Consider the following 57,671-nt stretch of genomic DNA (forward strand, 5'->3'; position numbering starts at 1 on the left):
ATTAAATATTCATTTGATAATTTCTTATTTAAAATTCAAAAAATAACAATCAATTCTTGGGAGAGATTCTTCTATAGGCCTTATCCTCAATAATAGTTTCATAGTGAGGGCTATCTTTTAGGAAGGCATCGATTATCATTTGCACCCCCTTCTCTTTTATTTGCTCATAATTGTATAGTTTTTTTACCATAGGGAAAACTTTAGGGTTCATTGATGGAGAGGTCGCCATTGACCAATCATTATCATCAAAATCAATAATGCTTCCAACTTTCAAACATTTTTCTATTAAGAAAAAGGTCAAACAGTCAATTGGAAATGTATGGGCGCCATCAAGAAAAACATAATCATATTGGGGAGGATTTTTGCTCACTATATTTTTAAATAATGTAGTGTTGTAACTATCCAGGTATTTATAAGTATTCCCAAAAAAAGTTATCCTCTTCAAATCATCCTGAGATATTTTAGTTTTTAGAGGCTCAAATTTGTCTTTAAAATCATATAAATCAATTTTTGAATTTTCTGGAAGAATTTTTAAGACTTCAATTAGAGTGTGTCCTTTGTAGAATCCGATCTCACAATAATTTTTTGGTTGAAACTCCTTTACCAACTCTACTGTTTCAACATTGGGTGCTCCAACTGCCAATGACCTTGGGAAAGATCTTCCAAGATTTAATAAACTTTTAACTTTTTCTTTGATATTCATGAATTATTGATTTTTGGTTAAATATCTCTTTATATATAAATAACAAAAAAAGATTTCAAATTAAATTTTGGCAATGAATCTTTGGAATACAGATACAAATTGTTTAATTAATACGGTCAAAAAAAAATAGGAGCTTGGAATACTAACTTTAAAAAAAATTGACAAATTATGGGCAAACATCGCTTTATTTAAACAAATAAATTACGCAACACCACGTAAGAATTAAGTTATAGCTATAAAGACTAATGCTTGCAATGTGGTTGGATGTGCTTTGGGAGCACTAGGTCGCAGGTTTGAATCTCTCGCCCGTTCAGTTATAGCAGTAAGTCTCAGCTAATACCTGATTCACGCAAAACTCACGCAAAAATTAATTTAACAATCCACAGATGGGATATTTCTACCTAACCTTTGACTTTGTTCACTAATTTTTAAAACTCCTGTTTGGGAATTAAAGCAGGCTGAAGTCCCATAACCTAAAAGCTCATAAACCGGAACTGGTAAGGCTCTGAAGGTAATTTTATTAGCACTTGTTTCCATATATATATCAAAATAACCACTCGGGGTTGTCCAACTAACTGATTCCAAATTTGTATAGTCAATAGGAGATTCAGATTGACAATAAGAAGGATAATTTTTAGTGCATGCAGTTACGCTCATGTACTCGCCTAAATCCATTGTATTTTTAGGTAAATCTCCATATTCAGTGAAATAAGCTTGAGCAGCTCTTAAATAACTAGCAATGAGATTTGTAGGTTCTTTTTGCCTAGCTTTATCACTAGCATTTTGAAAAGTTGGGACCGCTATCGCTGACAATATTCCAATAACCATAACTACGACGACTAATTCGACAAGTGTAAAAGCATTAGATATTATTTTTTTTTCTTTTTAGTTATTTGAAAATTCATTTTATAAATTTTCAACAAGATCTTATTTATATTATTCAACTTATAAATTTATTTCTAACTTATCCACAATCTCGACTTCTGAAGCCTCACGTAAATTTAATTAATTTAGCCAAATTTACTTCTTACTTTATTCACTAAAGTCCCTATAGAAACTTAAGTCTCAGTTATAGCCTTGTTTCTGCGGGTTCTTTGGGAGTATTAGGTCGGGAGTTCGAATCTCCCCGCCCCGACTGGCTTTTCAGCGAAGGTCAAAACCCACCTTGGGAAAAAATTGGGAAAAATTCTAATTAAATAAAATAATTATGGAATTAAATTGAATAACTTCACTCATATCCAAATTCTTTAAGAACAGGGTAATTTATTTTATTAAATAAGTTTAATTCTTCACTTGAAATTTTTTCCTTCCAATCTGTTTTAGACCTTACCCACCTCCCATCAAAAGTAGCGACAGTATCTCTAGAGGGTAATTTTTTACTCAATACTTTTATTTCTAAAAAAGTTTCAATCGAATTTAAAACATATTCAAAATTACATAATATATCTTCATATTTTATTAGAAGAGTATTAGGCCTTTTTAATGGATTCCATGAAATTAAATGATCCTTCCATGTACCAAAACGATGATTCCCAAGAATAATATCTTTGATTGGAATTTTTTTACCATAGAAATTCCATAAACTCACACTTGCTGCTCTTCCATCTCTAATTATGTATATTGTTCTATTATCGTCTTGGTTTAATTTATGGGTTTTAATTATTGGGATAGAGCCTTTTTGAAATGTAATAGTTTTATTTTGATTATGTTCTATATGACCTACAAAATTTTCTAAAATTTTATTTCCTCCTAGATCTTTAGGATAAATACTGGCAGTCTTAATCCCAAAACAATTGAACAAAATTGTTCTTAAGTAAGTATTGCCACTTCTTGGGTATGATGCCAACCAAGTAATTTTCATACATTTCTTAAGAAATTTGAATTTAGTTTATTCCTATCAAAGCAAAATTTGTTGTTTGTGGCATCTTTTAACCTCTTAAGTAGCACTAGGTCAACTCTAGGGAAAAACTTGAAAAAAAGCCTACAAGCATAAGAAAGTCTCATAACAGATTAGAAGATTTTTGTAGCGATAACCGCAGTTATAGCTTAAAAACGAAGTTATAGGGTCTTCTGACATAGTGATTTGGGAGCACTAGGTCGTAGGTTCGAATCCTATCTCCCCGACTGACTTCTCACGATTTTTAAAAACCTTTTGGGCGATCCCTGGGTGATCGATCATCTTCTATACCCTGCTAAACTTTGCGTTTTGGCTCACCCTTACTGGAGATTGAATATGCACAGCTAATCATTAGTAAGTGGCCATTAGCTCTATTTTCCTGAAAAAACACCTCTGCTTATTTGAATTTAAATAGTTTTTTTGATAAATGGATCAGTTGATTTGATTTAGAAACTTTCTACTCCTTTCATGACTAGCATTTGAAAAGAAAACTTCTGGAGAAGAGATTTCTAAAATCTTTCCTGAATCTATAAATAAAACCTGATCACTTACTTCTTTGGCAAATTTAATTTCATGCGTTACCACAATCATAGTCATTCCTTGATGAGCAAGCCTTCTCATTGCATCAAGCACTTCATTAATACGCTCTGGATCCAATGCACTAGTGGGTTCATCAAATAATAATAATTCAGGTTTTAAGGCTAAAGATCGTGCAATAGCAACTCGTTGTTGTTCTCCACCACTAAGTTGACCAGGGTACTTTTTTGCATGAGATTCTATTCCCATTTGACAAAGTAAATACATCCCATACTCTTCTGCTTCTTTTTTATTACGTTTTTGAACCTGGATTGGAGCAAGTGTTATATTTTCTAAAATTGATAAATGGGGAAACAAATTAAATTGCTGGAAAACCATCCCAACTCTACGTCTAATTTTTTGAATTTTTCTTTCGTCTGAATCTGCCCTAATTTTTATACCTAAAACATTTAATTCACCTTTATCAAAAGTCTCAAGACCATTAATGGTCCTAATAAGTGTACTCTTTCCTGATCCAGATGGACCCATAACCACCAGAACTTTGCCTTGATCTAAGGTAAATGAAACTTTATTAAGAGCAAGAATACCTTTAGCATATGATTTGGTGAGATTTTTAGCGGTAAGTATTGGCTTCATAGATGTAAGATTAATATCCTTTATTAATTGTCATTTTTTGCTCAAGTTTTTTTGAAACAAATGCCATAATTGTGCAAAAAAGCCAATAGACGGAAGCCAACCAAATATATACTTCAATATATTGTCCTATGAATTCTGGATTAGCAAGAATACTCCTGCTTACACCAAGTAATTCCATCAAACCTAAGATAGCCATTAAAGATGTATTTTGAAAAAGCCCAATTAACTGGTTTGTAATAGCCGGCAATGCAACTCTTAAGGCTTGTGGAATAAGAATGTATATATTGATTTGATATTTGTTTAAGCCAAGACTTTTAGCAGCTTCTATTTGATTTTTAGGTATCGACTGTAATCCTCCTTTAATATCTTCAGCTATATATGCTGAGACAAAAAAAGTAAAAGCTATTACAGCCCTCCAGACACGATCTATTTCTAAACCTACAGGTAGAAATAAAGGTATTAACAATTGTCCAAAAAAAAGTACAGAAATAAGAGGAACAGCTCTCATTACATCAATATAAAGAGAACTTGATTTCTGAATTAAAAATATTGAACTTCTTCTGCAAAGAGCTAATAAAATACCAATTGGTAAAGAAAAAAGAATACTACAAGAAGTTATAAGAATTGTTAGGGTTAATCCACCCCAATGACGTGTCATTACTGGATTTAAACCCAAACCACCACTTAGCAAATAAATTCCTAATGGTACTGTTCCAATCCATCCAAAAATTAAATTTTTACGAAGCCATTTCCATTTAGGCCCATAAACTGTAATAAATGTAATAGATAAAAGACTGAAGAACCAAAGAGTAGGTCTCCATTGCTGATCGATTGGAAAGCTCCCAAATGCATATAAATTAAGATTTGATGTTACGACTTCCCAATTTGAATTTATAAAAATCGAAGTTAAAATTTTTAAAATTAATGAAATTGAAATCAGAAAAAATATAAAATTGCAGAAATTATATTTTGATTTTGCTAATAAAGAATTTTTAATTTTTTTAAATAAATTTGTATTTAAATTTGGATTTATATTATTCATTAATAAGTTATATCCTTGTTTTCATTATTGATTTATCAATGATCCCCATTACTTTTGTTATTACTAAATTAAGGATTAAAAAACTGCAAAGCAAAATCATAAAGCACTCTACAGCTCTTCCTGTTTGGTTGATGATCGTGTCATTTATTGCATATATATCTGCGTAGCCTATAGCTATTGCAAGTGTGCTATTTTTTGCAAGATTTAGATATTGACTCGTAAGTCCTGGAATAAAAGCTGGTAATGCTTGAGGTATTATTATTTTAATAAATCCTTGTTTTTCGGAAATACCTAAACTTCGAAAAGCTTCCCATTGACCTACAGGAACAGACTGAATTCCACCTCGAATTACTTCTGCAATAAATGCGCTTGAAAATATGCTTAAACCAAATAATAATGCTGAAAACTCTGAAGATAAATTAAGTCCAAATAACTCTATCCCTTTATTGGAAATATTAACTACATTACTTAAATTCAAAAAAGAATTATTTCTTATACTTAGAAATCCAACAAAATACCAACACATAAGTTGAATTAAAAGTGGAGTCTGTCTAATAACTGTGATATATCCAGCAGTAATAATTCTAAAAAATGAATTTTTACCTACTCTCAAAAAACCTATTAACGTTCCAATAAAAGATGCTAAAACAAGAGATGAAATAATAACTTTCAAGCTATTCATCCATCCCATAAAAAGGGCCCAAGCATAACTGTCCGAAGGACTATAGGGCAAGGGATGTTCTGCCAAAGAAAAGCTTGCCGGCTTTGTTAACCAATTAAAATTGAATCCTATGCCAGTTCTTGTAAGATTAATGATTAAGTTATTAGTTAATATCCCTAAAAAACCAAGAACTCCAAACACCAAAAGAATCTGAAAAAATATTTTTTTATTTTTACTCATTCCTCAATATATTTTGCAATCAATTAAATGGTGGAGAGATATGTAAACCACCTTTACTGTAAATTTCATTCAATCCTCTTGGAATAGGTACATCGCTATCTATCCCAAGATTTCTATCATAAATTTCACCATAATTTCCAGTAGCTTTTATAACATTAACTACGAAGTCATTTCTTAATCCGATTTTTTCTCCTAAGCCTCCATCAACCCCAAGAAATCTTCTTAATGATTTTAATTGTGGATTATTTTTTGCGAGCTGGAGCCTATCAGCAATATTTGATTGGGTTATACCTTGCTCTTCAGCAGCAATCAAAGCAAAAACTGTCCATCTCATAGCATCGGCAAGTTTCTGTTCAGACCCATCTGATGCAGGTGCTAAAGGCTCCTTACTTAAAACATCATCAAGGATAATATGATCTTTTGCATTCTTAAAACCTGATCTAGCTGCTGCTAATTGAGATCGATCAGAGGTCATCGCTTGACATCTACCTTGTAGATATCCTGCTACTACCTGATTAAGATCTTGATATTTAATTGGGACATAAGGGAGCGAGAGACTTTCAAAAGTGTCATTAATATTTTGCTCAGTAGTTGTTCCTGAACCTACACATATAGACTTATTAGCGAGTTCTTGAATACTTTCAATACCACTATTTTTTTTAACCATTAACCCTTGCCCATCATGAAAAACTACAGGAGCGAAAGTTAACCCATTACCTCCAAAAGAATCTCTACTAAGAGTTAAAGTAGTGTTCCTTGATAACAAATCAATATCTCCTGTTTTAATAGCTAAAAATCTTTCAGCAGCAGTTAGAGGTCTAAACTGAATTTTTTCTGAATCTCCTATTATTGCTGCAGCAAAGGCTTTACATATATCTACGTCTAATCCTTTATAACTTCCGTCTCTTTCAATAAAGCTAAAACCTGGAATTTTTCCACTTACCCCGCAAATTAATTCATCTCTTTCTTGTATTAGGGATAGCCTAGAAATATTATCGTTTTGATTACTAGCACAACCAGTTAAAAGCAGACCAAAAGCGGCAATTCCAAAGAATAATCTATTCATCATATTTTTTAAAAACTTAATCAGTAATTTCCTTAATTTTAATGCGCAAATCAATTAATAAACAAAATTTAAATATTCTCCCCCGTTTGTCATAGAAACAATAAAACAGTAGCCAATCAGCTTCCCTTTTTGTCTTGAGCGGGTGATCCTCATGCGATCATTCACATTACTTTGCCATATCATGCTTTATTTGAGAGGAATTTTGAGACTTATTTCTATAAGTCTGTCCTAAGAAAGAAGTTTTACCAGCACTTATTTATTTGATCTACTGTCGCAATTTGCTGATTGTGTGCTTTGGGAGCACTAGGTCACAGGTTCGAATCCTGTCGACCCGATCAGTTATACCAATGGATTATAAATATTTGAGTTAGTCTTATATTGAGAAAGGTTATCTCTAGGGGTAGCTAGAGTTATGTACTTTGTATATACTTGTGCCTAGTTTTCTCCTTATATATAATGTTTTTTGAAACGTCCTAAGTAAGAAAAATGCTCTTTGCAAAAACTGGACAAGGTGTTGATATTTTTTCTCCAATAGGGATTTTGATTCTTCTTATTGGGGTTGTTTTGACTGTTGGGTTCCCTGTCGCAATGATTAAGTTCGGCAGAAAGAGCTAGTAAGCATTTAATTCCGTAAATGCTTCTTCTTTATCAAACAATTAATAATCAATTTTTTTAGTAATTAATTAATTTTCTATTTCCATCTCTAGTTTCTACTTTATTTATTCTTAACCCAATGAAAAGCACCCATATAAGTGCAAAGACTACTGGTAAGAAAACGATAGCAAGTTTCATCATTTTTTTAAAAGTGTAATTTGCTCAATATAATACCGTTGAAATAGGTATTTTATTTAAAATTTCACGTTTATTTACTATGCAATGCACAATTAGGGAGGCCACAAAAGCTCTCGGATTTAAAAGTAGAAATTCTCTTTATCTATTACGGAATATATTATCTCTAAATTTAATATTCATTTTATATAAATAAACTAGTGATTCAAATAATAAAGAATTAATAGAATTTCACACAAAAAAAAAGACTCTAATGAGTCTTTTAATTCAAATCTATAAAAAAATTTATTGATCAGTGTCAAGTTTACTAAAGTTTGGTCCAAGAATAATCCATATAAGGCCAAAAAGACCCATAAAAGCACCTCCTACGGCAGCTGCAGAAGGATTGAAACCACCTATAGTGATTGTAGTTAATAAATCCATTGATTAAAAAAACAAATTTCTTGCAATCATACAGAACTTTAGAGGAAATATACCTAATATATATAGAAAAGAAATAATCTAAATATATCTTCATTGATCGATCTACGTGGCACTAGATCGCTCAGGAGGTAGCTAGGGGGGTAGCTAAAGTTATATACAAACTAAATACGACTATATAGTTACTGCAATATTGAGACTCAAACTTATTCCACCTACTTATAAAAACTCTAGTCATAGTAATGAAATATTGATTAATCTCAATAAAATTACGGAGTGCTTTGAGAGCACTAGGTCGCAGGTTCGAATCCTGTCGCCCCTACCAGTTAAAAGCCAAGTCATACTAGCGAGTCTCCCAGCGCGCTTTTTTATTTCTCATTTGTCTTAAAATCTCTACGGGCGAGGGTTTGTATACTTTGGATAGCTTTGGATTTAGCTCGCCCATTATTATTGATATTTATTGAGTAATCGATTATAAATTACCAACAATACTATTACTCCTCCTATACCAAGAGCTGCATGGTATGGGTCATGATGATTATGCCAAAGCTCCTTTAAAAATTCCACAAAATATTAGTCCTTATATATAGAGAGTAATTGCTATCTAATTAAATATATAGAGTAATTATTCTCTAATTAAGTATCTTCTTTGTAAATCAATGTTAGGCAATCTTTTTTTTGTATTGATTGATGCCTTTCCCTTAAGCCAGCAAGATAGAGTGGTCATAGTTATGTTTAGCTCATTCGCTAGGACTTTTAGTGCTTTCAAGTCTGCTCCATAACCTGCTCTTTCTATCCAACTAGCCATTAGCGCAATATCGTGCTCAATGACATTCATAAGTTTGCGTGGGACCATTGAATAGCGGACTGAAGGAGATTCCTTAAGGTTTATTTTTTGCCATAGAGCTGCCATTTCCTGCCCTGTCATCTCTTCTCCAGCAATATTCATTGATTCTCCCAAAAACCTTTTGGGGTGTTCAAAAACAGCCCTTGTCCATAGTCCAACATCATCAACTGCGATGGTTTGCCAAACTTTGTCTTTATGAACAATTCCCGGAAAAATTGATTCGGAAATCTTCACACCAGGAAGATCACTATCGAAATTCTCAAAGTAGCTAACAGGTCGAAGAATTGTTGAAAGTTTTTTCAACCCATTAATCAGAATGTATTCCTCAATATTCCACTTGCTTGTGAAATGTCCTGGTGCTGGCTCATTCCTTAGAGGGTCCTTGGGTTTGCAAACCGAACTAAAAACAAAGTGCTTTAATGTACCTAAGTCAGCAAGTTGCTTTACAACATCTACTAAGTTTCTCCCTTGCTCTATTTCATATTGACGAACCATGCTTCCACGGCCCAATACCCACCCTTTTGTGGGCGTCGTATTGCCAAAAATTCCGTAAGCCCCTGAAAAAACTCTTTTTAAGCTTTCTGGTTCAAGGAGATCTCCTTGAACAATTTCAACATTTGGCAAGTTGGCCAAAACCTTAGCCCGCTTACTATAGGGAGAACGAGTAATTGCTCGAATCTGAAAAACACCACTTTGGGACAAATGCCTTACGACTGAAGACCCCTGTCGACCGGAGGCCATTGTCACTGCAATTACTGGCCTAGAGTTTTTTTTGATTAAGTTCCTCATAACTAGATAAATCGCCGAGAGAAGGACCAACCTGAAGCGATAAGTCCAAATGTTAAGAAAAATTACGTTTCTGTTAAGAAATGTAAAGTATTTTCTCCTCAATCGTGGCTATGTTATGGGAGAACTAGGTCGCAAGCGGGCGAGGATTTGTACATCTAAGGCTAATTGCGTATATCTTTGACCTATTTCTGAGACTAAGAATTTCTCTGAAATTGCGACTAACTTGCCCAGCCTGAATAGTTTATTTAACCTGCCGTCTAAAATTGGAGGGCGGGTGTTTAGGAAGCACTAGGTCGCAGGTTCGAATCCTGTCGCCCCGATCGTTTATAGCAGTAAGTCTCAGCTAATAAAATATTTACCTCAAAAATTCTTTCCCTCAAATAGTTATTATTAGGCTTGTTTTAATAATTAAATTAAAATATTTATTAAATTTTAGTATTCTTCAAAGCTAAACTTTTGCCCTCCTATGCTTGCTTCATACATAAGGCCTCCTTTTGAGTACGTAAGAACTGCAACTCCATCACTGTAATCAGCAGATGCATTAGCTCCCTCTGAAATTAATGCTGCACTAGCTGATGCCCCAAATTCAAAATTACCTTCAGTAAATCTCTCAAGAGATTTCTTATCTTTGAAAAAGATAATTTGGCTAAATGCTTGTCCACCTAATTGAAAGCCGATTGATACTTGAGTTAAGGTGGTTTTTCCAATAACATTTCCTTTTTCAAATACCTCACCACTACCTCTAGCTCCTCCGATTCCAATTCCTCCTTTTCCTACATTTGGGAAAACAGCGTAACCTCTAGCTTTTTTAAAGTAGGGTTTCAAAGAGGATATGTTTTTAAACTTATTTAATGCCTTTATTGTCTTATCACTAGCTTTTTTATCTTTAATATTTTTATCTAATAATGGTTTCCAACCAGAAATTAATAATTCATCTGAAATTTTATTTAATTGAGATTCATTAAAAGCAGATGATTGAACTGAAGTTAAATATTGCGGAAAAATTAATAGTGCAACAAAAAAAAACTTTCTAGTCATTTTCAAATAATTAATTACTAAATAAGAAATAATATACCCTAATCAAGAAATTTCACATCTCATGGTGCTTTGGGAGCAGTAGGTCGCAGGTTCGAATCCTGTCGCCCCTACTCTTAAAGACCAATTCATACTAGGGATTTACCCAGACTCGCTTTTTTATTGGAAAATCTGACGGCAGCAAGAGCCGTCAAATTGCCGTCAAAACGTTATTAATTTTTAGTATGAACAAGCATTCCAAGGATTTGATTGCATATGCCAGCCTGGCCCTTGGTAATATTCGTTTTTACCCCATTTATAAATTGATCGTGAGCCATTCTTAGAAACACAACCAAAGACACTCATATTTCTTGAAGTTGAACCTTCATTGCTAAATCTCCATGCACTAACTCTTAATTCAGAATCATTGGAGTACATTCCAATTAGATAATTACCCTTTTGAATCACTTTAATTTCTCCACTACAATCAGAATTATATTTTTCACAACTTTCCAGAGGGCCCGATGGAATATCTCCTATTTCTTCCCATCCTTCTGGGAGATAATCATTTTGAATAATAGATGCATGAGCTGTTGTTAGCACCTGATCAACATAAGTTGCGGCCACAGCTTGTCTAGCTTTACGAACTATATCCTGATAAACAAATTGTCCTAAAAAAATTAAGCCTCCAAATATAGCCAAAACAACTGATAATTCAGAAATACTATATCCATTCTTTTTTTCAAATATTTTATTTAAACTCATATTAAAAATGAAATCATTAATAAGTAGCTGTCCCTCCACTCTTCCTAAACATTTGAAAAGTTCAAGATTGTAAATAACTAATTTTCTATACCGCCCGCTACTTTTTGTTCCTCTAGTCGTTTTTTTAGTATTGCATAAGCTTCTATAGCCCATTCTCTAGATAATCGTAATTCATCAAAATAAGCTTCTAACTTCTCTCTAATTAATTTGCCAATTTTAAATACTTCTACGAAGCCTAGATAAATTATTACCGCCAACTTACTTATGGTTACTGCAAAAGCTGCTGTCTTTTCAACTGTTTTTTCTGGCATTTGAACTTATCTAATTTAATTAAAATTAACAGACGTAAAAAATATATCTAGCCCAATATTTTGGGGATCATATTATTTGTAATTTATAGAGAAGAATATGTTCATAGCAATACATTGAGTAGAATTAATAGTGAATAAGTGTATATTAGCTATACAGAATCCGTTCCAAAATTCTGTAGGTTTAAGGTCTGCCTATCTTTCAACTGCTAATAATTATTAGTTGAAAATAAAAAACCTATTTAATTTTCAAGAAATAAATATTGTTAATTGCCACTTTTTGTAGATCTACTTTTCAAAAAAACTATCAAATCAACGACCTAGTTAACATAAGACACTATGTCGTAGAGGGGGCTCTAAGTTCTATAAACATCTTGTATGATCTTCGAAGATTTAGCAATAAGTTGCCTCAAACTCGTTCCAGCATCTATAGTTAGTCTAGGCTATAACTAAAGTCTCAAGGTTTTCTTAAAAATAACGCCCAGTGCTTTGGGAGCACTAGGTCGCAGGTTCAAATCCTGTCGCCCCGAATCTTAAAAACCAATTCATACTATCGAGTCTAGCAACTCGCTCTTTTATTATCTATTAGTCTCACAACCCAAAGGGTATCTGTAGGGGGGCCTACAATCTTCGAAGATCCCCATAGGTGCTTACCATTTAGGTTCAGTTACTTGCCATCCTAAAGTAATTAATTGTTGGTACTCTTTGCGAGCATCATCTATTTTTATCTCTTTTCTTGTCTTCATAAGCGGTGGATTTTCACCTAACGCTCCAACAACTATTCCACTATCAATAAACATATACTCAAAAAACTTATCCTTATTATTCTTATTCTTCGTAAATCTTCTTACCTCAATCCAGTTAGGACATATTAACCATGCTTCCTCTGTTATCTTTCTTGCTTCACTATCCATAATTAAATAAGCAATAATCAAACAATTTCTCAAATACTAAAAATTAAGCTTCACCCCAGCGAATTAATTTTCAGTGAAAATACTACTTATATATATATTAATCTGTTATAAATTATCAACAATATTAGTCCTATTGCGCCTGCACCAAGAAGTGTATTTGGTTGATTATGCCAAAGCTCTTTAAAAAATTCTACATTCATTTAAAGGATTGGATATGCTATCCAACCAAATAAGGTGTAATTAATAATGACAGCCATAAAGCCTATCATTGCAAGCCTTCCATTTGTTCTTTCCGCAATATACCAATAGCTATTTGGCCATTCAAAAATTCCTCCCGTATTAAATATTTGGTCTTCTGAAACAAGAGTCTCTTTAGGAGTATTGTCCTGATCAAGATAATAATTACTATCTGGGTAAAAGCTTTCGCTTGAAAAATTATCTTTAAAGTCAACCATTTTATTAGAAATTTGATTTCAATTATCTTAAAAAGTTTTTTTTAATTATGTTGTTTTTAGTTCCTAAAACCTCACTATTAATTTAATAACAATATGAGGACAATATATTATGTGGAGACAGGAGGTCATATAAAACTCATTACTCCTCTCACTATCCTCATTAAAAACTTCCACGAAATGGATTTTATTAGAGAAGCAATGAAAAACAGAAAGTTAGCGACTGAAAAATTGCATAAATATTATAGAAAAATATACAAAAATCACCAATTTGCTTAATTAACTTGGAGGTTTGTTTTTAGGTCGGTTATAGACTTTATTATTTTTCTTTCTTTTTGATTTCTTATAAACCGCAAAAAATCCTAAAAACACTAAAGGAATTAATAAACCCTCTAGAAATAAAGGAAAATTAATCATAGACCTGAACTAATGGTAACGCTTTTCTCTTTTCAGCCTCCTTATAAAGAAAATAGAAAAAATAACTTCTAGTAACGGTAATACAAGCGGTTAGAAATGCTACTGCGACACATATAGGGCAATGAGGAAATCCCATATTTAAAGTTTATTTTTGATTATATTGTCGAGAATCTAGGGATACAATAAGCAGAAATACTAAATAGCTTGATATAACTAGCATCTATTCACAAATATATACATTAAATAGTGAAAAGTAAATGTTAAAAAGCATACTTAAGCTAATTTATTCGAAAAATTTTTAGATCGACTGTCAATCATTCCGCTCCTATATTTTCTTAAGTCTTTCGTATTAAACGTGTAGAAAAGCTAAACGCCAAGCATCTTTCAATCCTTTTACACCTCCCATTAAAAGTTTTGCATCTGAAGGAGAATATGACTTCATGCTTAAGGAATCTTTTTGCCAAGATTTTTCATTCCATTTAGTCATGAAAAAGATGGGTCTTATCCCCTCAAGTTTAGATCGAGTTTTTTGGGAGCAATAGGTCGCAGGTTCGAATCCTGTCGTCCCGATCATTTATACCAATGAATTAGAAATATACAGTAATTACATCCTCAAATTTTGCGGACAAAAGATGTTTAATTGAAAGGTAAGGTATTCTTAGTAGGAGATATGAAAAGTAATTCAAAAACAATTCCCGTCAAAGCAATAGGCAATACCCAAATAGCAATAAATCTATGATCAAAAAATCTTAAATGTTCTTCTCCTTTAAAAACACCTTTTAAAGAAGTGTATAAAGTTTCTGGTTTCTTATAGGATGGGCCATTTTTAATTGGAGAATATGGTTTTATAAATGCAGAGGAAGCTGCGAATGTTGCGAGTTTCCTAATTAAATAAATAGGCAATACCCAAGTAGCTACAAATCTTCCTCCTAGCCATTGACGCGCATTTGGGAGAGCATACTCTTTAATAGATTTATTCTCTGGCATTCCAGATTCCAAATTCTTATAAATATTTTCTAATGTGGATTCATTTTTTGATTTATTGATCATGTGATAAAAAAAATAACCTTAAAATTAATATCGAATAAAAATATTCCTAACTACTAAAATAACTAAAAAGCAGTTAAGAATATTTTCCTTGGCTAGGTTCATAAAGACGGAATGTTATACCGTTGCAGATTCGCCAAATATCTACATATTATTTATATATAAGAAACTCTTTTTTTAAAAGTAAATAATATACATAATCATGAATAATTTTTTAATAATTAAAGTTATTTAAAAAGGGAATTTAATTTATTATTTGAGCTTCTTTAAAAATTATTTAAACCTCATTTTCTAAGATTGCGAAAAAGAAAATGAGGTCAAAGGGAGGTTCTCATTACAAACCGCATTTCTCAAAGCTAGCGGTTAGTAGATTGCCCTAATATCTACTAATAAATTTATATAATGAGATATCAAATAAAGGAAGACTAATTTTATACAAATAAGTGTTTAATATTTTATTAAATAATTACTTAGTATTAGGAAATTAATGCGCTTACTAAATTGATTGAAAGATGAAAAAAAGAATAAAGAGAAACTGCAAAAAATAAATACTGTTCTATTGGAATCATGACAAGGTACTAACTAAGAGTTAAAAGAAATTAGATTAATTTTTTGTTAAAAAAATATATTCTAAAATATAAATTTGTTCTAATGATTCATTTTTAAGAATCATTTTTTTTTGCAAATTATCATCTGGAGAATTAAAAGCACCCCATCTTTTTAGCCAAAATAAGGTATAAAAAAATGCCATTATAAAAGGAGTTCCAACAATTAAAAATCTTATATCCATTTTAATTTCCTAATTAATAAGATTTAAACTGCATCGCCAAAATTGCTCCCAAGAAGAAAACCGTTGGAATCCCCAGGGCATTAACAGCAGCCGTTCTGACTGTAAAAACTGGATATCCTTCTGATGGTCTTCCTGTATTAGGAACAACAGCTGAATCTCCCCAAACTTGATAGTTTTCAAAAGGGGCTACTCCTCTTTTTGGCAACCCAAATGGAGTCAATCTAAATACATCCCATTTACCTAACCAAAACACTGTAAATATCCATGCAAATATTATTGGTGAAATAACGAGTAAAACTCTAAAGTCCATTTGTATAGTAATAATAAATTTGATTATTATTTTGTCTCTTTTACTTAAAAAAATAATTGAATCATTAACTTATATTTAAACAAAAACTCTTAATAACATTGGTTCTTATCATTATTAACATCAGGAAATGATTAATTGATTAAAGTAAAGTATATTTTTTAAATTGCGATATTTGGCTATTTTTTTTGATGTAGATTTTAGATAATTATAAAAACTAATATGGAGACCTTTAGATTCTTACTTTTTGGTTTTGCAGGAGTTAGTGTATTTTTTTGGGTAGCCGTTATAGCTTTATGGCATGCATACATGTTTCCAAGATTCTTCAAAGAAGATAAAGGTTTAAATTCAGTAATTAATGAAGAAATTAGTTTTTCAAAAACTCCTATCTTAGGTAATCTAGTTAAGAGCAATAATTTCAGAAATAGAGAAAAGTATTCAATGAAAAGTTTTGTCATAGCAGACTTTTCATCTGAAAATAATAATTTCAAACTTAATAAACTTTATACAATAGTAATGATTGGAGTTACTTTTGCTAGTTTTATTTTTCTCACTTATGGATTAAGCAGTTCAATAACAACAGTAAGTTAAATGGATCTATATATTTAATTGTTTTTATTACTTGCTTTGTTTATTTAATTTTTGACTCATTCAAAAATATAAATATTAAATAGATTACTAATGTTTTTTACCCGCTAATAAAAATTTCCTTCTTATGTAAAAAAAAACTAATGTAGTTATTATCATTACAGGCGGATGAATTGATATTGAATTTAGATATTCGTAGAAATCAAAGGGGGCCAAATTTTTTGCTCATAATTTCTTAAAACTATATAACAGCTTTCAAATTTTGATTGATTTAAATAGATCAATATCGCGTATAAAATGCTAGTTAAGTTTTATCTTGACGAATATTTTGAGGCCAAATTGCAAACAAATATTGCTTAATTTGTCCTGACAAACTTCGCAGTACTAAGCAAAAAAATAGATATGCCTTGAAAACCTATTACTTCACTAGGGTCGTTAAGTACTTTGGGATCACTAGGTCCCAGGTTGGAATCATATAGACCCGACTCTAACAATCCAAGTAATAGAAAGTATTATCAACCTGTCTTGTTTTTGTTTACTATCTCAAATTGAGAAGGGTGATCTCAGAGGATGCACTTTGATGTATTTAGTGTCTAGGAATTGCTACTAGAAAAATTGTTTGTTTCCACCCCTGATAACGTAATCCAGTTAATCTCTTTTCATATCTTTCTTTTTCTTCTTCTTTTTATCTTTCTTTTTCTTTTTTACCTTTTCATAAACCTCATCAGCCTTTTGTTCAATATTATCCAGCTTATTTGAAAGTACTTTTATAGCTTCAGCTTTTTCTTCTTTAACTACAGTATCTTTTACCTCAATAAATTTAACTGTGTCTTCTTTAACCACATGATCTTTTACCTCTTGTGTTTCAACTCCAAACATACCTTTAATAAAATTGGCTATAAAAATAAGAACAGGAATATGGGCTAAACCACCAAATACTATTTTTGTTTCTGAATAAGCCATTTATGAGTTAAAAGAACTGAGATATTTAAGCATAAATTTAATTTTTATAATACTTTTATTAAGCCATTAACTAGAGAGTTGATATAAAGGTTCTGCATGGAATTTTCGTTTTTTTCTTTATTAATCTCTTATAAAAAATAACCTTGAGTAACAGTTTTACAAGCGGTTAGAAATGCTAGGAAGACACATACATATAGGGAATGTGGAGATCTTATATTTAATTAGTCTATGCCTTAACAAAATTCTCAGGATTTTCTTCAAAATAATGTCCAGTGATTTGAGAGTCCTTTGTCGCTGGTTAAATAGTATCGTTTCGATCAGTTTTAGCAGTAAATCTCATCTAATAAATTACAGATAAAAAAGCTTGCTCCCAAAATGTACAAAAAAATCTCTTTGGTGCTGGTTTGTTTATAAAGATCCAGCTAATTAAATAAACAAATGATATAATTTCGTAAAAAAAACCAAGTGAAAATATCTCAAGCTCTAACTTCAATAACTTTAGTTTTTGGATCAATTTTGTCTGTTTCTGCTAACGAATACAAATTTGAAGAAATCAAATTTAATCAAATTCCTAATGAACAAAATAATTATGAGCCTAAAGACAAATTAGATGAATACATAATCAAAGGGGCAAATTATTCAACCAAATTTGTTCCATTAATGAATAACGGGGCAAAGGGTGATGAATATACTGGCATAATGGCAGATGATCTTAATAGATTATTAGTTGACGCTGGATTTGATTTTGCAAATGCAAAGGCAAATGGTGAGATACAAAAAATCCCATTTTTTGCTCAGACATCTGTAAATATTTCTGGTGGGACAGAATCAGATACCAGCTTCTCAATAAATAGTTTGATGAAGCTAGGCGAGCTTGCAAAAGATGATCAGGGTGATTTAAAAACTCTTGCTTTCTCTCAAGCAAGATTTGCCACTGCTACAAATGCAGAAGGTTCCACTATTAATATTGGTTTAGGAATTAGAAATCGTCCCGATGATATTTCTATGGTTGGAGCTAATGCATTCTGGGATTACAGAATGACAGATTACAGTGATGCACATAGCAGACTTGGATTAGGTGGAGAATATTTCTGGAAGGATTTTGAATTTAGAAATAACTGGTATATGGCAATTACTAATGAAAAGGACGTAATTATAAAAGGTGTTGATTACCAAGAGAGGGTAGTACCAGGATGGGATTTAGAAGTAGGTTACAGACTTCCAAATAATCCAGAACTTGCTTTTTATATTAGAGGATTTAACTGGGATTACAAATATACTCAAGACAATTCTGGATTAGAAGGAGCGGTTAGTTGGCAAGCTACTCCGCACGTTGGTTTAGAAGCTTATGTTTCTAATGAAATATCCGCAGCATCAACAACAGCTAATACTGACCTACCGGGTACGGACGAAAACTTTTTTGGTTTAAGAATGAACATAACAGGCAATCCAGTCAAATTTGAGAAATCAAATTACAAGAAAAACATGGTTACTCAAATGACTCAACCAGTAAAACGTAAGTATGATGTTCTGCTAGAAAGATCAGCAGGTGGGGTTTTCCAGAATAGGGCTAAAGGAGTTTAAACATTGAAAACTAAATTTAACAACTCAACAAAAACTATTCCATTGAAATTAAAACAAAATCTTTTAAAAAACATTAACTCAATTGCAGTTGGATTTGGGTTAATTGGATTTACAGCTTTTACAGATGTTGCCAAGGCTGAAGCGCCTCTAAAATGCATGACTAGGGATGGTGTAGCAGGAGGGATCGGTGAAAAAGTGGATGGCAAATATTCGAAAACACCTGCACAAATTGGAGATGCCATGACATTTTGCACAGATACTCCAGACAGGTTTGTAATAACAATTCATGAATTAGGGTTGTGCACTGATCCACCTATCCAGGAAGGTTCTCCAAGAACATTTAGTCGTAATGACTGTGTAGTAACTATGACCAGCGATGGGGTTACTGCAGATTTGGCAAATAGTACAGTTAATCTTCCTCAAATGGATGGGAGACCTCCTTCAAATACTTACACACACGCATATATAATTCTCACAAATACTTTTGGTTTAAGAGGAAGTGTCACTCTCAAAAATAATTTAGGTGCAGATGTAAGATACTGCTCCCAAAATACAGAAGATGCAAATAGTACTCCTGGCACAACAGAAGGTAATTTCTGCACTCCAGAAAATCACACAGAAGTTCTTAACAATTTTGCGGATGGGGATGATTATAGTCCATTCTTCCCTGCTGAGACAATGGATGGAGGAGGGAAAGTATCTGCACTTCTTACAGGAGATGATACAAATTTAACAACTGCTACAAATGAAAGTGAAGCAAAAAGACTTATAGGTGTTTTTGAGACAAATGCTGGAACTCCAGTAGTTATTAATAATGGAACTAATGGATTAGAAATGCAACTTACAGTAACCGATATAGGATACGGTATAGAATTCCGAGGTGGAGAACCCCTAGATTTTGGATCAATGCCTTTCAAGCCAGTTTTTGCGACCTTCTAATATTTCCAACCTCAAATAAAAAGATGATATCCCCTAATTTTTGATCGACTATCAATCAAAAATTTTATGACACATAACACGTAGTTTCTCTCAATAAATTTCTTAACTCTAAAAACTAATTATCTATTAAATTAAATATTTATAAGTATGAATCAAAGCAATTTTTCTGAGTTTGAGGATTTTTTATATCCTCACATGATTCATGTGAATCATAAGAATCACTTCTATCAGAAAATACCTTCTCTTCATTCGATAGATCTTCTTTAGGTTGTTTTTTAATATTTTTGTCATCCGAATCTTTTGATTTAAAATTAGAATTTTTATCATTCATAATTTTATTTATGTTATTTTTATACAATTTAAATTCTTTAGTTTTATAAGAAAATTGACCTTCTTTATTGAAAGGTATTTGACATGCAATGCTTAAATCAATCTCTTTTTCAAATGTGTAAGATTTGGCAACTAATTCTTCATTAATGACACATTTTTTTAAGGAGCCTAAGTTAGTAATATTTTTGAGATCTATTAAATTCTTATTATAGTTAGCGATAGAATTAGCATAAACAATCCGTGATTGAGTCAGATCTCTTTGATTATTTATAATTTCTCTTTGTGAAGCAACTCCTGCATTAAATCTTAATCGCGAAATTTTTAAAATATTTTTATTATTATTTACTTGGCTACTTGTATTTAAGATATTTTTGAGAGAGGTTTTTAAAGTTTTGTAGCTTTCTGAAACTTTAAATTTTATTTTATTTTCTTCATCTTTTATTCTCAGATTAAATTCATCATATTTACTTTTCTTGAATTCTCTTATGTATCTATTTTTTCCCCCGTTGAATATATCCCATTTTGCTGTAATTGCAATAGTATTTTCATATTCACTTCCAGTTTCATCAAAATCAACAGGAGGGACAACATTAGACTGCCCCTGATTAAGATTTGAAGATAGCCTATTAACCAAACTAAATTTTGGCTTACTTTTACCAAGTTCTTTGTTACTTTTATTATGGCTAATCTTGAGATCTAAATTTAATTTTTCTAAGCTTTTATTTTTTGTTTTAGCAAAATCTATAGTTTCATCTAAATCCATTTCCCAAAATCCTATAATCGAATTTGCATATCTAAATTTTCTGATATCTTTTTTATTAACTCCAATAATTTCACTTAGGGAATTAATTATTAATTCAAGTTCATTTTTTTTATCATTTAGAAATTTCATATCTCTAGACAATTGACTTTCAGCCTCTAAAACTTCAATATCTGAAACTAATAATGCTTTATTTAATATTTTTGCATCATCGAGACTAGATCCTGACAACAAAAAAGCTTTTTGGGCAATTTCAACCTTTTCATATGCTAATTGCAATTCTACAAAAAACTTTTGAGCTCTAGAAATTAATGCATCCCTAAAAATATTGAATTCTAATTTAGCTTTTGATAGTTGATTTTCTGAGAGAATTACATTTTGAGATTTTTCCGGATCATATAATTTATAACTTACAGTAGCTGATAAAGAACCTTTTAATTCACTCGTTTCTTTTTTAGGATTATCACCTTTTCCTATCGAATATTTTGGGATCCCATCAGTAGATATCTGTATAGAAGGTTTTAATTCAGATTTCACAATTGATAAATTATTTTGAGCTTGTTCCAATTTTATTTTTTCCGCCTTAAGCTCTAAGTTGTTTTCATCAATCAAATTTATTAAATCATCAAATTCTAAAGATTTGATTGAAATCTCATCCATTTGTGATTTTTCACTTACTTTAGTCACATTATTATTTTTGGAAATTCTTTTAAATTGATATGATTTAATATCTTTCTTATCAAAGGAATTACTTAAAAACTCTGGATTAGTGGACGAATAAGATTGAGATCCTAAGAAGGTGCTTAATAAAAAGATTTTTAAATATATTTTTAAATATATTTTTAAACTTTTTTTCAAAAACCCTTCCATATATACATCAATTTTAGTTGCTACTTTCTCAATGGCAATAGATATTTCATTTGTTATCTTACAAATCTTTTAATAAAATTATTTATTAAAGAAATTAGTAATGACATGCAAACAAGCTTTCAATTTACTCCAATATTTTAAAAAACTGTTGGAGATGTATTTCTTTTTTTTTAATTTATAATTATTATGTAAGTATTTTTGGAATTCTTGTGAATAAGCCAAAAGAGATAAAAACCCTATCCCAAGAAAAAAATAAATATAATTTATTTAATGAAATAGTAAAAAAAGAAAAAAATAAACTGAAATTTATTTCATTAGAAATAGGCAGTTCATTTTTAAAAAAAGAAGAACTACCAAAAGGAATATTAATTATAAAAAAAGGGATATTGAGCATAAAACTCACTGACCAAAATGATAATAAGAAATTCACTATTCAAAACTTAAAAAAAGGAGATTTGGCTGGTGTTGATCAAATAATAGGACAAAGTAATTACTCTGATATAGTTGCCTCTACTAAAGTTGAAGGTTACTTTCTAGAAAAAAAAATTTTTTTAGAACTAATTAATAAAAACTTCCAAATAATAAACTCTTATATTAAATCTAGTAAGTATGAATTATATTGCACAATTTCATTTTTTTTATTTGGAAAAATACAAAAATCACATGATATTTTTAATTTTTTAAATTCTTCATCATTTGATTTAAAAACAGTAATACTTACTCCCGGTATTAATAATTTAAACAGCAATTTTGGTGCCTATATTTCGAGTAGCTCCAATATTGAAGGTTTAAATATTGGATCTACTATTGAAGGGCCTAAATCTTTAAATGTATTAGGTGATTTGCCTGCAAGATTAATTAAAAGTGAAGAATTATCTAATTTAAAAAATATTGATGAATCAAATATATCAATTATTAATAATAAAAATTCTACTGGAAGCATTATAGAAAAATTTGATCTACAAAAAGAAGGTTTAGAAGATTACTATGGTCCAAAAAACAACGATTTATCTTTCCCTCATTTTAAGGGTGATGGAATTATAGAAGAGTCATTGGCATGTCTAAGAATGATAGTTAGATTCTTCGATATGCCATTTAAAAAAGATTTAATAGTTACCATTTTGAAAGATCAGATTATACGTTCAAAAAACAAAAGAATTTCACTCCCTCAATTCGCTGCAATTTTTGAATTATTAGGCTTCAAGGTAACGCCTTTAACTATCAGAAATTATAGGCTTATAAACAGAATAAATTTACCAGCATTTGTAGTTTGTGATGGAGCGCCGCATATTATCTGGTCTAAAAAAAGAAATAAATTTCTAAAAAGTGATCCTAAATCCGATCAACAATGGTTTACTTCTGAAGAAATATTTGAGACTGGAAAACATCAATTAGATTTTCTACTGATTGAAAAGGCTTTACAAAATAAAAACTCTAAATTTGACTTAAGTTGGTTTTTGCCTGCGCTAAGAAAAAATAAGGGTATTCTATTTCAAGTTGTTCTAGCAAGTTTTTTTGTTCAGCTTCTTGCTCTTTTTAATCCATTACTAATACAACAAATATTTGATGCCGTAATTAGTCAAGGAAATTTATCTAGCCTTAATGTACTTGGAACTATTTTAATTTCAATGTCTTTAGCTCAGGCATTATTAGGTGCATTGAGAACGTTCTTATTTGCAGATATGACTAATCATATTGATACAAATTTAGGTTCTTCAATTATTCATCATTTGTTAAGACTTCCAATTGTTTATTTTTCTAAACGTTCAGTTGGAGAATTAAATGGAAGGATAAATGAACTTGAAAAAATAAGGAGGTTCTTGACTAGTACTGCCATCACAGTTTTTCTAGATGCAATTTTCTCTCTCATCTATATAGGTGTGATGATGCTTTATTCAGTCAAACTAACTTTTATGGCATTAACAATTCTGCCTCTTTTTATTATCCTCACATTTATTATTGCTCCAATAAATAAAAAACAGCTAAGGAAACAAGCAGAATCAAAAGCAAAAGTACAGGGTCATCTTGTTGAAGCTCTAAATGGAATAGAAACAATCAAAGGACAAGGAATGGAAATATATAGTCATTGGAGATGGGAACAACTATACAGTCGACAAATTAAAAATGGTTTTAGAAATATTATTACCAATACTGCAGCTAGTTCTGTAAGTCAATTCCTTTCTCAATTATCGGGATTGATAGTAATTTGGGGAGGAGCAGTTCTTGTTCTTAATGGGGAAATGACTTTAGGACAACTTATTGCCTTTAGGATATTGTCGGGATACGTAACAAGTCCTATATTAAGATTGACTAGTACTTGGCAAAACTTTCAAGATATTTCTTTATCAGTAGAAAGATTAGGCGATGTTATTGATAGTAAAAAAGAGAGTGAATTAAATGGAGATAATTTACCTCCTTTAGAAAATATTGAAGGTGATATCTCTTTCGAGAATGTTAGTTTAAAATTCGAAAATTCTCATGATTACCAGCTTAAAGACATCAACTTTAAAGTAAAAAAGGGAGAATTTGTAGCTGTCATTGGAAGTAGTGGATCAGGTAAAAGTACTTTAATGAAAGTTCTAATGAGGCTATATACTCCAAGTAAAGGTTTAGTAAAAATTGACAGCAATGATATAAATAAATTTGACCTTTACTCCTTAAGGAATCAAATTGGTTTTGTTCCTCAAGAAACCCTTTTGTTTAGCGGAACTATTCAATCAAATATATCCTTACCGAAACCTGAGGCTAGTTTCGAGGAGATCAGAGAGGCAGCCAGAGTAGCAAATGCTCATGATTTTATCCAAGAATTATCCAAAGGATATAGTAATGATATTGGAGAAAAGGGTATAAAGATATCTGGAGGTCAAAGACAACGATTGTCAATAGCAAGAATGATCATTAAAGAACCAAAAATTGTGATATTAGATGAAGCAACGAGCTCATTAGATGGAGAAAACGAGAGAAAAGTATTACTTAACATTATGAAGAAGTTTGAAAACCAAACAGTTTTTTTTGTCACTCATAAATTAGATAATATGGAAATGTTTACAAAAATACTTTTAATGGATGAAGGAAAACTTATTGAGATTGGTAATCATGAAAATTTAATGAAGGAGAATGGGAAATATGCTGCATTAATTAAAAAAAAATATACATAAAAAGAGATAAATTCAACGATTAAATTTGGAAATGGACTTTGACAACGAAGCAATACTTTATAAGCCAGCCTCACTTTGGATAAGAGGATTAATTTGGGCAATTGTTGGTAGTTTTAGTTTTGGATTTATATATGCTTGCTTTGCAAGAATGGATGAGGTCGTAATAGCAAAAGGCGAATTACAAGCTTTAGGAGCTGAAAGGCCAATAAGAGCACCAATATCAGGAATAGTAAGCGAAATTTTTATAAAAGAAGGTGATTCAGTTGAAAAGGATTCTAAGCTTTTAAGATTTGATAGTAATGTTCTACATGCAAAAAAAGAGGGTCTTGAAGCAAAGTTAGGGGAATTAGAGTCTAGTATTCAATCAGAAAAGGAGATTCTAAAAGAGATATCAATTCTTGCTGATGCTGGGGGGATTCAAAAACTTCAATACTTACAACAAAAAAATAAAGTAAGCGAACTAGGTTATGAAAAAAAACAAGTAGAAGCCGAAATTAAGGAGCTAAATTTTGATAAATCAAAAACACTTTTAGTTTCACCAGTAAAAGGAAAAGTTTTTAATCTGATTTCAGTAAGTAAAGGATTTGCAGCTAATCAAGGCGAAACACTTTTAAAAATAGTTCCAAGTGGGGACACCGAAGCAAAAATATTTCTCAAAAACTCAGATATTGGTTTCGTTAAAAGTAATATGAAAGCAAAAATAAGAGTAGATGCATTTCCCTTTACCCAATTTGGTTCAATTGAGGGTATTCTTAAATCTATTGGTGATGAAGTCATTCGTTCAAATCAACAGAATCAAAGTTCTCTTTTCCCCGCCTATGTAAGTTTAGAAAAACAGTATCTTGAAAAAAATGGTGAGAAATTTTTTGTTAGATCTGGTCAAAGTGTTTCTGTTAATTTAATTGTTAGAGATAAAAGAATAATAAGTCTTTTAACTGATGCTATAGATAAAGCTATTGATTCGCTGAGGGGCATTAAAAGTTAAATTTCTAATTTAGAAATAAGCATTTTGATAATCTCTAATAATAAAGTTGTTAATATTATCTTTAACTTCTATATGACTATAGTTACCTACTCCATCAAAATTATTTAAATACGCTTTATCATTTTTCAAAATAAAAAAAGTATATATGCCTGGCTTTAAATCAATCTGGAATTCGCCATTCTTTTTTGTATTAATTATTTCATAATTAGAATCTAAATAACTTAAATCAAGCTCTGGTTTACCATCATGAGCATGAATCCCCTCAACTGCTAAAACTTTATAAGACTTTTTAAATATAGGCTTTACTTCATTAATATCCATTTGATTACCTGAATACATCTTTACAAAACCTTTAACAATAAAATTCTGATAATCCATAGAAATAAATACAGGCTGTTTGGCATTTAAAAAACATGACAGGAGAAAGCTTTCTATCAATTAACTTGTTAAACAGAATAATTATTATTTTGATTTTCTAAATAATTTTGGAAACCATTATTACTCAAAATTAAATTATCTTCAAAAAGATTATTTTCATTTTCTAAATTAGAGTTAAAACCCAAAATAGTTCCATTTTTACTTTGGTTTTCATAAAATCCATCTGTTCCGCCCGCATATGCTATCTCTTCTTCTTTATCTTCTACTCCTTGATTAATTTCATCAATAAAAGAATTTAATTCTTCAATTTTATTTTTACTTTGGTTTTCATAAAATCCATCTGTTCCGCCCGCATATGCTATCTCTTCTTCTTTATCTTCTACTCCTTGATTAATTTCATCAATAAAAGAATTTAATTCTTCAATTTTATTTTTACTTTGGTTTTCATAAAATCCATCTGTTCCGCCCGCATATGCTATCTCTTCTTCTTTATCTTCTACTCCTTGATTAATTTCATCAATAAAAGAATTTAATTCTTCAATTTTATTTTTACTTTGGTTTTCATAAAATCCATCTGTTCCGCCCGCATATGCTATCTCTTCTTCTTTATCTTCTACTCCTTGATTAATTTCATCAATAAAAGAATTTAATTCTTCAATTTTATTTTTACTTTGGTTTTCATAAAATCCATCTGTTCCGCCCGCATATGCTATCTCTTCTTCTTTATCTTCTACTCCTTGATTAATTTCATCAATAAAAGAATTTAATTCTTCAATTTTATTTTTACTTTGGTTTTCATAAAATCCATCTGTTCCGCCCGCATATGCTATCTCTTCTTCTTTATCTTCTACTCCTTGATTAATTTCATCAATAAAAGAATTTAATTCTTCAATTTTATTTTTACTTTGGTTTTCATAAAATCCATCTGTTCCGCCCGCATATGCTATCTCTTCTTCTTTATCTTCTACTCCTTGATTAATTTCATCAATAAAAGAATTTAATTCTTCAATTTTATTTTTACTTTGGTTTTCATAAAATCCATCTGTTCCGCCCGCATATGCTATCTCTTCTTCTTTATCTTCTACTCCTTGATTAATTTCATCAATAAAAGAATTTAATTCTTCAATTTTATTTTTACTTTGGTTTTCATAAAATCCATCTGTTCCTGCTATGTACATTTTTTCATTATTCTCACCAATTAAATCTAGGGCCCAATCCAAATAATCTGAACCAGATGAGTTTGAATCAAAACTATATTCATAACCTGAGATTAATTCGTTAGATTCAAAGAACAAATCATCAAAGTCTTTGGAATAGAACATATTAAATTCTGAATTGGATTCAAAATAATTATTTGAATTATTAGATGAGTTTGAATCCGAATTAGACGCTGATGCAGAAATTAAAGTTTCTATTTGTAATGGAGTTAAAGTTTTATCATAACTTTTCAATAATGCAGCCATTCCAGCAACATGCGGAGCAGCCATTGAAGTTCCATTCCAACTTTCATATCCTCCTCCAGGAAGAGAAGAATAAACATTTACACCAGGTGCAGATACATAATCCATCGTGGTGTTGCCAGCGCGATTAGAAAAATAAGCATCATTTTTGTTTATATCAACAGCACCAACTGCTATTCCATAATCCGTAGCATATCTAGCAGGCCATAAAGGAGCACTAGAGGAAGAATTTCCTGAAGCCATCGCAACCACAACCCCATTATCTGCAGCATATTTTAAAGCATCCAAATAATCGCTATTAGGCGCGCCACCCCCTAAAGAAAGATTAAGTACATCAGCTCCATTATCTACCGCCCATCTCATACCAGCAACTATTCCTGCTATCGATCCACGGCCACTATCATTTAAAACTTTAATTGGCATAATTTTTGCATCATAAGCAACTCCTGTAATTCCCACTCCATCATTAGCTCCTAATATAGTTCCTGAACAATGAGTACCATGTCCATGCACATCTTGTGCAATATTATCATTATCAATAAAATCATATCCATCTACAATTCTCCCAGAAAATTCAGAATGACTATAATCAAGACCAGTATCTAATACAGCTACAACAACATCTTTTCCCGTACTGCCACTAAAACATCCTGTACTTGTCCAAACCTCAGGGGCTCCAATATTATCTAAACCCCATAAATTACCTCCCAAATCATCCTTTGAAGAGATATCAATCCCTTTAAGAATCTCAAATGCCCTTTCAATATTTGCATGTCCATAGCCATCTGTACTTGAAAAATTTATAGGAGTAGGAATTTCCTGATTACCACATCCTGAACCTGAAGATGATTTTGTTCGTTCAAGTATATTTTCTGAATTTTTAAAATCTATAATTGTATTTTGATTAAATTGAATTAAAGAAATTTCTTGATTTTCATAACTATCTATTGAATACGAATTAAAATAATCTTCGTAGTATTTATTTTTATATTCCAAATCAAATGTTTGCAATTTTCGAATTCTTTCTAGATTAAATTGTTTTAAATCTGAACTTTTATCTATAGGATTCTGTATTTGATCAATTGAATATTCAATCTCATATGATTCTCCTTCAGTTGATATTTGTTTAATTAAATTTATTTCTGTATTACTTTTATTATTTTCTAGCTTATTTAATCCATTTTCAACTTCACTATTTTGTTTCGAAAGATTTTTTTTATTGTTATTGTTATCAGTGTTTAATTTATCAAAACTACCTGATGAGCCTTCTTTTTTATTGCTCATAAACTACTCATTTATTCATTAAATATATTAGTTTTTTATAGAATTGGCAATTTTATTTTTAAAATTATAATTTAAAAGAAAAATCTTTTATCCCAAAAATCTATATGATTTTTATAAATGATTAATATTAAATTAAATAATAATTTAGTAATGCTTTATTCCAAAATATTATTTAGTTGCACTTCAATATTTTTTGGACTTATATTTGGGAGTTTTCTAAATGTAGTAATTTATAGGCTTCCAAATAATCAGTCAATCCTTACACCTAGAAGTTTTTGTCCTAAATGCAATAAAAAATTAAGCTGGCATGAAAATATACCAATCTATAGTTGGATAAAACTCAAAGGAAAATGTTCTAATTGTGATAAAGCAATTTCTACTAAATATCCATTGACAGAATTAGCAACTGGCATGTTATTTCTTTTTAGTTTTAACGCTATCCCTAAAGATATATATTTTGAAAATTTTGCTTTTAATCTTTTTTTTAGTTGGGCACTTATTTTAATCTTATTATCAATTTCAATTATTGATTATGAATTTCTTTGGATTCCTAATTCAATAATAATGATTGGATTTTTATTTGGGTTGGCATCATCAATATTTTCTGCAATAGTAAATGATCAAAATATAGTAATTCAATTATTTGTAAATTTAATTTCGGGCATTTTAGGTTTTTTAATAATAATTTTGATAATGAAATCCGGTGAACTAGTTTTCAAAAAACCATCAATGGGTTTAGGAGATGCTAAGTTAGCTGGAATGATAGGTTTTTGGATTGGTTTACCTGGAGTAATTATTTCAATCTGGTTATCTTTCATAATCTCTGGGCTATTTGTTATTTTGGGATTAGCAACAAAAAAAATTAAGAAAGGACAATTAATACCTTTTGGTCCATTTTTATCTATTAGTGGATTTTTAATTTGGTTATTTGGTGAGGATATTTTTCTTAAAATTATTTTTCAATAAAAAATATTTAATACTATTTTTTTCGATTTTAGCCAACTGTATCCATCATACTAAACATAGGTAGATACATAGCTATTAATATAACCGCTACAATAACTGCTACAAAAACGATTAATAGAGGTTCCATAATTGAAGTCAAAGTCTTAACACTTGCCGTAACCTCTTCCTCGTAAAAATCAGCTAATTTATTGATCATTTGGCTTAATTCCCCAGTTTCTTCTCCAATACGAAACATTGATGTAAACATTACTGGAATTACCATCTCTTTTTCCAAAACCTTATAAATTGGATTGCCAGATTGAATATCTTTATACATGTTATCTATGATTTTTTTAAAAATTCTATTTGATATTGTCTTCCTAGAAATAGAAAGAGCTTCTAAAATTGGAACTCCTGCTGAATTCAATGCAGAAAGAGTTCTTGAAAAATTTGCTAAGCATGACTTAGTTACAAGATCTTTAACAACAGGAAGGTATAACATAGATCTATCAAACCACCACAAAACTGAAGGTCTTCTCGAAATATATTTATATGCTTGGAACAAAATAAAAACTGTTGGAATAGCTTTTATATAAAAATCTAAACTAATTAATTGATTCGATGCATCTACTAATAATTGAGTTATGGTCGGCAATTTGGCATTAGATTGTTCATAGATATCAACAAATATTGGTATAACAAAAATCAACATTGCTATAACAACAACAATAGTCAATGTAAATATAGCGATTGGATAGGCCATTGCACTTTTAATTTGACCCTTAATTTTTGCTAAACTCTCAAGCAATTTGGCCTCTCTGTCTAGAGTATCTGGCAATAATCCTGCCGTTTCTCCAGCAGATACAAGAGCAAGATACATTTCATTAAAAACCTCTGGATATTTCTCTAAATTCTCAGACATAGATAATCCTTTACTTATTCCCAAGGATGTCTCTTTAAATACATATTTGATAGTTACATTCTCAGATGTTTCAGAAATTATATTTAATGAATCTAATAGAGGTAAACCAGTCTTGATCATTGATGATAATTGTTTAGTTGTAACGGCAAGATCTTTTGTTGGAGGGGATTTTAGTTTTTTACTGTTCATTTTTTTTGGTTTTTTTATTTTTTGGCCATCTCCTCTTAATGCACCCATCTTACCCTCAGCTCTTATTTTTGATCTTTGCTTGCTTTCCTCCATATATGTCTGAAGTGCATAAACTTTACTTTGATATTTTTTTCTTTTTTCTGGAGAAATTTGTGGAATTTTTTTAATCTTATTTTTGCTTTTAGATATTTTTATCGAATTTCCAGAAAATTTCCTCTTTTTATTAGCTAAAAGCATTACATTTCTTAATTTTAAGTCAGTTATGTAATAGTATTTCATCTAATTTATTCTTCTTTAGACGTAGGGTTTAATTCCTCTAAAAGTCCTTTTAAAACTGTTGGTCTATTGCACTTATAAATTGCCTCTTCATTTGTGATTACTCCCCTCTTTACTAAGTTAGATAAATGTTGCTCTAAGGTTTGCATCCCAAATTTTGTTCCAATTTGAAGTTGAGAATATACTTGAGACGACTTTGCTTCCCTGATTAAATTAGCAATTGCATTATTATTCACAAGAATTTCAGCCGCTAAAGATCTTTTATTGTCAATAGTTTTACATAGTGTTTGAGAAATTACTCCTATCAAAGAAGAAGAAAGTTGAACTCTAACTTGTGTTTGTTGAGAGGTGGGGAAAACATCAATAATCCTATCAATGGTCTGCGATGCTGAGGCAGTATGAAGGGTTCCCATTACTAAATGTCCAGTTTCAGCTGCTGTTATAGCAAGACTTATTGTTTCCAAATCTCTCATCTCGCCAACGAGAATAATATCCGGATCTTCTCGAAGAGCGGATCTCAAAGCTTTTGAAAAAGAGTATGTGTCTTCACCTACTTCTCTTTGCCTAATAAGACAATTTTTGTTTTCATAAATAAACTCTATGGGATCTTCAATGGTAAGAATATGATGGGCTTTATTACTATTTATCCAATCAATTGAACTTGCTAATGTAGTAGTCTTACCAGAACCGGTGGGTCCGGTTACCAGCATTAGGCCTCTTGGTCTATTTAATAGTTGCTGAACACTATCAGGCAATCCAATTTTAGAAAAACTTGGAATGGAAGTACTTAAAGCCCTCATCACACATGAAATATTACCCCTATCAAAAAAGATATTTATTCTGAATCGCGCAATTCCTTTAAGACCATAACTACAATCCAATTCTTTTTCTTTCTCAAAGTTAACCATTTTCTCACCTCCGAGAATTTTAGTTAATTGATCCTTTAATTCTTCAGAAGAGAAAATTTCTGAATCAGCAGGCACTATTTGACCTTGCACCCTAAAAAAGGGAACAGAATTGCCAGTCAGATGTAAATCTGACCCATTTCTTTTAACTAAATCAGACATTAATTGTGTTAATTTCATGATTCCTCAGGTAATGGCTCCTCAAGCAGGCATACTCTTTCTACTTCTTCAATAGTAGTTAATTCTTTTTTTACAAGTTCCATTCCATAATCTAATAAACTCCTTCCTTCTACTAAAAAAGCTTTTGACCTTATTACATCTGCGGTACTTTCTTTCATAATTAATTCTCGCAAATTTTCATTTATTTTCATAACTTCATAAATCCCAACTCTACCTTTATATCCGCTCCCACCACAAACTGGACATGATCTACTCTTTGAGTCATTGCTAGTTTCATTTATTATTCTTGCTTTATTTAATCCATATTTTATAGCTCTGTCATCTTTCCCTTTACTTAAAGATTTAACAGAACTACATGACAAACAAACTTTTCTAACTAATCTTTGAGCAACAACTCCTATGATTGATGCTCCAATCAAATATGGAGGAATATTCATTTCAGAGAGACGGGTAATTGCGGTCGCAGTATCATTTGCATGAAGAGTAGTAAAAACCATATGTCCAGTTAATGCTGCTTCCATGGCGGCTTGGGCAGTTTCTTTATCTCTAGTCTCACCTACTAAAATTATATCTGGATCTTGCCTCATCAACGATCTCAAAGCTCTTGAGAAATCAAGACCTTTCTCTCTAATTACTTGCACTTGATGAATACCATCCAAAGTGTATTCAACTGGATCCTCAACAGTACTAATATTGACTCCAGGAGAGTTTAATTCACTCAACATAGAGTATAAAGTAGTGGATTTTCCACTTCCAGTTGGACCTACTACAACGACAATTCCATAGGGAGTTTTAGACATTATTCTTATTAAATCTAATTCACTTTTTTCAGTTATTAACTTTGAAAGATTAAGTACTGAACTATCGCTTTCTAAAACTCTGAGAACAACTTTTTCACCCCATTTACCTGGTAGTGTGCTAACTCTAAAATCAGACTTTCTTCCTCTTAGCAAACATCTTATTCTTCCATCTTGCGGTATTCTTTTTTCAGCTATGTCTAAATTACTCATTATCTTAAGTCTGCTTACAATTGGACTGATATGAGATCTTGGGAAAGCGAATACCTCTTCGAGCATTCCATCAATTCTATAGCGTATTCTTAATCTGTCTTCAAGGGGTTCTATGTGTACATCTGAAGCATTAAGAGAGAAACACTTACTTAACAATGATGCAACACCAGATATCACTGGATCCTTAGATTTTGTAATTTCATCTCCAAAAAAACTATCTACATCATTTTCAAAATCTTCACCTAAATTAGTTTGTGCGAGTTTAATTAAAGCATTATCGTTTTCAACATCTTCTTCAAATGGCTTTTCTTTAATTTCTTTGGATTCATAATGAAAGTTATTAGTTTCATTTGAATAATTAATATCTATTGAATTATTGTTTTCCTCATTTTCTACAATATCAAAATTATCTATTTCATCATTTAGATTATCACTCTTAAGATCTTCAGTTGATTTTGATTGGATATTTATTTCATCACTAGTATCTTCTATTCCATTTTTTAATTGATTTTCATCAGTCAATGATATTGATGAATTATTTTCAAACCATTCTTCCCATTCAGATGCAGTTATTTGTTTTAATACAACTTCAACATTAAAACGTCTCTTAATATCAGTTATTACTTCTTTAACTCTAATAAAATCTGGATTCATTGCTCCTATTTCAATTACCCCAAACTCAATACTCACAGGAATTATTCCAGCATCTTCACAAACTCTATTATTCAAACTCTTTTGAATATCACTGACTATAATTTCTTTATTAACCATAATTAGTGAAAAGTATCATTAAAAATTTTCAAGCCATACTATAAATTATATTAAAAAAATATTTTCTGGCTTATAGAATTTATACAGCTATAATAATCATATTATTTCTAATTAAAATTGCATAAAAACAAGTATCAATATAAAAGATTTAACTTAAAGTTAAAATGAAAAAATTTATTAAATTTTTATTTTTTGTTTTTATATGTGGACTTGTTAGTAATTCACATCTAGTACTTACAAAAGATGATAATAGATCAAAAAAAGAAATAAAATTGCATGAATTACCAATAAAAATTAAAAATTCAAAAAACAATCAAATACAACTTAAAACTCTACCTTTACCTCTTATAGAAGTCGCAGCAAATTCAGTTAATAGCGAGAGGAATCCATTCTTAGAATTAAATAAAAGTATTGAAGAAATTGGTATTAATCCAAAAAAATTTTTTACTTTAACTGGAATAATTCAAACAGGCGAACAACTTAGTGCAATGCTTAAATCTTCTGATGGTGTAAATTTATTCAAAGAGGGTGAAAATATTAATAAAAATCTAAAAATCAAAAAAATATCGCTAGAAAATGAAACTGTTATTTTTACAGATGGCGAGAATGAATTTAAATTGGAATTTTCAGAAAAATGATAGATAAAAAGAAAAAGAAAAAGAAAAATATTAAATTTCTTAATTTCTTAAAGGATCTAAGTTATAAATATAAAAAGGAGATAAATAATATACTTGATATTACAATTGTTGAGGATGATCAATTAAAGCTTTTAAAAGTTAAATTACACAAGGGACATAAAAACTTAAAATGTTTTCTCAACAAAACGGTTATTAGCTCTAGTCAGTTTAAAGAATTATATAGATATTTATCCTTTGCCGATAAAGAAAAAATTACTTCAAAATTTAATTCATATTTCTCCAAAAACAAAGAAAAATATATTAATTTAAAAAAATCAAACTTTAGTAAATTGAAATTCAACAATTTTAATTTAAAAAGATTAACACCTCCAACTAATTTTAGGAGTATTCAAAGTTTAAAAAAAATTAATCAATTAATAACTTTTTCAAAATTTAAATCATTCTTAGATGAAAAAGCTCACAAATCTTATTTAGGAAAGTTATTTACAAATTTTGAAATAGTAAAAATAATAGAGAAAATAAAATACAAAAAATATTTTAGTGGGAGTTTAAATAAAAAATTCACAGTTATTGGTGACTATAAAAAGATTCAATTCGGTAATAAAAAATTTCTAGAGACCTTTCAAGAAAAAATTAGCAATTATAAATTTTTTTCAAATTTATTTGATAGTCAATCGACAATATCAATTAATAAACCTGAATACATAGCTGCATTATATTATAGCGATCATTTTTTATTTATCACCAAGTTATGGAAGTCCTCAGAAAATATATTAAATGTTGAAAAAGTAATAGAATTGCCTGTTCCTGCAAGTGTAATTGGAGATGATGTAGTAAATAACGTAGATGAATTGATTGAACTTTCTCTAGATTCTTTTGAAGTATTAGATCTTAAAAATCCGCCAATATTAATTGTGCTTTCTTCATCTTTTTTTACTATTAAATCTTTTAAGAGTGATAAATCAAATGAAGTTAGCGAAAATGATGAAATTATTCAGAGCAAGAGTCCATATTTACCTCAAGACACATTAATAGATATACAAAAAATTAATGATTCTATTTATAATGCTATTTTTACTCGTAAATCATTAATTAATGGTTGGATCAAAGCTCTAAGGAAAATCAATTATCCTGTTGTAGGGATTACGACCCCAGGTCCTCATCAGATAGATTTTCTAAGAGAAAACAAAAAAATAATAAATGAACTAGAAATAATTATAGATATTGAATTTAATTCAACTACAATATTTATCAGTAATAGAGATTATGAATTAAGTTCACAGAAAATTCCATATGGTTCAACACTTTATAGAAAAAAAGAATTAGTTGAGAGCTACTTTTCTAGGTTGATAAAATCTATAAAATTATTAACTGATGATATTAAAATGGATTTCCCAGAAACAATTTATGTTAGTGGTTTTGGATTAGATGACTTTGATTATAAATCACAAAAATTACCTTATCCATTTGTAAGATTTTCAGAATTAAATAAAACTAATTTCAAATTTAATAAAAAAGATTCAGAAGATTTAGTTACTACAGAGATTAATTCAAAATTAAATACTATTCTAGGAATTACAAGTAAATGCCTCTAAAGTATAATTTTGCCCTTAAGAATAACGAGCTTCAAAGGTGGGAGCCCAGAGGGAATATAGAGCGCAAAAAAACAACTTCATTTAAAGAAAAAATTGAACTTCTAAAAAAATACATTAAAAATAATCCTTTATTATTTTATCCCCAATTTGCCACTATTTTTTTAGTAATATTAATCCAAATACTTAATTTATATCCTTCTTTTATTGTAAGAAGATTAAAACCAAAGCATGAAGAATATATTTTTGTTGTACAAAGAATCAAAAGAATTAAAACTGATATTAAAAAATTTAAAAAAGAATTAAATGATCTAAAACCAAATTTCACATTAATTACTCCAACATATCTATTTACTTTTTATATTCAAAACTCAATGCCAATAAATATTAAATTAAAAAAATATAAGCTAAATAAAAATTTCTTTTTTCTAGAAGCAGAATCTTATACATTAAAAGCCATTAATGAAATGATTACATTATTAATCGAATCTCCAATTATTGACGAGAAATCAGTTTCAATTAAGAGAATAAAAAGAAAAGCCGACAAAGATAGTACTTTTTCTCTTGAAATTGCAGGGAAAATTCTTAAAACTAATATTGATTCAAAAGAATATCTTTATAATGAATCCTCAGCATTTGGATTATTAGAGAAACTTTTGAGATTTAAAAAAACTAACATGCTTTTAAAATGATGAATAACTTTAAATCTTATAAAGAAAAATTAATAAAAACTTATCAGGATCTAAATAATATTGATCTTAATTTAATTGCAGAAAAACTAAAAAATACTAATCTATCTGACATTAAAAATCTTAATTCTAAGGATATAATTTCCTATTTAAAATCATCAAAGTATTCGAAACCAATTATAGGTTTCTTAATTTTTTCATCATTCATTTATTTTTTGCTTATCCCAAACATAAAGTTATTTAATTCAAAATATAAATTATCAAGACAATATATAAAAGAAAGTCGAATTTTACCAACTTTAAATAATGATCTGATGATTATTAAAAATAAATATAAAAAAATAAATTCTTCAATGGCAGAAATTAAATCTTCAATAATTGAAAAGGAGAAATTAATTTATCTTACAAATTTATTTGATGATCTATCCAAATCCACATCTGTAAGGATAGATCTTTTTGCTCCAATCAATAAGATTAAAGAAAAATCTATTTGTAAAATATCTGAAGTTAATCAAATTTCTAAAAATGATCTAGCTAAGAGAAATAAGTCTAAATCAAATAAAAAAGAGATTAATGAAGCAATATACGAATTAAAGCTTTTCGGCAATTATCTAAATATAATTTCATTTCTAAATTCTATCCAAAACTATGATCTCATGATAATACCCAGTTGTATCCAAGTTAATGAAGAAAACAATCAGAACCTTGTAAATGGAGGATATGTCAAGGCAAATCTAATTCTGAAATTACCCATTAGGTAAAATTTTTAAGTTTGAATGATTTCTAAAAATTTATTCTTTTTGATAAACAAATAGCTAATTATTAAGACTTAGCTAAAATAATAAATAAACCCAAGTATGGTTATAAGAAAATTAGCAATTTATTCTTTTGCAGGAATAATATTAAGCCTAAATTTAGCCATTAATGCAAATACATCAAATAAAAACTTTTCTGTTAATAGGAATGTTCTCACAAAAAACAAAAATTTAAATGAAAAAAAAATTAAGCCTCAAGTAATATTTCTAGCCGAAAATCAATATCAATCTAATAAGATTGATATTGATGACTCCAAACCTATTGCAAATCCAAATTTAATAAATATAAAAGGTCCTAAGATATCAATAATATTAAACAAAACACCTGCTAAAAAGGCGTTCGAGTACCTAGCTAAATTGGGGAATTATGGTTTCGTGTGGATTAAAAATGATCCAACTAATAAAGATGAGAAAGGATCCGGAAAAGCTGATGATCAAAGACTAATTACTTTGAATATGAAAAATGTTAATTTTAGACGTGCATTTAACGCCATTATTATTGCTAGTGGATTACAAGCAAAAATCTATAACAACGTAATTTATGTAGGACCAAATGTAAGGAATACAGTTTTCACTTATAGAGAAACAGCAATAATCCAATTAAATCAAATTACAGCTAGTTCTGCCGCAGATTATCTAGCCAATTTAGGAGCAAGAGTTACTAAAACTTTTACAGTAAGTACTTCGGTTACTGAAGGTGCCTCTCAGTCACAAAGTATTCAAGGTGGAGCTTCTTCATCAACTACTACATCACAATCAGACACAAAAGTAAAAACTTACGGAGCGGATATTGGTCCTCTCGTTGGGTTAATAGCTACTACAGATGAAAGACTTCAAACCATAACTCTTGTTGGAGAAAAAAATATACTTAGATTAGCTAAATCTTATCTTAAAAATTTAGATAAAAGACAAAAACAAGTTGCTTTAAATGTAAAAGTTTTAGATGTAAACCTTTCGGACAAAGATTCATTTTCTCAATCTTGGTTCCTTCCATTTGGCTCTGGATCACCATACATAATTACTCAATCTCCAAATTTAAAAGCAGGCATTGGGCCAGATCGTTTAGGTAAATTTGTAAGTAGTGAGCTAACAGCAAGTATTCAAAAAGGTACTACAAAAGTTCTTGCTAGTCCTACACTAATATTAAATGAATCAGGAGGTTCTGCTGGTGATGGCTCTTCAATAGGACGAAGACTAGCAAATGAAGGTTTTGTTGAAGTAGGAGATCAAGTACCTGTTAATGCAACTTTTGTAGAAGGTTCTGGTTGTAATTTTACATATGATTTAGTAGGAATAAAACTTGGAGCGAAAGTTCTGGGAATAGATAGAAATAGATTTGTTACATTTGCAATGACTCCAATAGTTACCGGAATTTCTGGAACTCAGACAATTACAAATTGCGGAGAAGTTAACCTTTTAAACACCCGAAGATTAGATACTGGTGCCGTGAGAATAAAAAATGGTGAAACCTTAGTACTCACAGGAGTAATTCAAGATTCAGATATAGAAACATTAGTAAAATTTCCGATATTAGGAGATCTTCCTATTATGGGCCCGCTTTTCCGTTCCACTTCAAAAGAAGTTGGCAAAAGAGAATTAATAGTTTTAGTAACCCCAAGAATTATTGACGATAAAGGGGATAATCTCAAAAACTATGATTTTAAGCTTAACAATAAAGAATCTATTGATTTAATTAATTCCCTTAAAGATTAAAATTTTTTTTTCAATAATATATCTATTTAATATAAGTACATTGCGATTCATCTCCCATTGAAATTCTTCCCATCCAGTTATCATTCAGATAATTTTTATTGGAATCGCAAAAATTATGAAAATAGGAAACTGTATCTATTATCAAGGAACCTTGATTATTTAAGCTTCTGCTATCACGGTTATATTCCTCGATAATTTCAGCATAATCGTTTGAAGAAGATGCTGATCTTCCTGCGCAAGTTCCTTCTGAATTTGAGGGCACACTACTAGATACTAAAATAACTTGTTCTGTAGATTCATTTACTAATGCAGAACACAAACCATCCCAAGGTTTGGAAAAGCCCTCGGTTGTTAAATTATCAAGGAATTCGAATGCAGCCAATCTTGTTGAATTTGATAATTTTATTGGCGAAGAATCAGGGTATTTCTGAGTTGTATTATTAAATGCAATTATTTGAAAATAAACCTGGTCACTCTCAGATGTCGGAAGCCTATTTAGATGATCTTTAAGTGAAGAAATAGCATAAGTTATTAAACCTTTTCCATTAATTCTAGGCCTAAGAAATTCAGGACTTGATTGAGTCCATCTTCCTTTAATAATTTCGCCATTTCTATGTTCAAAATTATCATCCATATTTTCTGAGATGTCCAGCATGAAAGTAATTTTTCTTGACTTCAAACAAACTCCTAGCCAACAGCATTCACCTCCAATACAATTTGGCGCATTTCCACTACTTAAGGATGGAGGTGGAATCAAACTAATTTGAGATGAGTCCTGAACTCTGCTAAATCCACCTGAAGAAAGTAATGAAGTATTAGGGTTATTTGCAATTTTATTTTTATTATCCTCTACTTTGATTTGAATTTCTATTGCCTTATTAAAATTATCGATACAGTAAGAAAGACCACGCATAGTTTTGAGGGACTTCCAAGAATTATTGCACTTAATTTTCTGATAATTTTCTTTTGAAGATATATTTTCAAGAATAGTAGAATTCTGAAAATCATTAAATGAAGGTGATAAATAAAAACCTTTTTCATTAAATTGAGGCCCATATCTAATTAATTCATATGGGCCGTTTTCTTGGTTTGTACTTTGTTTTAAAGAATATACTATTGGACAATCAATTTGACTTAAGTTGAACTGATCTCCTCCTTTTATATAATCACTTTTTGCTAAAGCTTGGTTCGGTAACTTTATTCCAAAGATAAATTCACTATCTGAAGGAAATGAACAATTATTATTTAAAGACCTTATATCTGATTCCTTATCAATTATTCTTTCACCACTCTCTACTTCATCAATAATAAAATCTAAAGCATCATTTACTTGGGAATTTAATCCAAACTGAATTTCATCTATTTTATTTCCTTCAATGATATTTCTAAGAACAAAATACCCCATCATAATTGTCGATAGTGAAATTGAAGAAGCTAGAATTAGTTCAACTAATGTGAATCCATTTTCTTTCCTAAAGTAATTCTTGAATTTCATTAGAATTCGCATCTTTCGGGAGTAAGAATCCCGTTACTCGATAATTGGCTTACAGGCATATTATCCAATAACCAAGAATTTGTATTGAATTTCCCTTTTTTTATTTGACCTGTAGGGATATTTATCGTAATGCAATTTAAAATTTTTGGTCTTGTTTTGTGGTACTTAGAACCTATAACTACAACTATTGGTTTTGAGGCTGATATCCTTCCATTTGGAGTAACTTGAAAATTATTATTTACAACTTGAAAAAAAGAATTGTTTAATGCTGGAACCAATTCTTGAATCCTTCCTACATTCATTTTTGAACTATCGTAAGGCGTTGAAGTATATTTACAATTCACTACAAAACCCATATATTTTTTATCATCACGAATAGATTCATAATCAAAACTATTTGTATAAATAAAGCAGCTAGATCCCCATCTCCTTGCCTCTAATCTAATTAATCTAAAGAATTCAGAAAGTTCTCTTGTATAAGCATTTACCTTTTCCGTTCTAAGCCAAGTTAAAGAATAAGGGATAACAAATGAGGAGGTTATTGAAATGATACTTATAGCAACTATCAATTCTAAAAGACTAAAACCTTTGCAGTTTATTATTTTATTTTTTGGCAACCTCATTAGAAACACCAACTGTGAGCCTCAGCTCCCAAATCAATACTAATCCAATGCAAATTATTATCATTCCATTTGACCCTATAATTAATATTTGAGATATTTTGGTCTAAATTATTATTTTTATTGAATGATTTAACAACAAGTTCTCTAACTATAAGAACTGCTCTGCCTTTAAAAATTTTTCCCTTTTCTTGATCAGGCCACCAATATTGAATTCTCTCGTCATCACCAGAAGGGGGCGCAGGAGAATTCAACCCAGGTCTAGTTGAATTAATATCCCAATTTGGTAACCCTAAAATTTTTCCAGATATGTCAATACAAGAGTTCTGTTCAATAAGGTACTTTTTTTTAGTGGTATCAAGACCCATAGCCCACATATCAGATCTCAACGAATCAATATCTCTCTTAATTTCCTTATTAATAGACCTATTTATATTAGAGCTAAATAATAAATCCATTCTCTTGGTTACAAAATAAATCGAGTAGCTTAAAACTATACCCAATAATGAAATACTTACAATTGAGTCAACCAATCCAAAGCCTGAGGAGTAATTTTTTTTTAAATAAAAATACTCACTTTTTTGCATATTAACTTTCAAAATCTTTTAGTGTATCCCAAAGAATAATAGATCTGCCTCTATAAAACTTAACTCCATAGTTAAAGTCATTTCCATATCTAGATTTAATGCCATCAATAAATTGATTATCAAATTCCCAGGTTTGGCTTGAATTTTTATCAAAACATAAATTTTTCACCCACGCAGCGCCTGAAAACCTTTTAGTTCTGTTATCACTCCTAGGCTCTAACTTAATATTATATTGATCAAGCAAATTCTTAGATTCACCTTGATTTAAGTTCGCAGCACTATCTAAAAGAATCAATTCATCTTCCATTACAGCTGCTGCCCATGGGAAAAATCCTAAGCTACTTCTCTTATTACTAGGGTTTAAATTATCTGTAATTCTAAAACTTCTGAGGTAATAATTATTATTATCTACGTTATAAATTAAAAATTTACCTGTCTTAGGTTCTGATGAACGGGAATAATTTTGATATTCTTCATCATACCCAATCCCAATAATTTCTAGGGAATTCCCACCTTCAGTAAAATTCAAATAAGGAATTAAATAGCCATCTTTAGTAAGAATAAGATTTGTCATTTTGTCATGCCAGCGATTATCTCTCCCTCCAGACGAATCTAAAATCCAACCGTATGTTCCTCTATGCGAGACTATCATTGGTGCTCTTTCATTTTCATTACTAAGATTTGATTCTGTATATTGAACCCACGGGCTCTTTGCCCATGTAGAAATGAAAGTTGTTTTAGGTCCCAATAAAAAAGCTCCAAACCTTTCAGAAGATGACCAACCTGTGTTATCTATAAAAATACTGCTTCCAGGTAAATTGTCATTATCAAAACTAGACTTTGATAAGTCAATAACCTTATTTACTCCTAGTCGTACACCCCCTTTAGTATTATCATTGCTGCAAAAAATTTTATTACCAGACAACTTTGTCTCTTGTTTAAATAAGATAGTTAGATTTTTTGGATTACCTGAACCACAAACATTACTACCCTCTTCAAAGTGACAAAATATTCCATTATTACTTACATCTATATCACCCAAAATTTCAAGAGTTATTGGTTTTGAATCTGAAGTTGTTACCTCAAACCTTGAGTTGGCAGTTGATGCATATATTGAAGTAATTCTGTAGTTAGAAGCCCCACTAGAGTTGGGCAATTGACAATTTGTAGGAAGCTTCTGCAAATTTAAAGGGGTACACAAAAGAACTCCTTGTACATCATGAATGTTTTTTAATCTTGGTTGTTTAGGCAACCCAAGTGGTTGAACCCATAAACCTCCATTTCCTGAGCTGGGAAGAGAAGCACTACTAGCATTAGCTTGTTCTATGATTTTTGCGCAATCATCCTCATTTATGATATTTCTTCTCCAGATAATTGCCCCCTCTGGATCACCTTCGCTGGAGATAATATTTAAATTTCCAAGGAATAAAGAATTATCCCCATCTAATTCATTTTCTCCTGCAGATAAAAACCCAAACCCTCTCAATGGAGTATCGTTATTTACTTGTATATTTGCTCTTAATTTATTGAAACCTGTTTTTTGTCCATTTTTTTTATTTTTCACAATCCCTTCTACTACTATCGAGCTAAGGCCATATTTTTCCGTCCCTGTATATTCAGTTGATTTAACATCAAAATATTGTAAAAATTCTCTTTTTGCATTCACCAAATCATCACCTACTTTATCCTCGTTACTATCAATTAATTGATTAAAGATAGATTTATGAGTAGTCCAATCAATAGGACTTGGGTCCAAAGAAGATGAACCACTTGCACACATAGGAGCTTTTTGTCTGCCATTACAGTTACTTGCTCCATTACACCAGATCTCATCTGACCAGTATTCTAGAGGTGGATTAGGAATCGTAACATTACCAACGTTAATTCCTGAAGGACAAGAAGTCGCTGATGCTGAACAGCTATCACTTAACCAAAAATAATGATAAAAGCTATCACCACTATCGTTAAGTAAGTTTCTTATATTTGTTATGCCAGATTCAGAAGATGATTTAGACATTAATTCCTGTCTATTAAATCTGCTCCCGGCTAAATTTAATATCGTGGTATAAAGTATTCCCGTTAATGCAACGCTTATTCCAATCCCAAGTAAAAGAACCTGGGGAATTGCAAATCCATTTTTTAATAATTGCTTCTTATGATTTTTTTTCAAAAACCTAAACTATGAAAGAATAAATCCTTAATTAAGTTTATATGTCTTTATCAACTAAAAAAAAGAAATTAGCCTTACGCTCCATCAGAACCTGTACCGCATTGAATCGCGGGCCAATCTGGTACATTACCAACTCCTTTACCAGTTGATTTAGAAGTCATTTCTTTAACTTGAGAAACCCCCTGAGCAGGATTATAACAACCTGTTACACCACTGCCATTTTGGGCATAAGCTCCTCCATTAGGTAATGCGCGAACTTTAAAAACAGAATTACCATTTGTTCTCCTAAGATTTATATTGTAGTGACCAGAAGTTGAAAAGAATTGAGTAACATTTTCTGGAACTTTTTTAGGCGTGCTTCCTTTACATACTGATCCACCTTCGGATGCCACATCATTATGATCACATCTTTGAAACATTGCATATTCGCTTAATTCACCCATATCTCTTGGGAGAGCCCCATATTCTGTATTATATGCCGTGGCCGACTTTACTAATGATGCAACAATAGCTGATGCCTCTTTTTGCTTTGCCTTGTCAGCAGCAGACATGAATTGAGGAATAGCTATAGATGAAAGAATTCCAATCATCATAACTACAACAATTAGTTCTACTAAAGTGAATCCTTCATCATTTAAGGACTTTTTAATAACATTTTTTAAAACCTTCTCTTTTCTAATAACTGGACTAAAGAAGGAAATGGTTTTAGAAATTTTGTTTTCTTTTAATAAGTTTTTCATTCTAAATAATAAAGCTTCTTAAGGCTAAGAAATTATGTATTTTCTATTCTATATAAAATTCATTATTTTGACTATATTATTGAAGAAGCATATATACAGTAGCTTTAAATAAACTATAAAAAGAATAAATAGATATAGGAAGATAAATAATTAGAGGTAAAAATAAAAAATAGAAAAATCTTATTTGATTTCTTTGTTTATTGAAAAAAGCATTTAAAGTAAGTATTTGATAAGAAACAAAAACAGCCGAATAAAGTATTGAAACTATAATTTTATAATTTAAACCACAAGTAAAACATTCTAAATATTCATATCTTGAGCTGATTAATGCGAAAAACATAAATACATAAGCAAATAAAATAGATTCATATGAATTAAGTAATTTTCTTTTTTTTAGTAATTTCATTTTAAAGTGATTACATAGGTAAAGTTTAATCTTTAAATATTTAATTTATCTAAGAATAATTTACGGGTGAACCCAATCATCATTGTTCTCTCCACATCCTGGTGGATGTGTAATCTTTTCTAAATTATTATTATTTTCAATAATTTTTTTAATTCCATATTTCCCACTAAAGCATGCAGCAACTCCATAACCTTGGAAGCCCATTTCGTGTTCTGGATAAGCTATGAAATAAATTAACTCTTCCGCCTGAGGATGCATAGCAATAGTATATAGGCCGTTATCAGTTCTCCAACTTACTAATTCTCTATCATTAAAGTTCATTGGTGAATTTGATTTGCAATATTTTGGATTATGGTCCCAACTACAAACTGAACAACAACCTGTGATCTTCAAAAAATGTCCAAGTTCAGAGGTATTTTGAACTATCGAACCAAATTCAACATAATATGCTTCAGCAGATCTCAAATATGAAGACAATAATGTAGTTGCTTCTTTTTGCCTAGTTTTATAGACGGTGTTTCGAAAACTTGGTATTGCTATTGCAGATAATATTCCAATAATGCCAACGACAACTACTAACTCTACTAAAGTGAATGCTTTTTTATCTTTAACAAATAAATTTGAAAACATAATCTAGAATTTAAGAATAATCATTCAACAGTCAATTACTACCCAAATATGGATAGCAATTTCAAAGTTAATAATAATGGTTCAGTGAAAAGGGAACTTAGAACTAATTATTTATTTTGATTATTTGTTTAAAAAAGAATATGATTACTGAAACCAATTTATCCTTTATTTCATAAATACCACATTAAAAAAAATTAATTATGGAATCTAATAAGAATAATATTGATAAAAGTAAAAATAAACTATTTAAAGATAATGAATTTATATCACAAACAAAAAGAGCGATTCATTTCGCTAGATTGGGCAATTTTCATGCATCAGAAAAGATTTTTAAAGAATTAATTTCTAAATCTAAATATGATTACTTAACTTTACATAGATTAGCTGGAATATCATTAAGACTTGGGAAGGAGAATCAGTATCTCTATTACTTAAAAGAAACTATTAAATGTAAAAAAGACTATGGAGAAGCATATGCGGAATTAGGGAATTATTTCACAAAAGTTGGTCAAATTAATAATGCATTAAATTATTTCCATATGGCAGTTAATTTCACTCCGGATTTATATGGGGTTTATATAAATATTGGAAATATTTTTTCAGATTTAGGAAGAAATGAAGAAGCATTAAAAAATTATGAAAAAGCATTGAGCATCAAAAATGACTTTCCATCAACTTTATACAATATCGGTAATATTCTTTTTAACAAGAAAGATTTCAATGGTGCAGAGAAATATTTTCTTAAAGCACTTTCCTTTGAAAAAAATCATGTTAAATCAAAAATAGGATTAATAAGTATTTATTCAGAGACTTTCAATATAAAATCTCTAAGAAATTTTAAAAGTTTTATTAAAAATGTTGGAATAAAAAATGGTGATGAGATATGTAGGTTAATGACTTTTTTTTACTTAGATAGTTCTCCACAAAAACAATATTTAAGAGCACAAAATTTTTCCAAGAAAGTTTTTGGTGATATTCAAAAGATTAACAAAATGCCAATAAAAATAAACAAGAAAAAAATTAGAGTTGGTTATATATCATCAAATTTTAATGATCATCCAGTTTTAAAAGTAATGGATTCTATTTTTAAAGGTCATGATAAAACTAGCTTTGAAATATATGCTTATTACCTTTTTAAAAATGATGATGACAATACTAAAAAAGTAAAGAAATACTTTGATTCCTTTAAAAATATTGCATCATTATCCAATAAAGAAATGATAAAAATCATAAGATCTGATGAATTAGATATAGCAGTTGATCTTATGGGTTATACAAATAGAAATAAGGCGAACATTTTTAATTCAAGGATAGCTCCTATACAAATAAATTATTTGGGATTTGCAGGCACTACATGCATACCAAATATGGATTTTTTGATAGCTGATAAATTTGTAATTCCGAAAAAAAATATGAAATTTTATTCTGAAAAAATTATTTATATGCCCAACTGTTTTATTAACTCAATTAAATATCAATATTCAAATTCAAAAGAATCAATAAAATTGAATTTGCCACCAAAATCAATTGTACTTGCAGCATTTCACATGGCATTTAAATTATCCGAAGAAGTTGTTAACAGTTGGATAAAAGTTCTTAATCAAACAGAAAATACTTATTTATGGTTAAAAATTTCAAATAAACTTGCTAAAAAAAATTTAATTTCTCACTTTCAATCTAAAAATGTTGATTTAAAAAGAATTTTATTTGCTGAAAAGGTTGATCTTTATACTGAGCATATTTCAAGATATTCAAAAGCAGATCTCTTTTTAGACACTTTTAACTTTAATGGTCATTCAACACTTGTAGAGTGTATATGGTCCGAACTTCCTTTTATTACACTTGCTGGAGAAAGCTTTGCTTCAAGAGTTGGAGCAAGCATATTGCATTCTTTAGGGTTGTCAGAACTTATCGCCAAATCTACAGATGAATATATTGAAAAGGTCATTTTTTATACTAAGAATTCTCATAAGCTCGCATTAATTAAGAATCAAATCAGAAAACAAAAAAAAGAAGGGGATTTTTTTAATCAAAAACTATTTGTTAATCAACTGGAAGAAAAATACAAAAGTTGCATTAAAAGTTTTAAGTCAACTTAAAAAGTATCTATAAATTTAAAACCAATTTCTAAAACAAAGTATATAAATTAATTAATTAAAAATTATTACTTTTTTTGAAGAATATAAGCAACCTGACCGATAAAGAAAGGAAACAATCTTGAAAAAAGAAAGTAAATTGAACTCATATTTTTAGATAAGAATCTTCCTATGGGAGGAATCAACATTCCTTTTTCTATTGAAATTAATTTTGTTGACTTATCGACTTTGAACAATTCCTTAATCCTTCTTTTGTTACAAGCTAAAAAGTTGGCATTATTAAATTTCCCATAACGCCAATCAAACAAAATTAAGTACCCACCTTTTTTTGTTATCCGAATCATTTCATTTGCTATCTTTTGAGAAATATCATTATTTGTTATTTGAACAAACATAGTCGATTCATAAGTTAAATCAAAATAATTATTTTTAAAATCAAGATTAGTTGCATCTTGCAAAGACAAATTAAGTAGAGGATAATTTTTTTTTGCAAAATTAATATCAACTTTATTTATATCAATCCCGAATAAATTATCTTGATTAAAACCTAACGACACTAATTTAATCAATTGACTAGATGAACCACAACCAATATCAATAATTTTGGATTCTTTTTTATTAAGGCTAATTTTATTTAGAGAATTCACAAAGCATTTATTTAGTGCCAAAAATTGATACAAAGTTTCTGGATTTAAAAGATCATCTCTAAATTTATTTTTTTTTTCATAATGTGCTTTGTAGTATTTTGTATACCAGTTTGGAATATCTAAAGTTTTCTTTTTAATCATTAAATATATTTTTGGAAAGATACTTTAAGGGACATTTTAAGAGCCCCTTCTTGGTTAATAATATTTAATAACATCCGATAAATAATTGCAATACTCTTTTTCAAATCTTTTAAAATAGCTATGTTATTTCAAAGCTATAACTTAATTTTAAAGATTATTAGAAAAGTAGTCACTAGTAATTTAGTAACACTAGGTTGGAGGTTAAAATACTTTCGCCCCGACTTTATTCAATCCATTCATAGAAAACTTTCCCAAGGCAGTTTTTTTTAATGGGTTAATATTTTTCTCCACATTATGTGGGGAAATAGTGAGTAAATTTAACTTATCAAATCAAAAGAGGAAGGTTTTCGATTATTCAAATATTTTTGAAGAGTTTTTCAGTAATGCATTTAAATCTGAGATTTCTTCTTTGGTAAATTCGCGATATTTTCCTATTGGTAAATCTAGCTTAATATTCATAATCCTTACACGCTTTAATGATTGTACTCTGTAGCCTAAGGACTCACACATTCTCCTAATCTGACGGTTAAGTCCTTGAGTGAGTATGATTTTAAATTTTTTTGGCCCTAATTTTTTTACAAAACAATTCTTAGTTTTGGTTTCTAGTATTTCAACTCCATTACTCATGGTTTGAATAAATTCTCTATTAATTGGACGATTAACGCTTACGATGTATTCTTTTTCATGATTATTTCTTGCTCTGAGTATTTTATTTACAATATCTCCATCGTTGGTTAAAAAAATCAACCCCTCACTAGACTTATCTAATCTTCCAATAGGGAAGATCCTTTTCGGATATTTAATGAAATCTATGATATTGTCTGGTTCTACGCCCCTATCAGTTGTGCAAACGACTCCAATAGGTTTATTAAAGGCTAAATATATGTTTTTTTGTTTCGTAGATTTTTTTATTCTTTGACCTTCAACTTCTACTTGATCACCATCCTCCACCTTGGCACCTATTTCAGGAATCTTACCATTAATAGTTACTTTTCCTTCTTCAATCAGTCTATCTGCTTTTCTTCTAGAGCAATAACCTACTTCACTTAAATATTTATTTATTCTAGTAGCCATTTTTCAATTTACATTTTATTTATTTTAAATATGAGGACAAATTGCGAAAAGAAAATGGACAATTTCGTCAACAATTTAAACTTCATTTTCAATAATTTCATGATTCACAAAATAATTTATTTCGTTAACATCCTCAATTTTTCTTGATGACACTATTTTAGAAAAATAGGACGCAATAATCAATGTGGCAAAAGTTTGTCTCTTAGAATAATTAATTTGTTTATAAGTTATTTTTAAAAAGTGGCTTCTATGATAAAAAATCTTATTAAAAACATTAAATATTTAATAGGCGAATTATTAAATATTAGTCGATAATATGCATTAAGAAATTAAGATAATAATAGTTAAACAAAAATAATATGATTAAATTCCCAAGCAAATTGTTTTATATTTCGATATTACCTTCTACAATCTTATATTTGACAATTTTATATATATCTAATCTTCATAACATTAAACTTAGTCTCGTACTTCGAGACCTTGCTCAAACCTGTGGATATCCAATTGGAGTTGGAATGATTTCGAATATTGGGATTTTATTATGGGGAGCTGCTACATCTATATGTTTATTTACAACATTCTCTCAGAAAATTAATAGTGATTCATCTAAATTACTTTTACTTGGGGGATTATTTTCAGGCCTGCTTTGTATTGATGATTTCTTTCTACTACATGATCGTTATATAGGCCCAGATTTTCTGAATTTAACATACCTAGCAATTTCGATATTTTTATTAGTTAGATTTCGAAGGCTATTAAAAAACATTGGACTTTTTAACTTGGTAATTTCAATCTTATTCCTTGGCTTATCTATATTTTTTGATGGGGTAATACAACAGATATTTAATCAAAGTTATGAATTAACTCAATTAATTGAAGAAGGGTTTAAATTTCTTGGCATTACATGTTGGCTAAATTTTTGGTGTAAGGCTTCATCTTATGCATTGAAATCTGGCGCATCCTAAAGTAATAACACTTTTAATAAAAAGAGTGCTCAATTAATATGTTTTTATTTTAAAAATTTGACCGCTACTAAAAGGTTCAAATTAATGGCAAATGAATAGCTTACAAATCTAAATTATTAGTTAACTTAAGTTTCTAGAATGGATATATAAGTATGTTAAATCGAGACTTTATGAGCGCAGCATCAGCTTTATTTTTTTGGCCAAACTTCTTCAGTTTTTGTCCATCCCTGAGAAAGTAATCTATCATAAATTTCTCTAGCTAAGTCTATATCTATAGAAACTGTTGTTGTCATTACAGGTGGTTTTTTTTCTAACTGGCCAACTATTTTTCCAGTATCTAAAAACATATACTCAAAGACTCCATCAATACTCTTATTATTTCTTATGAATCTTTTTAATTCTGTTCTGTTTGGATTAATCAGCCAATGAGATTTAGCCATGATTATATATGTTCTAAACTTTTAATTTTCTGATTCCTCCATATAAATATCGGCTTTCTATTGAAACCAGATACCAACACTTTTTACAGGAAAAATCCAATATAGATTTCACACTGTGATGGATTGTATCCATTTTATTGCATAAACCACAGTCTTTCATTTATTTAGTGAGTATTTGGACAAGGTATTTGGCATATAAAATATTTTTCATTTTTAGCTCATAGGGAGATACGTCAACAGCATGAAAATTTCTTTCTAATCTTTTTCTGAAATTACATACAGAGATTTTTGTTTCTTGATACATAACTTACATTCTCCAAATGAGTTATAATTTGACTCATTATGAATAATCCAATCCACTAATCCATTAAATAATCTTTTTTAACTTCTTTAGTCAAATAAAACAAATAATCAATTTAGGTTCAATACTAAAAATTAAGCTCTGCCTCTGCGATTTAATAGTCAATTAATTTACTCCTTTGGTAATGCCAAAATACCCAAAATATTCCACAGCAATAAATATAACTATCTTTTTATTGCTTGAATTATCAAGCCTTTCACTTAAAACAAACTCATCTGATCAGTCTTTTTTTTCTTCACATCTTCTATTAGCCATCCATCCGGCGACCAACCCAACATGATTGGAAATAAACCTTTTAATTCATCAGCATTTTTCACCTGCTCTGTCCATTGTTTTTCATATCCATCAGGAACAATAACAGGCATTCTGTGATGTAAAGGTTTTACTAATTCATTAGGCTTAGTTGTTAAAACGCAGCAACTTTCTAGTTCAGCACCATCAGGAGAAGTCCACCTGCTCCATATTCCTCCTAACCAAAAAGTATCATAATTTTCCTTTCTAATACGATATTTCTTTTCAAAAAAACCACTCGCTGGTATTAAGCATCTTTTATGTTTCCAACTTCCACTAAATAATTTTTTTTCGTCTACGGTTTCTGATCTTGCGTTAAACGGTCTTGGTCTTTCTTTATCAAATGGGTTTTTAGTCCAAGGTGTAATAAAACCCCATGACATAAAAGTAGTTTTAATTCTCCCTTCGTTTTTAATTACAAGAACAGGATCAGTAGGTCTTATCAAATTTTGAGTCTCGTACTTAGTATCAAGTCCAATTGGAAAGTCTTGTCTCAAAACCTTTGGTAATTTATTAAACTTAGTTTTCAACTCAAATCTTCCACACATTGATTTTAAAAAATCTTTTTAAAAACTCACTTTATAAAAAAGGGCAAATTTACCTTATTTTAGATCGAATTTCAATGTTCTCAAATAAAAAAATTAATTCTTATCATAGATTTTTTTAAATGATTAAGAGAACTTATAGATATTGAAAAACTATCTCAAATTTAATTTTAATACTTCAGAATTGAATAATGACAGACCCAATTCTATATTTATCAATGCTACTTGGACTTGGAGGAGTTTATGTATTAGTTTCTTCTTTCAATGATGATGATGGAGATGATGATGATGGAGAAAGATATATAATCTCAAATACACTAATTCAGCTAAATAGTTGAAATTTTTTTTTAAAATCAAAGAAACTATTAGTGAAAGTTGATCTCGTTAGTAAGAACCTATCGTAAAGACGAAGTTTTAAGAAGGAATGGGTTAACTTAAATATAATCTCGCTGTATCACAACCTAACATAAATCATTATATGCATTTTTAAATCTAATTGTTGGTCCTCTATCCGTATACATTTGTACCTCAAACCGTACATCGATTTAAGTCGATTGATTATTGTGCCTAGTTAGAACTTAGTGGTAACAATAATAAGTAAAATGCCTCCAATACCAATCAGATCTTGTAATAAATATTTGTTGAGTTACAAAGACTCATCAAACAAAACACATCAGTTAGGCTTCTATGCTCGCGATGCATACGATTGCCTGATGCTTGCGAGAGAATTTAACTCTTACGTAAATAATCATCCACGTTCTGTAATAAGAATCCAACAAAAATTTTGAGGTAACTAATCATGAATTTAAAAAGATCACCATTTGCAATTCAAGATAAAAAGGCAAGAGGCCTTGATAATGCAAAAGAATATCCAACTATTGCAGATTTAATGAGAGAGCAGAAAGTCAAAAATGATGATGTGCATACTGTTCACCATAGAAGAGATTTAGATTCTCTTGGTTAATTTTTAAATACATAGATAGTTATGAATTTCAAAAAATCAACATTATTAATCCTCAATAAAAGAGAAAGAGAATTGGATTTTATCAAGGGAGTTTATAAGAGAAGATTTCAAGCTGAAATTGAATCTTATAAATCTTCCGAAGATTAATATAAGAGCGAAACAATTCAAACTAAAGATATTTTGATGCTTGATAGATTCTCAACCTACTAAACATTTATTGATTTGCAAAACAATATTTTGATAAAAATTAAGTAAAGATTAATAGTTTATTTTGCTGATTCAGTTGAAGTTAAATGATTGCTGCTTATTTTATTCTAAAAAATAATATCTGGGCACATTATACTTTTTTACTATATAAGGTTAAACAAGAAGCCCCTCCAGAAATTCCAACTACTGAAAGGGCTATTAAATTGACTCGTACTATATAAAGTCAATCTATGTCTTGGAGTAAACGTAGAGCGTACTCATTGAGGTTTGGCCTCAATTTATTTATAGCAAAATAATTAGAAATTAACGAAAATTGCTAATGCAATTAACTTTTTATTCATAAGATAATATTTTCTTCCTCAAGTTTATATTTAAGCTCTATGGGCATATAAGTAATATCTTTTTTTAATTGAATCAATGGCGTCTTGATACTTTTTAGGTTCAGCAAAAAGCATTTTGATCAAATTGTATTAACTTTCAATTTCTTAAGAAGAGAATTTTCCCATAAAAAAGAGGGTTGTATCCCTCTATGTTAGATCGAATGTCAATCACATTAAAGATTAACTACTAATTCGAGACTGCTGCAATTTCTTTATGGACGGAGAGAAATTCTTGATCTGTTAAAACTGGTGTAACTTCAATTTCTACGCCAAAATTATCGACCCAGATGTTGCTCCATTTCCAAATGTTCTGATGATTTGAAGATTCAACTATTGCCCAACCATTAGCTCCCTCAGGATTCAATACTCGATTAAGAACTTTAAATCCATCAAATTCATCACCATCGCATCCTCCTTCCACAAAACCCGCGAAAGCTTCTGCCCCTTGCATATGACTTTCTTGATCTGGAAATTGCCAATGTACTATGTATGTTTGCATGAATAAAATAATTTTTTTAATTATTAATTATCAAATTTGAAAATTAAATAAAAAGTCTTTAAATACTAATTAAAAAAGTAAATAAGCCTAAATAGAGAAAATAACAAAAAAAAAGACTCTTACGAGCCTAGGTGATGGGGACTCCTATAATGACAAATTAAATAAAAACAAACAACCCCATCAATAGGTAATTTTTAATACTTACAAACACCATATGTAGTGCTAGGATTATACAAAAGGCTGGGTGATGGGGATTATCTGCTTTTTTTTTTTAATTAGGGCGAAGCTAACGCCCTTTTTTTATGGAAAAATTTAGTTTAAGTAATTAACACAGATCAAGGGTTAAAGTATTTGAACCTTTTGAAGATAGTTTAAAACCCTCTTCCTTAATTAATTGAATTATGAATTCTTATTTTTGTATAATGAAAAAATAAGTAATAGAGCCTATTGATGAGGATAATTTATCTAGATAAGTTATGCAAAGTATAAATTAAGGGGTAATTCATGAGTGGCGATTATGAGACACTAGAAATCAATCAACCAAAAATCTCATATTTCAAGAAAAGAACTGAAAATAATACAGAATGGTTAGATGAATTAATCAATAAAATTGAAGATATGAAAAACAACATATCCAAAGCTTCTTAATGACAGACAAAGAGCTAAAGGAATTAGAGAAATATGTAAAAGAAAATGGCTACAATGACGAGCTAAAAGATTTATATTTAAGGGAAATTTTAGACCAAAATAAAGAATACGAATGAGATCAAATTTTAGACCAAACATTAGACTAGCTTCAAACATTCTTTTAGTTATTGGTACTTTTGCTATTGCTTTAAAGATTGCCCCAATAGCAGAGGTATATCAGGAAAAAAATCTATGTATTAAATATTTAAAACATCAAATAGATCGAGACAAACTTATCAAAAGACTAAAAATAATTAAGCAAGCAAATCCATCTAGTATTTGTGACTCTATCCTTAAAAGTTAAAAATGAAGATCAAGTCATTAACCCCCTTAATTGCAGTCTTTGGTACTTCATTTCTTATAACCATTACATTGCTTAAAAGTTTCCAAATTTTTATGGGGATATCAATTTGTCTTTTAGCGATGCTCAAGCTTATGGATATTGAAGCTTTTGGAACAAGTTATTAGAAATATGATTTAATATCTTCTCAATTTGATAGCTGGATATAAATTTATCCTTTTTGCGAATTATTAATTGGAATAAGTTTTCTACATTCTTCTCCACCCTCTTTAATTATATTTATTGCACTAATTTTAGGAATTTCTGGAATGATTTCAGTATTTAAGGCTTTTATTTGGATAAATTAAAACTGAATTGTGCATGTATAGGTGGTTATGCAAAAACTCCTTTGGGAATTATTAGTTTTATCGAGAATCTTTTAATGGCAATTATGAGTTTCTTAATTTTGATTAATTAGCAATTTTATAAATCTTCAATTATGTTTGATTTAAATATTCAAAATTAATGCTCGTTATTAGTATGGAATTAAAAATAAAATCTATTAAAAGGAGATTTTTAAATTCTCTAATTTTTTCTGGAATTCTTTTTGCAAATACAATTAACGCTCATGTGGTTATTGCAGGAACTCAGGGAAATATAGATATCCCAAAAGTTGTTTCTTACAGATCAGCATCATGTGGTTGTTGCAAAAAATGGATTAATCATTTAAGAGATAATGGATTAGTTGTTGTTGATAATATAGTTGAAGATGTTTCAGTAATAAAAAACCAATATCAAATACCTAATAACTTACGATCATGTCACTCTGCTCAAATAGCTAACTATACTATTGAAGGACATGTTCCTATCAAATCAATCAACAAACTTCTTAGAGAAAAACCAAGTATCAAAGGGATAGCTGTTCCAGGTATGCCTCTTGGCTCTCCTGGCATGGAAATGCATTCTCACGACTTGCACTCTCATGATTATGAGAATTACAAAGTAGTTTCATTTAGTAAAACTGGTAAAACAAAATTATTTGATAACATTTCTCCCTAATACAAATAATAAATCTGAAATAATGCTTATTTTGCTTAGAAATTTTAAATTTTTTATTTTTTTATTTTTCTTATCTCTAAATTTCAATAGTTATTCGCATGCACATATGAGTGGGATATTTCTTTCTGAAGAGGAGGCTGAATATAGATCCTTAGAACTTGGTTGCGAGGGAATACACAAGAACAAAGATAAATGGATGCCATGTAAAAACGAAAAAGAATTACATATATATATGAGGAAATAAATGGAAAGATTAAAAGCCAATAAAAAAAAAGTTCACAGAAAAATAACCACAATTTCAGCGATCCCTCTAATAATTACTATTGTATCTGGGACTATTTATAGTGTTCTTCAACCATTAGGAGTAGATGCTTTTTGGTTAATAAAATGGCATACAGGTAATTTTGGCATTATTAATTTGCAACCTTTTTACTCGATATTTCTTGGTATAACATCAATAATCTCTATAATATCTGGCCTAAGACTATTACAAAAAGAACTTAGATAAATTCTAAGTAAGGCCAAAACTCTAATTAATACTATTTGCCCCGCCACTGACTAAGAAAATTATCGCTCCCAGTGCCATTGTTGCTACACCCATATAAGGGTATTTCTTAATTCTTGATTTAGTAATTGGAAGCCATGAAAAATATCTATCAGATTTATTTAATTCAACTTTTTTTTGTCTAGGTGGCAAGCCTAATTCCTCTCTTCTTTTAGCTTCGCCCATAATATTAAATTTATTTATATCTCAATATTAAAAATTATTTTCTTCGCCTGCGAATTAATTTTATTAAAAAGA

60 protein-coding genes and 1 tRNA gene are annotated in these 57,671 nt (G+C 29.8%); 24 read left to right on the forward strand and 37 right to left on the reverse strand.

Annotated elements, in window-relative coordinates; translation table 11 throughout:
- Positions 1-49 precede the first annotated feature (49 nt).
- From PMT9312_RS05995 to PMT9312_RS06025, 7 genes are all read right to left on the reverse strand, one after another.
- Positions 50-703 carry a class I SAM-dependent methyltransferase gene (locus PMT9312_RS05995; protein ID WP_011376711.1) on the reverse strand — a complete coding sequence of 218 codons (654 nt, stop codon included), beginning with the start codon at positions 701-703 and terminating at the stop codon, positions 50-52.
- Between the two features lie 372 nt (positions 704-1,075).
- Entirely contained in the window at positions 1,076-1,576 is a 501-nt protein-coding gene (locus PMT9312_RS09350; protein ID WP_080503127.1) for a type IV pilin protein, read from the reverse strand.
- Between the two features lie 355 nt (positions 1,577-1,931).
- Positions 1,932-2,564 carry a sulfotransferase domain-containing protein gene (locus PMT9312_RS06005; RefSeq protein ID WP_011376713.1) on the reverse strand — a complete coding sequence of 211 codons (633 nt, stop codon included), beginning with the start codon at positions 2,562-2,564 and terminating at the stop codon, positions 1,932-1,934.
- Positions 2,565-3,032: 468 nt separating this feature from the next.
- Positions 3,033-3,773, reverse strand: coding sequence for an amino acid ABC transporter ATP-binding protein (locus PMT9312_RS06010; RefSeq protein ID WP_011376714.1), 741 nt, complete (start codon positions 3,771-3,773; stop codon positions 3,033-3,035).
- A 10-nt stretch (positions 3,774-3,783) separates the two neighbouring features.
- Positions 3,784-4,815, reverse strand: coding sequence for an amino acid ABC transporter permease (locus PMT9312_RS06015; RefSeq protein ID WP_011376715.1), 1,032 nt, complete (start codon positions 4,813-4,815; stop codon positions 3,784-3,786).
- Positions 4,816-4,822: 7 nt separating this feature from the next.
- The gene (locus PMT9312_RS06020; protein ID WP_011376716.1) at positions 4,823-5,716 is read right to left on the reverse strand and encodes an ABC transporter permease subunit; all 894 of its coding nucleotides are present in this window, start codon (positions 5,714-5,716) and stop codon (positions 4,823-4,825) included.
- Between the two features lie 19 nt (positions 5,717-5,735).
- Positions 5,736-6,785 (reverse strand): amino acid ABC transporter substrate-binding protein, encoded by a 1,050-nt coding sequence (locus PMT9312_RS06025; protein ID WP_011376717.1) that lies wholly within the window; start codon positions 6,783-6,785, stop codon positions 5,736-5,738.
- A 483-nt stretch (positions 6,786-7,268) separates the two neighbouring features.
- Between PMT9312_RS06025 and PMT9312_RS10040 the strand changes: the two genes are divergently transcribed.
- Positions 7,269-7,397 (forward strand): hypothetical protein, encoded by a 129-nt coding sequence (locus PMT9312_RS10040; RefSeq protein ID WP_263890805.1) that lies wholly within the window; start codon positions 7,269-7,271, stop codon positions 7,395-7,397.
- 459 nt (positions 7,398-7,856) lie between these two features.
- Here PMT9312_RS10040 and PMT9312_RS09810 read toward each other — a convergent pair whose 3' ends face one another.
- Complete coding sequence (locus PMT9312_RS09810) at positions 7,857-7,994, reverse strand: hypothetical protein (protein ID WP_193741805.1); 138 nt, start codon at positions 7,992-7,994, stop codon at positions 7,857-7,859.
- A 134-nt stretch (positions 7,995-8,128) separates the two neighbouring features.
- Between PMT9312_RS09810 and PMT9312_RS09600 the strand changes: the two genes are divergently transcribed.
- Positions 8,129-8,316: transfer RNA gene (locus tag PMT9312_RS09600), tRNA-Ser, on the forward strand.
- Between the two features lie 300 nt (positions 8,317-8,616).
- Here the strand turns inward: PMT9312_RS09600 and PMT9312_RS06030 are convergent.
- The 10 genes from PMT9312_RS06030 to psbF all read right to left on the reverse strand — a co-directional run bounded on the left by PMT9312_RS06030 (position 8,617) and on the right by psbF (position 15,644).
- Positions 8,617-9,627, reverse strand: a complete 1,011-nt coding sequence (locus tag PMT9312_RS06030; RefSeq protein WP_011376718.1) for an NmrA/HSCARG family protein — start codon at positions 9,625-9,627, stop codon at positions 8,617-8,619.
- 432 nt (positions 9,628-10,059) lie between these two features.
- A complete protein-coding gene (locus tag PMT9312_RS06035) occupies positions 10,060-10,665 on the reverse strand; it encodes a YSC84-related protein (protein ID WP_011376719.1) in 606 nt (201 codons plus the stop codon).
- 216 nt (positions 10,666-10,881) lie between these two features.
- Positions 10,882-11,406, reverse strand: coding sequence for a type II secretion system protein (locus tag PMT9312_RS06040; RefSeq protein ID WP_152556495.1), 525 nt, complete (start codon positions 11,404-11,406; stop codon positions 10,882-10,884).
- 77 nt (positions 11,407-11,483) lie between these two features.
- Positions 11,484-11,717 carry a hypothetical protein gene (locus tag PMT9312_RS06045; RefSeq protein WP_036923988.1) on the reverse strand — a complete coding sequence of 78 codons (234 nt, stop codon included), beginning with the start codon at positions 11,715-11,717 and terminating at the stop codon, positions 11,484-11,486.
- A gap of 647 nt (positions 11,718-12,364) precedes the next feature.
- Positions 12,365-12,628 (reverse strand): DUF1651 domain-containing protein, encoded by a 264-nt coding sequence (locus tag PMT9312_RS06050; RefSeq protein ID WP_011376721.1) that lies wholly within the window; start codon positions 12,626-12,628, stop codon positions 12,365-12,367.
- A 200-nt stretch (positions 12,629-12,828) separates the two neighbouring features.
- Positions 12,829-13,083, reverse strand: coding sequence for a high light inducible protein (locus PMT9312_RS09815; protein WP_011376722.1), 255 nt, complete (start codon positions 13,081-13,083; stop codon positions 12,829-12,831).
- A 763-nt stretch (positions 13,084-13,846) separates the two neighbouring features.
- Positions 13,847-13,984 (reverse strand): hypothetical protein, encoded by a 138-nt coding sequence (locus PMT9312_RS09820; RefSeq protein ID WP_193741806.1) that lies wholly within the window; start codon positions 13,982-13,984, stop codon positions 13,847-13,849.
- A gap of 149 nt (positions 13,985-14,133) precedes the next feature.
- Positions 14,134-14,547 (reverse strand): hypothetical protein, encoded by a 414-nt coding sequence (locus tag PMT9312_RS06065; RefSeq protein WP_011376724.1) that lies wholly within the window; start codon positions 14,545-14,547, stop codon positions 14,134-14,136.
- Positions 14,548-15,148: 601 nt separating this feature from the next.
- The gene (locus tag PMT9312_RS06070) at positions 15,149-15,334 is read right to left on the reverse strand and encodes a hypothetical protein (RefSeq protein ID WP_036923994.1); all 186 of its coding nucleotides are present in this window, start codon (positions 15,332-15,334) and stop codon (positions 15,149-15,151) included.
- A 13-nt stretch (positions 15,335-15,347) separates the two neighbouring features.
- Positions 15,348-15,644, reverse strand: a complete 297-nt coding sequence (psbF, locus tag PMT9312_RS06075) for a cytochrome b559 subunit beta, long form (protein ID WP_011376725.1) — start codon at positions 15,642-15,644, stop codon at positions 15,348-15,350.
- Between the two features lie 219 nt (positions 15,645-15,863).
- On the opposite strand from psbF, the gene PMT9312_RS06080 reads away from it, so the two are divergent.
- Positions 15,864-16,232 carry a hypothetical protein gene (locus tag PMT9312_RS06080; protein WP_011376726.1) on the forward strand — a complete coding sequence of 123 codons (369 nt, stop codon included), beginning with the start codon at positions 15,864-15,866 and terminating at the stop codon, positions 16,230-16,232.
- 645 nt (positions 16,233-16,877) lie between these two features.
- Here the strand turns inward: PMT9312_RS06080 and PMT9312_RS06085 are convergent.
- Positions 16,878-17,192 (reverse strand): hypothetical protein, encoded by a 315-nt coding sequence (locus PMT9312_RS06085; protein WP_011376727.1) that lies wholly within the window; start codon positions 17,190-17,192, stop codon positions 16,878-16,880.
- Between the two features lie 465 nt (positions 17,193-17,657).
- On the opposite strand from PMT9312_RS06085, the gene PMT9312_RS06090 reads away from it, so the two are divergent.
- Together PMT9312_RS06090 and PMT9312_RS06095 are read left to right on the forward strand one after the other, a co-directional pair.
- Positions 17,658-18,776, forward strand: coding sequence for an inverse autotransporter beta domain-containing protein (locus tag PMT9312_RS06090; RefSeq protein ID WP_011376728.1), 1,119 nt, complete (start codon positions 17,658-17,660; stop codon positions 18,774-18,776).
- Positions 18,777-18,779: 3 nt separating this feature from the next.
- Positions 18,780-19,715, forward strand: a complete 936-nt coding sequence (locus tag PMT9312_RS06095) for a hypothetical protein (protein WP_011376729.1) — start codon at positions 18,780-18,782, stop codon at positions 19,713-19,715.
- Between the two features lie 139 nt (positions 19,716-19,854).
- On the opposite strand, the gene PMT9312_RS06100 is transcribed toward PMT9312_RS06095, so the two are convergent.
- The gene (locus PMT9312_RS06100) at positions 19,855-21,663 is read right to left on the reverse strand and encodes a TolC family protein (RefSeq protein WP_193741807.1); all 1,809 of its coding nucleotides are present in this window, start codon (positions 21,661-21,663) and stop codon (positions 19,855-19,857) included.
- A gap of 221 nt (positions 21,664-21,884) precedes the next feature.
- Here PMT9312_RS06100 and PMT9312_RS06105 point away from each other — a divergent pair, with 221 nt between their 5' ends.
- Both PMT9312_RS06105 and PMT9312_RS06110 read left to right on the forward strand, forming a co-directional pair.
- Positions 21,885-24,833, forward strand: a complete 2,949-nt coding sequence (locus PMT9312_RS06105) for an ABC transporter transmembrane domain-containing protein (protein WP_011376731.1) — start codon at positions 21,885-21,887, stop codon at positions 24,831-24,833.
- A gap of 31 nt (positions 24,834-24,864) precedes the next feature.
- The gene (locus tag PMT9312_RS06110; protein WP_011376732.1) at positions 24,865-25,818 is read left to right on the forward strand and encodes an HlyD family efflux transporter periplasmic adaptor subunit; all 954 of its coding nucleotides are present in this window, start codon (positions 24,865-24,867) and stop codon (positions 25,816-25,818) included.
- Positions 25,819-25,827: 9 nt separating this feature from the next.
- Here the strand turns inward: PMT9312_RS06110 and PMT9312_RS06115 are convergent, their stop codons facing one another.
- Positions 25,828-26,196 carry a hypothetical protein gene (locus tag PMT9312_RS06115; RefSeq protein ID WP_036924000.1) on the reverse strand — a complete coding sequence of 123 codons (369 nt, stop codon included), beginning with the start codon at positions 26,194-26,196 and terminating at the stop codon, positions 25,828-25,830.
- A gap of 68 nt (positions 26,197-26,264) precedes the next feature.
- Positions 26,265-28,940, reverse strand: coding sequence for a S8 family peptidase (locus PMT9312_RS09355; RefSeq protein ID WP_011376734.1), 2,676 nt, complete (start codon positions 28,938-28,940; stop codon positions 26,265-26,267).
- Between the two features lie 117 nt (positions 28,941-29,057).
- On the opposite strand from PMT9312_RS09355, the gene PMT9312_RS06125 reads away from it, so the two are divergent.
- A complete protein-coding gene (locus PMT9312_RS06125; RefSeq protein WP_011376735.1) occupies positions 29,058-29,906 on the forward strand; it encodes a prepilin peptidase in 849 nt (282 codons plus the stop codon).
- A gap of 28 nt (positions 29,907-29,934) precedes the next feature.
- Here the strand turns inward: PMT9312_RS06125 and PMT9312_RS06130 are convergent, their stop codons facing one another.
- From PMT9312_RS06130 to PMT9312_RS06140, 3 genes are read right to left on the reverse strand one after another with little or no spacing between them, the layout of a single operon-like run.
- The gene (locus PMT9312_RS06130; RefSeq protein ID WP_011376736.1) at positions 29,935-31,275 is read right to left on the reverse strand and encodes a type II secretion system F family protein; all 1,341 of its coding nucleotides are present in this window, start codon (positions 31,273-31,275) and stop codon (positions 29,935-29,937) included.
- Positions 31,276-31,280: 5 nt separating this feature from the next.
- Positions 31,281-32,357 (reverse strand): type IV pilus twitching motility protein PilT, encoded by a 1,077-nt coding sequence (locus PMT9312_RS06135; RefSeq protein ID WP_011376737.1) that lies wholly within the window; start codon positions 32,355-32,357, stop codon positions 31,281-31,283.
- Positions 32,354-34,138: a GspE/PulE family protein gene (locus tag PMT9312_RS06140; RefSeq protein WP_011376738.1), complete on the reverse strand. Its 1,785-nt coding sequence runs from the start codon at positions 34,136-34,138 to the stop codon at positions 32,354-32,356. Before PMT9312_RS06140 ends, PMT9312_RS06135 begins: the two co-directional genes overlap by 4 nt.
- Before the next feature lie 164 nt (positions 34,139-34,302).
- Here PMT9312_RS06140 and PMT9312_RS06145 point away from each other — a divergent pair, with 164 nt between their 5' ends.
- The 5 genes from PMT9312_RS06145 to PMT9312_RS06165 all read left to right on the forward strand — a co-directional run bounded on the left by PMT9312_RS06145 (position 34,303) and on the right by PMT9312_RS06165 (position 39,585).
- Positions 34,303-34,776, forward strand: a complete 474-nt coding sequence (locus PMT9312_RS06145; protein WP_011376739.1) for a hypothetical protein — start codon at positions 34,303-34,305, stop codon at positions 34,774-34,776.
- Positions 34,773-36,371, forward strand: a complete 1,599-nt coding sequence (locus PMT9312_RS06150) for a hypothetical protein (RefSeq protein WP_011376740.1) — start codon at positions 34,773-34,775, stop codon at positions 36,369-36,371. Before PMT9312_RS06145 ends, PMT9312_RS06150 begins: the two co-directional genes overlap by 4 nt.
- Positions 36,362-37,060, forward strand: coding sequence for a hypothetical protein (locus PMT9312_RS06155; protein ID WP_011376741.1), 699 nt, complete (start codon positions 36,362-36,364; stop codon positions 37,058-37,060). Before PMT9312_RS06150 ends, PMT9312_RS06155 begins: the two co-directional genes overlap by 10 nt.
- Positions 37,060-37,818 (forward strand): hypothetical protein, encoded by a 759-nt coding sequence (locus tag PMT9312_RS06160; protein ID WP_036924252.1) that lies wholly within the window; start codon positions 37,060-37,062, stop codon positions 37,816-37,818. Before PMT9312_RS06155 ends, PMT9312_RS06160 begins: the two co-directional genes overlap by 1 nt.
- Positions 37,819-37,914: 96 nt before the next feature.
- Entirely contained in the window at positions 37,915-39,585 is a 1,671-nt protein-coding gene (locus PMT9312_RS06165; RefSeq protein WP_011376743.1) for a type II secretion system protein GspD, read from the forward strand.
- A 22-nt stretch (positions 39,586-39,607) separates the two neighbouring features.
- On the opposite strand, the gene PMT9312_RS06170 is transcribed toward PMT9312_RS06165, so the two are convergent.
- The 6 genes from PMT9312_RS06170 to PMT9312_RS06200 form a co-directional block, all read right to left on the reverse strand.
- A complete protein-coding gene (locus PMT9312_RS06170; protein WP_036924255.1) occupies positions 39,608-41,080 on the reverse strand; it encodes a PulJ/GspJ family protein in 1,473 nt (490 codons plus the stop codon).
- Entirely contained in the window at positions 41,080-41,703 is a 624-nt protein-coding gene (locus PMT9312_RS06175) for a pilus assembly FimT family protein (RefSeq protein ID WP_011376745.1), read from the reverse strand. The genes PMT9312_RS06170 and PMT9312_RS06175 overlap by 1 nt, the downstream gene beginning before the upstream one ends.
- Positions 41,703-42,287, reverse strand: coding sequence for a hypothetical protein (locus PMT9312_RS06180; RefSeq protein ID WP_011376746.1), 585 nt, complete (start codon positions 42,285-42,287; stop codon positions 41,703-41,705). The genes PMT9312_RS06175 and PMT9312_RS06180 overlap by 1 nt, the downstream gene beginning before the upstream one ends.
- Before the next feature lies 1 nt (position 42,288).
- Entirely contained in the window at positions 42,289-44,457 is a 2,169-nt protein-coding gene (locus PMT9312_RS06185; protein ID WP_011376747.1) for a hypothetical protein, read from the reverse strand.
- A 74-nt stretch (positions 44,458-44,531) separates the two neighbouring features.
- The gene (locus PMT9312_RS06190; protein WP_011376748.1) at positions 44,532-45,197 is read right to left on the reverse strand and encodes a type IV pilin protein; all 666 of its coding nucleotides are present in this window, start codon (positions 45,195-45,197) and stop codon (positions 44,532-44,534) included.
- 466 nt (positions 45,198-45,663) lie between these two features.
- Positions 45,664-46,233, reverse strand: a complete 570-nt coding sequence (locus tag PMT9312_RS06200; RefSeq protein ID WP_011376750.1) for a type IV pilin protein — start codon at positions 46,231-46,233, stop codon at positions 45,664-45,666.
- Between the two features lie 200 nt (positions 46,234-46,433).
- On the opposite strand from PMT9312_RS06200, the gene PMT9312_RS06205 reads away from it, so the two are divergent.
- Positions 46,434-48,332: a tetratricopeptide repeat protein gene (locus PMT9312_RS06205; protein WP_011376751.1), complete on the forward strand. Its 1,899-nt coding sequence runs from the start codon at positions 46,434-46,436 to the stop codon at positions 48,330-48,332.
- Between the two features lie 65 nt (positions 48,333-48,397).
- Here the strand turns inward: PMT9312_RS06205 and PMT9312_RS06210 are convergent, their stop codons facing one another.
- Positions 48,398-49,117, reverse strand: a complete 720-nt coding sequence (locus PMT9312_RS06210) for a class I SAM-dependent methyltransferase (protein ID WP_011376752.1) — start codon at positions 49,115-49,117, stop codon at positions 48,398-48,400.
- Positions 49,118-49,468: 351 nt separating this feature from the next.
- Positions 49,469-50,191 (reverse strand): 23S rRNA pseudouridine(2604) synthase RluF, encoded by a 723-nt coding sequence (rluF, locus tag PMT9312_RS06215; protein ID WP_011376753.1) that lies wholly within the window; start codon positions 50,189-50,191, stop codon positions 49,469-49,471.
- A 359-nt stretch (positions 50,192-50,550) separates the two neighbouring features.
- On the opposite strand from rluF, the gene PMT9312_RS06220 reads away from it, so the two are divergent.
- Positions 50,551-51,156, forward strand: a complete 606-nt coding sequence (locus PMT9312_RS06220) for a hypothetical protein (protein WP_011376754.1) — start codon at positions 50,551-50,553, stop codon at positions 51,154-51,156.
- A 188-nt stretch (positions 51,157-51,344) separates the two neighbouring features.
- Here the strand turns inward: PMT9312_RS06220 and PMT9312_RS06225 are convergent, their stop codons facing one another.
- Both PMT9312_RS06225 and PMT9312_RS06230 read right to left on the reverse strand, forming a co-directional pair.
- Positions 51,345-51,596 (reverse strand): DUF1651 domain-containing protein, encoded by a 252-nt coding sequence (locus PMT9312_RS06225; protein ID WP_011376755.1) that lies wholly within the window; start codon positions 51,594-51,596, stop codon positions 51,345-51,347.
- Positions 51,597-52,157: 561 nt separating this feature from the next.
- Complete coding sequence (locus tag PMT9312_RS06230) at positions 52,158-52,796, reverse strand: SOS response-associated peptidase (protein ID WP_011376756.1); 639 nt, start codon at positions 52,794-52,796, stop codon at positions 52,158-52,160.
- A 188-nt stretch (positions 52,797-52,984) separates the two neighbouring features.
- Here PMT9312_RS06230 and PMT9312_RS09825 point away from each other — a divergent pair, with 188 nt between their 5' ends.
- From PMT9312_RS09825 to PMT9312_RS10045, 4 genes are all read left to right on the forward strand, one after another.
- Positions 52,985-53,131, forward strand: a complete 147-nt coding sequence (locus PMT9312_RS09825) for a hypothetical protein (RefSeq protein ID WP_193741830.1) — start codon at positions 52,985-52,987, stop codon at positions 53,129-53,131.
- 264 nt (positions 53,132-53,395) lie between these two features.
- Positions 53,396-53,581 (forward strand): hypothetical protein, encoded by a 186-nt coding sequence (locus tag PMT9312_RS09490; protein WP_071813338.1) that lies wholly within the window; start codon positions 53,396-53,398, stop codon positions 53,579-53,581.
- 11 nt (positions 53,582-53,592) lie between these two features.
- Entirely contained in the window at positions 53,593-53,757 is a 165-nt protein-coding gene (locus PMT9312_RS09830; protein WP_011376757.1) for a hypothetical protein, read from the forward strand.
- Positions 53,758-53,778: 21 nt separating this feature from the next.
- The gene (locus tag PMT9312_RS10045; protein WP_263890809.1) at positions 53,779-53,904 is read left to right on the forward strand and encodes a hypothetical protein; all 126 of its coding nucleotides are present in this window, start codon (positions 53,779-53,781) and stop codon (positions 53,902-53,904) included.
- Positions 53,905-54,531: 627 nt separating this feature from the next.
- Here PMT9312_RS10045 and PMT9312_RS06240 read toward each other — a convergent pair.
- Positions 54,532-54,843, reverse strand: a complete 312-nt coding sequence (locus PMT9312_RS06240; RefSeq protein ID WP_011376758.1) for a DUF3303 domain-containing protein — start codon at positions 54,841-54,843, stop codon at positions 54,532-54,534.
- Positions 54,844-55,347: 504 nt separating this feature from the next.
- Here PMT9312_RS06240 and PMT9312_RS09835 point away from each other — a divergent pair.
- From PMT9312_RS09835 to PMT9312_RS06265, 5 genes are all read left to right on the forward strand, one after another.
- Positions 55,348-55,491: a hypothetical protein gene (locus PMT9312_RS09835; protein ID WP_193741831.1), complete on the forward strand. Its 144-nt coding sequence runs from the start codon at positions 55,348-55,350 to the stop codon at positions 55,489-55,491.
- A 112-nt stretch (positions 55,492-55,603) separates the two neighbouring features.
- Entirely contained in the window at positions 55,604-55,834 is a 231-nt protein-coding gene (locus tag PMT9312_RS06245; RefSeq protein ID WP_011376759.1) for a hypothetical protein, read from the forward strand.
- Between the two features lie 516 nt (positions 55,835-56,350).
- The gene (locus PMT9312_RS06255) at positions 56,351-56,869 is read left to right on the forward strand and encodes a DUF411 domain-containing protein (RefSeq protein WP_036924260.1); all 519 of its coding nucleotides are present in this window, start codon (positions 56,351-56,353) and stop codon (positions 56,867-56,869) included.
- A 106-nt stretch (positions 56,870-56,975) separates the two neighbouring features.
- Positions 56,976-57,113, forward strand: coding sequence for a DUF3721 domain-containing protein (locus PMT9312_RS06260; protein ID WP_011376762.1), 138 nt, complete (start codon positions 56,976-56,978; stop codon positions 57,111-57,113).
- Positions 57,114-57,377, forward strand: coding sequence for a hypothetical protein (locus PMT9312_RS06265; protein ID WP_011376763.1), 264 nt, complete (start codon positions 57,114-57,116; stop codon positions 57,375-57,377).
- Positions 57,378-57,398: 21 nt separating this feature from the next.
- On the opposite strand, the gene PMT9312_RS06270 is transcribed toward PMT9312_RS06265, so the two are convergent.
- Complete coding sequence (locus PMT9312_RS06270; RefSeq protein WP_011376764.1) at positions 57,399-57,599, reverse strand: DUF2839 family protein; 201 nt, start codon at positions 57,597-57,599, stop codon at positions 57,399-57,401.
- Positions 57,600-57,671: the final 72 nt, after the last annotated feature.

The sequence above is a fragment of the Prochlorococcus marinus str. MIT 9312 genome (assembly GCF_000012645.1).
GTDB lineage: Bacteria > Cyanobacteriota > Cyanobacteriia > PCC-6307 > Cyanobiaceae > Prochlorococcus_A > Prochlorococcus_A marinus_L.

Excerpts from the sequence above, each read along its gene's own strand:
- PMT9312_RS05995 (WP_011376711.1), bottom strand. The coding sequence starts at position 703 with ATGAATATCAAAGAAAAAGTTAAAAGTTTATTAAATCTTGGAAGATCT.
- PMT9312_RS06005 (WP_011376713.1), bottom strand. The coding sequence starts at position 2,564 with ATGAAAATTACTTGGTTGGCATCATACCCAAGAAGTGGCAATACTTAC.
- PMT9312_RS06010 (WP_011376714.1), bottom strand. The coding sequence starts at position 3,773 with ATGAAGCCAATACTTACCGCTAAAAATCTCACCAAATCATATGCTAAA.
- PMT9312_RS06015 (WP_011376715.1), bottom strand. The coding sequence starts at position 4,815 with ATGAATAATATAAATCCAAATTTAAATACAAATTTATTTAAAAAAATT.
- PMT9312_RS06020 (WP_011376716.1), bottom strand. The coding sequence starts at position 5,716 with ATGAGTAAAAATAAAAAAATATTTTTTCAGATTCTTTTGGTGTTTGGA.
- PMT9312_RS06025 (WP_011376717.1), bottom strand. The coding sequence starts at position 6,785 with ATGATGAATAGATTATTCTTTGGAATTGCCGCTTTTGGTCTGCTTTTA.
- PMT9312_RS10040 (WP_263890805.1), top strand. The coding sequence starts at position 7,269 with ATGCTCTTTGCAAAAACTGGACAAGGTGTTGATATTTTTTCTCCAATA.
- PMT9312_RS09810 (WP_193741805.1), bottom strand. The coding sequence starts at position 7,994 with ATGGATTTATTAACTACAATCACTATAGGTGGTTTCAATCCTTCTGCA.
- PMT9312_RS06030 (WP_011376718.1), bottom strand. The coding sequence starts at position 9,627 with ATGAGGAACTTAATCAAAAAAAACTCTAGGCCAGTAATTGCAGTGACA.
- PMT9312_RS06035 (WP_011376719.1), bottom strand. The coding sequence starts at position 10,665 with ATGACTAGAAAGTTTTTTTTTGTTGCACTATTAATTTTTCCGCAATAT.
- PMT9312_RS06040 (WP_152556495.1), bottom strand. The coding sequence starts at position 11,406 with ATGAGTTTAAATAAAATATTTGAAAAAAAGAATGGATATAGTATTTCT.
- PMT9312_RS06045 (WP_036923988.1), bottom strand. The coding sequence starts at position 11,717 with ATGCCAGAAAAAACAGTTGAAAAGACAGCAGCTTTTGCAGTAACCATA.
- PMT9312_RS06050 (WP_011376721.1), bottom strand. The coding sequence starts at position 12,628 with ATGGATAGTGAAGCAAGAAAGATAACAGAGGAAGCATGGTTAATATGT.
- PMT9312_RS09815 (WP_011376722.1), bottom strand. The coding sequence starts at position 13,083 with ATGGTTGACTTTAAAGATAATTTTTCAAGCGAAAGCTTTTACCCAGAT.
- PMT9312_RS09820 (WP_193741806.1), bottom strand. The coding sequence starts at position 13,984 with ATGACTAAATGGAATGAAAAATCTTGGCAAAAAGATTCCTTAAGCATG.
- PMT9312_RS06065 (WP_011376724.1), bottom strand. The coding sequence starts at position 14,547 with ATGATCAATAAATCAAAAAATGAATCCACATTAGAAAATATTTATAAG.
- PMT9312_RS06070 (WP_036923994.1), bottom strand. The coding sequence starts at position 15,334 with ATGGATATAAGATTTTTAATTGTTGGAACTCCTTTTATAATGGCATTT.
- psbF (WP_011376725.1), bottom strand. The coding sequence starts at position 15,644 with ATGGACTTTAGAGTTTTACTCGTTATTTCACCAATAATATTTGCATGG.
- PMT9312_RS06080 (WP_011376726.1), top strand. The coding sequence starts at position 15,864 with ATGGAGACCTTTAGATTCTTACTTTTTGGTTTTGCAGGAGTTAGTGTA.
- PMT9312_RS06085 (WP_011376727.1), bottom strand. The coding sequence starts at position 17,192 with ATGGCTTATTCAGAAACAAAAATAGTATTTGGTGGTTTAGCCCATATT.
- PMT9312_RS06110 (WP_011376732.1), top strand. The coding sequence starts at position 24,865 with ATGGACTTTGACAACGAAGCAATACTTTATAAGCCAGCCTCACTTTGG.
- PMT9312_RS06115 (WP_036924000.1), bottom strand. The coding sequence starts at position 26,196 with ATGGATTATCAGAATTTTATTGTTAAAGGTTTTGTAAAGATGTATTCA.
- PMT9312_RS09355 (WP_011376734.1), bottom strand. The coding sequence starts at position 28,940 with ATGAGCAATAAAAAAGAAGGCTCATCAGGTAGTTTTGATAAATTAAAC.
- PMT9312_RS06125 (WP_011376735.1), top strand. The coding sequence starts at position 29,058 with ATGATTAATATTAAATTAAATAATAATTTAGTAATGCTTTATTCCAAA.
- PMT9312_RS06130 (WP_011376736.1), bottom strand. The coding sequence starts at position 31,275 with ATGAAATACTATTACATAACTGACTTAAAATTAAGAAATGTAATGCTT.
- PMT9312_RS06135 (WP_011376737.1), bottom strand. The coding sequence starts at position 32,357 with ATGAAATTAACACAATTAATGTCTGATTTAGTTAAAAGAAATGGGTCA.
- PMT9312_RS06140 (WP_011376738.1), bottom strand. The coding sequence starts at position 34,138 with ATGGTTAATAAAGAAATTATAGTCAGTGATATTCAAAAGAGTTTGAAT.
- PMT9312_RS06145 (WP_011376739.1), top strand. The coding sequence starts at position 34,303 with ATGAAAAAATTTATTAAATTTTTATTTTTTGTTTTTATATGTGGACTT.
- PMT9312_RS06150 (WP_011376740.1), top strand. The coding sequence starts at position 34,773 with ATGATAGATAAAAAGAAAAAGAAAAAGAAAAATATTAAATTTCTTAAT.
- PMT9312_RS06155 (WP_011376741.1), top strand. The coding sequence starts at position 36,362 with ATGCCTCTAAAGTATAATTTTGCCCTTAAGAATAACGAGCTTCAAAGG.
- PMT9312_RS06160 (WP_036924252.1), top strand. The coding sequence starts at position 37,060 with ATGAATAACTTTAAATCTTATAAAGAAAAATTAATAAAAACTTATCAG.
- PMT9312_RS06165 (WP_011376743.1), top strand. The coding sequence starts at position 37,915 with ATGGTTATAAGAAAATTAGCAATTTATTCTTTTGCAGGAATAATATTA.
- PMT9312_RS06170 (WP_036924255.1), bottom strand. The coding sequence starts at position 41,080 with ATGAAATTCAAGAATTACTTTAGGAAAGAAAATGGATTCACATTAGTT.
- PMT9312_RS06175 (WP_011376745.1), bottom strand. The coding sequence starts at position 41,703 with ATGAGGTTGCCAAAAAATAAAATAATAAACTGCAAAGGTTTTAGTCTT.
- PMT9312_RS06180 (WP_011376746.1), bottom strand. The coding sequence starts at position 42,287 with ATGCAAAAAAGTGAGTATTTTTATTTAAAAAAAAATTACTCCTCAGGC.
- PMT9312_RS06190 (WP_011376748.1), bottom strand. The coding sequence starts at position 45,197 with ATGAAAAACTTATTAAAAGAAAACAAAATTTCTAAAACCATTTCCTTC.
- PMT9312_RS06200 (WP_011376750.1), bottom strand. The coding sequence starts at position 46,233 with ATGTTTTCAAATTTATTTGTTAAAGATAAAAAAGCATTCACTTTAGTA.
- PMT9312_RS06205 (WP_011376751.1), top strand. The coding sequence starts at position 46,434 with ATGGAATCTAATAAGAATAATATTGATAAAAGTAAAAATAAACTATTT.
- PMT9312_RS06210 (WP_011376752.1), bottom strand. The coding sequence starts at position 49,117 with ATGATTAAAAAGAAAACTTTAGATATTCCAAACTGGTATACAAAATAC.
- rluF (WP_011376753.1), bottom strand. The coding sequence starts at position 50,191 with ATGGCTACTAGAATAAATAAATATTTAAGTGAAGTAGGTTATTGCTCT.
- PMT9312_RS06220 (WP_011376754.1), top strand. The coding sequence starts at position 50,551 with ATGATTAAATTCCCAAGCAAATTGTTTTATATTTCGATATTACCTTCT.
- PMT9312_RS06225 (WP_011376755.1), bottom strand. The coding sequence starts at position 51,596 with ATGGCTAAATCTCATTGGCTGATTAATCCAAACAGAACAGAATTAAAA.
- PMT9312_RS06230 (WP_011376756.1), bottom strand. The coding sequence starts at position 52,796 with ATGTGTGGAAGATTTGAGTTGAAAACTAAGTTTAATAAATTACCAAAG.
- PMT9312_RS09825 (WP_193741830.1), top strand. The coding sequence starts at position 52,985 with ATGACAGACCCAATTCTATATTTATCAATGCTACTTGGACTTGGAGGA.
- PMT9312_RS09490 (WP_071813338.1), top strand. The coding sequence starts at position 53,396 with ATGCCTCCAATACCAATCAGATCTTGTAATAAATATTTGTTGAGTTAC.
- PMT9312_RS09830 (WP_011376757.1), top strand. The coding sequence starts at position 53,593 with ATGAATTTAAAAAGATCACCATTTGCAATTCAAGATAAAAAGGCAAGA.
- PMT9312_RS10045 (WP_263890809.1), top strand. The coding sequence starts at position 53,779 with ATGAATTTCAAAAAATCAACATTATTAATCCTCAATAAAAGAGAAAGA.
- PMT9312_RS06240 (WP_011376758.1), bottom strand. The coding sequence starts at position 54,843 with ATGCAAACATACATAGTACATTGGCAATTTCCAGATCAAGAAAGTCAT.
- PMT9312_RS09835 (WP_193741831.1), top strand. The coding sequence starts at position 55,348 with ATGAGTGGCGATTATGAGACACTAGAAATCAATCAACCAAAAATCTCA.
- PMT9312_RS06245 (WP_011376759.1), top strand. The coding sequence starts at position 55,604 with ATGAGATCAAATTTTAGACCAAACATTAGACTAGCTTCAAACATTCTT.
- PMT9312_RS06255 (WP_036924260.1), top strand. The coding sequence starts at position 56,351 with ATGGAATTAAAAATAAAATCTATTAAAAGGAGATTTTTAAATTCTCTA.
- PMT9312_RS06260 (WP_011376762.1), top strand. The coding sequence starts at position 56,976 with ATGAGTGGGATATTTCTTTCTGAAGAGGAGGCTGAATATAGATCCTTA.
- PMT9312_RS06265 (WP_011376763.1), top strand. The coding sequence starts at position 57,114 with ATGGAAAGATTAAAAGCCAATAAAAAAAAAGTTCACAGAAAAATAACC.
- PMT9312_RS06270 (WP_011376764.1), bottom strand. The coding sequence starts at position 57,599 with ATGGGCGAAGCTAAAAGAAGAGAGGAATTAGGCTTGCCACCTAGACAA.